Origin of the sequence: Fulvivirga sp. M361, assembly GCF_007097395.1 — a bacterium.
Classification (GTDB): Bacteria; Bacteroidota; Bacteroidia; order Cytophagales; family Cyclobacteriaceae; genus Fulvivirga.
This window is the reverse complement of sequence record NZ_VKDC01000006.1, coordinates 210073-267743: the sequence shown is the minus strand read 5'-3', so window position 1 is coordinate 267743 and position 57671 is coordinate 210073. Positions and strand designations below refer to the sequence as shown.

41 protein-coding genes and 1 pseudogene (1 of these 42 running past the window's edge) are annotated in these 57671 nt (G+C 42.4%); 7 read left to right on the top strand and 35 right to left on the bottom strand.

From position 1 onward, the window contains the following. From FNH22_RS08380 to FNH22_RS08270, 23 genes are all read right to left on the bottom strand, one after another. Positions 1-428, bottom strand: the 5' portion of a protein-coding gene (locus FNH22_RS08380; protein ID WP_185154127.1) for a T9SS type A sorting domain-containing protein. Its footprint begins 2011 nt before the window's first position; 428 of the gene's 2439 nt are visible here — the first part of the coding sequence; it begins with the start codon at positions 426-428; its stop codon lies beyond the left edge, outside the window. Between the two features lie 167 nt (positions 429-595). Continuing rightward, complete coding sequence (gene nagB, locus FNH22_RS08375; RefSeq protein ID WP_143397902.1) at positions 596-2506, bottom strand: glucosamine-6-phosphate deaminase; 1911 nt, start codon at positions 2504-2506, stop codon at positions 596-598. Positions 2507-2536: 30 nt separating this feature from the next. Further along, positions 2537-3523 (bottom strand): glycoside hydrolase family 130 protein, encoded by a 987-nt coding sequence (locus tag FNH22_RS08370; RefSeq protein WP_143397901.1) that lies wholly within the window; start codon positions 3521-3523, stop codon positions 2537-2539. A 2-nt stretch (positions 3524-3525) separates the two neighbouring features. Next, a complete protein-coding gene (locus tag FNH22_RS08365) occupies positions 3526-4836 on the bottom strand; it encodes an MFS transporter (RefSeq protein ID WP_221420240.1) in 1311 nt (436 codons plus the stop codon). A gap of 96 nt (positions 4837-4932) precedes the next feature. After that, positions 4933-7158, bottom strand: a complete 2226-nt coding sequence (locus FNH22_RS08360; RefSeq protein ID WP_143397900.1) for a GH92 family glycosyl hydrolase — start codon at positions 7156-7158, stop codon at positions 4933-4935. A 222-nt stretch (positions 7159-7380) separates the two neighbouring features. Next, positions 7381-8574, bottom strand: a complete 1194-nt coding sequence (locus FNH22_RS08355) for a CaiB/BaiF CoA-transferase family protein (RefSeq protein ID WP_143397899.1) — start codon at positions 8572-8574, stop codon at positions 7381-7383. A 3-nt stretch (positions 8575-8577) separates the two neighbouring features. Further along, positions 8578-9351, bottom strand: a complete 774-nt coding sequence (locus FNH22_RS08350) for an enoyl-CoA hydratase/isomerase family protein (protein WP_143397898.1) — start codon at positions 9349-9351, stop codon at positions 8578-8580. Continuing rightward, a complete protein-coding gene (locus FNH22_RS08345) occupies positions 9341-10495 on the bottom strand; it encodes an ABC transporter substrate-binding protein (RefSeq protein WP_143397897.1) in 1155 nt (384 codons plus the stop codon). Before FNH22_RS08345 ends, FNH22_RS08350 begins: the two co-directional genes overlap by 11 nt. A gap of 62 nt (positions 10496-10557) precedes the next feature. Beyond that, the gene (locus FNH22_RS08340) at positions 10558-14184 is read right to left on the bottom strand and encodes a glycosyl hydrolase-related protein (protein WP_143397896.1); all 3627 of its coding nucleotides are present in this window, start codon (positions 14182-14184) and stop codon (positions 10558-10560) included. Positions 14185-14834: 650 nt separating this feature from the next. Further along, complete coding sequence (locus FNH22_RS08335; RefSeq protein ID WP_143397895.1) at positions 14835-15221, bottom strand: type II toxin-antitoxin system VapC family toxin; 387 nt, start codon at positions 15219-15221, stop codon at positions 14835-14837. Beyond that, a complete protein-coding gene (locus tag FNH22_RS08330) occupies positions 15203-15409 on the bottom strand; it encodes a hypothetical protein (RefSeq protein WP_143397894.1) in 207 nt (68 codons plus the stop codon). Before FNH22_RS08330 ends, FNH22_RS08335 begins: the two co-directional genes overlap by 19 nt. Before the next feature lie 416 nt (positions 15410-15825). Then, on the bottom strand, positions 15826-16260 hold the full coding sequence (locus tag FNH22_RS08325) for a hypothetical protein (RefSeq protein WP_143397893.1): 435 nt from the start codon (positions 16258-16260) through the stop codon (positions 15826-15828). A 679-nt stretch (positions 16261-16939) separates the two neighbouring features. Then, positions 16940-17953, bottom strand: coding sequence for a LamG-like jellyroll fold domain-containing protein (locus FNH22_RS08320; RefSeq protein ID WP_143397892.1), 1014 nt, complete (start codon positions 17951-17953; stop codon positions 16940-16942). A gap of 193 nt (positions 17954-18146) precedes the next feature. Next, entirely contained in the window at positions 18147-19211 is a 1065-nt protein-coding gene (locus FNH22_RS08315; RefSeq protein WP_143397891.1) for a lactonase family protein, read from the bottom strand. A 102-nt stretch (positions 19212-19313) separates the two neighbouring features. Next, positions 19314-20792: a RagB/SusD family nutrient uptake outer membrane protein gene (locus tag FNH22_RS08310; RefSeq protein ID WP_143397890.1), complete on the bottom strand. Its 1479-nt coding sequence runs from the start codon at positions 20790-20792 to the stop codon at positions 19314-19316. Positions 20793-20802: 10 nt separating this feature from the next. Beyond that, a complete protein-coding gene (locus FNH22_RS08305; RefSeq protein WP_143397889.1) occupies positions 20803-23952 on the bottom strand; it encodes a TonB-dependent receptor in 3150 nt (1049 codons plus the stop codon). 304 nt (positions 23953-24256) lie between these two features. Further along, on the bottom strand, positions 24257-25327 hold the full coding sequence (locus FNH22_RS08300) for a mannonate dehydratase (RefSeq protein ID WP_221420239.1): 1071 nt from the start codon (positions 25325-25327) through the stop codon (positions 24257-24259). Between the two features lie 35 nt (positions 25328-25362). Beyond that, on the bottom strand, positions 25363-26187 hold the full coding sequence (locus tag FNH22_RS08295) for an SDR family NAD(P)-dependent oxidoreductase (protein WP_143397888.1): 825 nt from the start codon (positions 26185-26187) through the stop codon (positions 25363-25365). Continuing rightward, positions 26187-26879, bottom strand: a complete 693-nt coding sequence (locus FNH22_RS08290; RefSeq protein ID WP_143397887.1) for an RraA family protein — start codon at positions 26877-26879, stop codon at positions 26187-26189. Before FNH22_RS08290 ends, FNH22_RS08295 begins: the two co-directional genes overlap by 1 nt. Next, on the bottom strand, positions 26857-27315 hold the full coding sequence (locus tag FNH22_RS08285) for a hypothetical protein (protein ID WP_185154126.1): 459 nt from the start codon (positions 27313-27315) through the stop codon (positions 26857-26859). The genes FNH22_RS08290 and FNH22_RS08285 overlap by 23 nt, the downstream gene beginning before the upstream one ends. Before the next feature lie 8 nt (positions 27316-27323). After that, positions 27324-28718 (bottom strand): sugar porter family MFS transporter, encoded by a 1395-nt coding sequence (locus tag FNH22_RS08280; RefSeq protein ID WP_143397886.1) that lies wholly within the window; start codon positions 28716-28718, stop codon positions 27324-27326. 18 nt (positions 28719-28736) lie between these two features. Continuing rightward, positions 28737-31643 (bottom strand): glycosyl hydrolase-related protein, encoded by a 2907-nt coding sequence (locus FNH22_RS08275; RefSeq protein WP_143397885.1) that lies wholly within the window; start codon positions 31641-31643, stop codon positions 28737-28739. A gap of 260 nt (positions 31644-31903) precedes the next feature. Continuing rightward, entirely contained in the window at positions 31904-32908 is a 1005-nt protein-coding gene (locus FNH22_RS08270) for a LacI family DNA-binding transcriptional regulator (protein ID WP_143397884.1), read from the bottom strand. 711 nt (positions 32909-33619) lie between these two features. Between FNH22_RS08270 and FNH22_RS08265 the strand changes: the two genes are divergently transcribed. The 3 genes from FNH22_RS08265 to FNH22_RS08255 all read left to right on the top strand — a co-directional run bounded on the left by FNH22_RS08265 (position 33620) and on the right by FNH22_RS08255 (position 35345). Continuing rightward, on the top strand, positions 33620-34009 hold the full coding sequence (locus FNH22_RS08265; RefSeq protein WP_143397883.1) for a hypothetical protein: 390 nt from the start codon (positions 33620-33622) through the stop codon (positions 34007-34009). Between the two features lie 230 nt (positions 34010-34239). Then, entirely contained in the window at positions 34240-35088 is an 849-nt protein-coding gene (locus FNH22_RS08260; RefSeq protein WP_185154125.1) for a universal stress protein, read from the top strand. 29 nt (positions 35089-35117) lie between these two features. Next, the gene (locus tag FNH22_RS08255; protein ID WP_143397881.1) at positions 35118-35345 is read left to right on the top strand and encodes a DUF5661 family protein; all 228 of its coding nucleotides are present in this window, start codon (positions 35118-35120) and stop codon (positions 35343-35345) included. Between the two features lie 90 nt (positions 35346-35435). On the opposite strand, the gene FNH22_RS08250 is transcribed toward FNH22_RS08255, so the two are convergent. After that, positions 35436-36092: a response regulator transcription factor gene (locus tag FNH22_RS08250; RefSeq protein ID WP_143397880.1), complete on the bottom strand. Its 657-nt coding sequence runs from the start codon at positions 36090-36092 to the stop codon at positions 35436-35438. 1 nt (position 36093) lies between these two features. Beyond that, positions 36094-37494, bottom strand: a complete 1401-nt coding sequence (locus tag FNH22_RS08245; protein WP_143397879.1) for a PAS domain-containing sensor histidine kinase — start codon at positions 37492-37494, stop codon at positions 36094-36096. A gap of 353 nt (positions 37495-37847) precedes the next feature. Here FNH22_RS08245 and FNH22_RS08240 point away from each other — a divergent pair, with 353 nt between their 5' ends. Next, on the top strand, positions 37848-39035 hold the full coding sequence (locus FNH22_RS08240; protein ID WP_143397878.1) for a hypothetical protein: 1188 nt from the start codon (positions 37848-37850) through the stop codon (positions 39033-39035). 223 nt (positions 39036-39258) lie between these two features. Further along, positions 39259-40197, top strand: a complete 939-nt coding sequence (gene nadA, locus FNH22_RS08235) for a quinolinate synthase NadA (protein WP_255518010.1) — start codon at positions 39259-39261, stop codon at positions 40195-40197. Positions 40198-40273: 76 nt separating this feature from the next. Here the strand turns inward: nadA and FNH22_RS08230 are convergent, their stop codons facing one another. The 10 genes from FNH22_RS08230 to FNH22_RS08180 all read right to left on the bottom strand — a co-directional run bounded on the left by FNH22_RS08230 (position 40274) and on the right by FNH22_RS08180 (position 56067). Beyond that, positions 40274-40732, bottom strand: a complete 459-nt coding sequence (locus FNH22_RS08230) for a 6-carboxytetrahydropterin synthase (RefSeq protein ID WP_143397877.1) — start codon at positions 40730-40732, stop codon at positions 40274-40276. A gap of 214 nt (positions 40733-40946) precedes the next feature. Continuing rightward, positions 40947-41825, bottom strand: a complete 879-nt coding sequence (locus FNH22_RS08225; protein ID WP_143397876.1) for a DUF4249 family protein — start codon at positions 41823-41825, stop codon at positions 40947-40949. Between the two features lie 5 nt (positions 41826-41830). Then, positions 41831-44443, bottom strand: coding sequence for a TonB-dependent receptor (locus FNH22_RS08220; RefSeq protein WP_143397875.1), 2613 nt, complete (start codon positions 44441-44443; stop codon positions 41831-41833). 4 nt (positions 44444-44447) lie between these two features. Then, entirely contained in the window at positions 44448-45473 is a 1026-nt protein-coding gene (locus FNH22_RS08215; RefSeq protein ID WP_143397874.1) for a FecR family protein, read from the bottom strand. A 63-nt stretch (positions 45474-45536) separates the two neighbouring features. Then, positions 45537-46103, bottom strand: coding sequence for an RNA polymerase sigma-70 factor (locus FNH22_RS08210; RefSeq protein WP_143397873.1), 567 nt, complete (start codon positions 46101-46103; stop codon positions 45537-45539). A gap of 399 nt (positions 46104-46502) precedes the next feature. Continuing rightward, entirely contained in the window at positions 46503-47891 is a 1389-nt protein-coding gene (locus FNH22_RS08200) for a cytosine permease (RefSeq protein WP_143397871.1), read from the bottom strand. A 93-nt stretch (positions 47892-47984) separates the two neighbouring features. Next, positions 47985-50378, bottom strand: a complete 2394-nt coding sequence (locus FNH22_RS08195) for an alpha-L-rhamnosidase C-terminal domain-containing protein (RefSeq protein WP_185154124.1) — start codon at positions 50376-50378, stop codon at positions 47985-47987. 20 nt (positions 50379-50398) lie between these two features. Next, positions 50399-53524 (bottom strand): glycoside hydrolase family 2 TIM barrel-domain containing protein, encoded by a 3126-nt coding sequence (locus FNH22_RS08190; RefSeq protein WP_143397869.1) that lies wholly within the window; start codon positions 53522-53524, stop codon positions 50399-50401. 17 nt (positions 53525-53541) lie between these two features. Then, positions 53542-55104 carry a T9SS type A sorting domain-containing protein gene (locus FNH22_RS08185; RefSeq protein ID WP_143397868.1) on the bottom strand — a complete coding sequence of 521 codons (1563 nt, stop codon included), beginning with the start codon at positions 55102-55104 and terminating at the stop codon, positions 53542-53544. 156 nt (positions 55105-55260) lie between these two features. Continuing rightward, entirely contained in the window at positions 55261-56067 is an 807-nt protein-coding gene (locus FNH22_RS08180; RefSeq protein ID WP_143397867.1) for a Fic family protein, read from the bottom strand. A 618-nt stretch (positions 56068-56685) separates the two neighbouring features. Here FNH22_RS08180 and FNH22_RS08175 point away from each other — a divergent pair. Together FNH22_RS08175 and FNH22_RS32370 are read left to right on the top strand one after the other, a co-directional pair. After that, a complete protein-coding gene (locus FNH22_RS08175) occupies positions 56686-57240 on the top strand; it encodes a hypothetical protein (RefSeq protein WP_221420238.1) in 555 nt (184 codons plus the stop codon). A 237-nt stretch (positions 57241-57477) separates the two neighbouring features. After that, positions 57478-57671 (top strand): annotated as a pseudogene (locus tag FNH22_RS32370) (transposase); the annotation flags it as partial.

The following is a 57671-nucleotide window of genomic DNA, read 5'->3' as shown; positions in this document are numbered from 1 at the left end:
TCCTTTAATTTGGCAAAGTTTTTATACAATGTACTTGTCGGCCCGGTTCCCTCTGCATTAACAAGTGCTTCGATGTTTTCCCAATCCGGAACCTGGGCGGACCCCACCGACAATTCGATCCGCTCTACGGAGGTGGGGGCCTCTAACAACTTGTGTACACTCGCAGGCCAATCTGCTCTCCCTGCATATTCACCATCTTCCGCAATAAGACCATCATTCAATATCAGATCACCGGTAGGTCCAATGTGAACACTCCATAACACCACCGTGTTAAAGCCGGAAGACCGTATAATGTCTGAATTCTCGTCAATGTCATGATATAGCGCTCCTCCGCTAAAAACCATGTTACTCTGGCCTGATGCAGCAGACCAGAGTAAGACGGCCCCTAACGCGACTATCATCCATTTTAATCTGTAATTCTGTTTCATCTTTTGTTGGGTTTGATTTTTGATCTGCCTGGTCAGCTGGTACCAGCCTATGTTTGGATTTGTTTTAAGTAAGTAGGGTGAAACAGAGCGCATATTTGCCGGTCTATACCATCTTATAAAGTAAGTTTTGTTAAAGAAATCCAGCATGCATACGACTCCGGGACTCTTCATAACTGACCCCGTTTAAAAGCTTCAATTGCCTCATATTCTGCCAGGCCCAGCTTATGGTATTCTTCCGCTGTCGCTCGATTTCTCTGCTCAGACCTTTGCCAGAATTCTCTGTTATCTGTACCGGGAAATAAGGGACGGTCCTTCTGAGATTGGTGCTTAAAAATACCCCTGCGTTTCTTAAGTAACTCGTCCGGGCTGAGAGGTACTGCCATTTCAATCTGATCAATCTCCCATTCCTGCCAGGCTCCGCGATAAAGCCATATCCAGCAATCTTTCATCCAGGCTTCCTGTTTTAATTCTTCAAGGGCCCTGAAAATAATATCCAGGCACACTCTATGGGTTCCGTGCGGATCGGAGAGATCACCGGCAGCAAAAATCTGCTGTGGTTTGATCTCCTGAAGTAGATCGGTAGTGATCCTGATATCTTTTACCGTGGGTGGGCTCTTTTTGACCAGTCCTGTTTCATAAAATGGCAGCTCTAAGTGATGCACGTTCCCATCCGGTATTCCCACATACCGGCAAGTGGATTTGGCCTCTATTTTTCTTATTAGCCCCTTTATAAACCGCACCTCTTTTGTATCAATTTCACCGGGTTTTTTATGATGAAGGTCTTCAGTAACCTCTTCATAAAACTTCGTTGATTTTTCCTTATCTCCCAGGTGAAAAGCGAGAGAATACTCTTTGGCAAACTCAGCAAAATCGGCAACATCTTCATCGAATACGGCAATGTTACCGGATGTTTGATAGGCCACGTGTACATCATGTCCCTGATCTTGTAACCGGATAAAGGTGCCTCCCATTGAAATAATATCATCATCAGGGTGAGGACTGAAGATCACCACACGTTTCTTTGAAGGTTCAGCGCGCTCCGGCCGGTTAGTATCATCTGCCAGAGGTTTTCCTCCTGGCCAGCCCGTGATCGTGTGCTGGATCTTGTTGAAAATGTGAATATTAATATCGTAGGCCTTTCCGTGCTGATGTATCAGATCCGCGAGCCCATGATCAATATAATCCCTGTCTGTCAGCTTGAGAATGGGTTTGTTCACCTTTTCACAAAGCAGTATCACTGCCTTTTTCATCATCTGGTCGTCCCAAACAACTTGCTCGAATAGCCATGGCTCCAGAGACCGGGTCAATTTTGCACTGGCTACCTGGTCAATGACGAACGCTGTATTCGAATGCTGTTGCAGGAAAGTAGCAGGTACGTTCGTGCTCACCTCCTCTTCAACAGACCTTTTTATGATCAAACTTTTACCTTCCCCCCACGCCATGATAATGATCCTTTTCGCTTTCATGATGGTCCCTACACCCATGGTGATGGCTTTAATGGGTACATTCTCCTCTCCGAAAAAATCACTGGCTGCATCCATCTTGGTAATGTGGTCCAGGGTGATCATTCTTGTGGGGCTATTGATCGATGATCCGGGCTCGTTAAAGCCAATATGCCCGGTCCGTCCAATACCTAAAAGCTGAAGATCAAGGCCACCAAGCGCCTCTATTTTTGCCTCATAATCCTTACAATATTGGGCAACTTTGTCGACCGGAAGCGTACCGTCAGGAATATGTACATTTTCAGGTTTGATATCGACATGATCGAAAAGATATTCATGCATGAACCTGTAATAGCTCTGTAAAGCGTCGGGAGGTATGGGATAGTATTCGTCAAGATTGAAGGTCACCACGTGTTGGAAACTCAAGGCTTCTTCTTTGTGTAGCCTGATCAGTTCGGTATAAACGCCTTTCGGTGAGGAACCTGTAGCTAATCCCAGTACACATTGCTGCCCTTCTTTTTCTTTGGATATGATCAAGTCCGCAATTTCCCGGGCCGTTTTAACGGAGGCTTCCGTGGCATCCTGAAATATTGCCAGGGGTATTTTTTCAAATTTGTTGAAGGAAGTCCGGATCATTGTTTTAAGTGTTTATGGATAGAATCCTCGCTAAATAGAATTCGATTTAATAAATGAAATGATCTCTGACCGATAGCCAAAAGCTACAGCCACTACCGTATCTGCAGCGCCATAATAAACGGCGATCTTGTCATCATCTGCCAGGGCAGCACATGGAAATACGACGTTAGGCACATCTCCGGTAAGCTCATATAGTTCTGCCGGAGCTAATAAATAGGGCTGGGTACGGTACAATACTTTATCCGGGCGCTCCAAATCTAACAAGGCTGCTCCCATGGAATATCGATACCCATTCGCTGTATTGATCACTCCATGGTAGAACATCAGCCAGCCATCTTCCGTACGAATGGGCACGGAACCGGCCCCGATTTTAGTGCATTGCCACGCGCTCTGTTCAAAGGGGGTCACTTTCATTACACATCGGTGTTCTCCCCAATACTTCATATCCGGGCTATAGCTGATGAAAATATCTCCGAAAGGTGTATGCCCGTTATCACTTGGCCGGCTTAGCATGGCATATTTTCCATTGATCTTCTCAGGGAAAAGCACTCCATTTCTATTGAATGGAAGAAAAGCATTTTCACACATGTGAAAAGTCTCAAAGTCGAAGGTATAGGCCACACCGATGGTCGGACCATGGAAGCCGTTGCACCAGGTAATCCAGTAACGGTCTTCGATGAATGTAACACGTGGGTCGTACTTGTAATCAGAGGAAATCATTTCAGTATTTCCCGGCACCATTTCTATAGGCTCATGATTGATTTTCCAGTGGATAGCATCCTCACTGAAACCAGCGTAAATATTCATCTGAACTGCCCTGTTGTCGCAACGAAATACACCTGCAAAACCATCTCCGAACGGCACGACTGCACTGTTAAAAATACTGTTGGAGGTCGGTATATCATACCTTCCGATGATGGGGTTGGCAGAATAACGCCACATTACTTCCGATGAACCGAGTGGTCGCTCCTCCCAGGGTATTTTTACCAGATTACTCGTTGTTACCAGATCATTCATTTTCAAATTTCTTTAGTTTCTAATTGCTTCATTTTTTGTATTTCACGATTGTCAGGGTGAGCAAATGGCACAAACCACGCTGCCAATAGTGAAGGAAGAGTAGCGATCAATACCCAAATGAAAAAGTTTTTATATCCTAACCAATCGCTTAAATACCCGCTGATCATTGCGGGTAACATAAACCCCAGATTCATAATGCCGGAGGCAAAGGCATAGTGTGCCATTTTGTATTTTCCGGGGGCAACTTGCTGCATCATAAAAAGGATCAGTCCCACGAACCCAAACCCATAACCGAAGTAATCCGTCACAGCGGCAAGCCCAATGAGGTAAATATTTTCAGGCTGGAAAATGGCTAGTGCAGCATACCCTAAAAAAGGGAGGTTAAGACAGCAGCACATAATGAATAAGGTTTTCTTCAAACCTCTGGCTGCAATGACATAACCGGCCAGTAACGAACCGATAACGAAAGCAGCAGCCCCAAACACACCATAAACCAACCCTATATCAGAGGTAGTTAACCCTAAGCCACCTTCGGACAGAGGCGCTTTGAAAAAAAGTTGTACTATTTTGATGGCAAACCCTTCGGCAAATCGATACAGTAAGATAAACCCAATATAGACCCAGGCATATTTCTTGTTAAAGAACCCTTTTAAAACCTCTAAAAGAGTGTTAACTCCTTCACGGAAAGTCTGTACACCTTCAGCCGTTTTTCCTGAAGGCAACATACGACCGTGATAAAAGCCGATACTTAACATAAGTACCCCGAAAGCACCTATTACAATGGTCCAGGCTTGTGTTACTCCCAGCGCATCTTCTAATTGACCGGCTATATAGATGAATGCACCCCCTACTAAAATCTTAGCCAGATTATAAGCCGCTCCCTGCCATCCAATGTATTTGGCCTGGTCCTGGGCGTTCAATACGTCCATGTAAAGGCCGTCAGTAGCTATGTCATGCGTAGAGCCACTGAGCGCTACCACGGCTAACAGTCCGATAGCGTAGGCAAAGAAATCCGGAAGTTGTAAGGAAAAAGCTATCAGCGCAAAGACCACTCCTGTGATGACCTGCGTGATCACCACAAAGTATTTCTTGGTCCGAAACATTTCAAGAATTGGACTCCAGAGCGGTTTTAAGGTCCACGGCATCATAATGACCGATGTCCAAAAAGCGATCTTCGTATCGGTGATACCCATATTCTTGAACATCAATGTAGAAGCCTGTGCTATGGCAATAAAAGGAAGCCCCATAGCAAAATAGACCGTGGGAATCCAAAAACCCGGATGGAGGGAACTATTTCTCGTTTTAGTGTTCAAATTCTTTTGTATGTTTCTTCAAAATTTCATGCCGCATTTTGCCCGTATCATCTGCGTTGTTATCATTAGAAATTAAAAAGGATGTTTTCATGTTTGCTATTTTTTAATTTCTAAAACCCCTCCCTTTGTAAGCTCATGATGATCGATAAAAAAGCCGTTTACTGACCGTCCGTCTTTTTTAATCGAACTGATATATTCCCTTTGTCCGGATTTACGGATGATCAGCTGCTTACCTTCGTAATAGTTTTTATCCAGGTCTATGATAATCTCATCAAATACCGGTTCGGAGATCGCAAAGTCCATATCGCCCGGGCAAACGGGATAAAGCCCCATCATTGCGAAAGCAGCCCATGCAGAGAGTGTACCGCAGTCGTCATTCCCCGGCAGTCCGTCGGAAGTGTTTTTATAATAAGTATCCAGCAGTGTGTTCACCTCTTTCTGTGTCCGCCATTCTTCTCCGCGCACATAATTAAACAGCCAGGGGTAGTGAATATCAGGCTCATTGGCCATATCGAAAAGGCCTTCATCGAATACCCGCTGAAGCGTAGAAGTGAACTTTCTTTTTCCTCCGAAAAGCCTTACCAAACCTTGTATATCGTGCGGAACACCAAAAGTATATTGCCATGCGGTACCTTCATGAAATCCCGGAGAGGGTTCGAAATTAACTCCTTGCTTTGGATCAAAATCAGCATAGAACGTACGATCTGCCAGCCGTGGGCGGATCATATTGAATTCTTCATGATCAAAATATTCCTTATAGCGCAACGACTGTCGATGAAAGCGCTTGTGATCTTCTTCTTTCCCCAGGGAACGGGCGAACTGGCCCAGGTTCCAGTCGGCAATGTAGTATTCCAGTGCATGTGAGACAGAATTATCGAATTCTTTTTCATAAGGCACATATCCTTTATCCAGGTAAAAATCAATATCCGGCCGGAGTTTGTTTTCTGCACCACGGGTGGTGGCTGATTTTATCATGGCCTCATAAGTGAGCTCTACATCAAAATCCCTCAATCCTCTGAAATAGCTATCCACGATTACGGGAATAGCGGGGTCTCCTTCCATGACCAGTGTTTCAGCGCTGTTAAGCTCCCACTTGGGCAACCAGCCGCTTTCTCTATACATTTGAACCATAGAGCGCACCATATCCAGTTGCTGCCCAGGATAGACCAGGCTCATAAAAGGATGAAAGTTTCGATAGGTGTCCCAAAGCGAAAAAACAGTATATCTATCCCCATTTTCGGTCTTCCCTACTTTGAACGACTCCATCATTGGATATTCACCGTTAATATCGTTGATCACATTGGGGTGGATCTGCATATGGTATAATGCAGTATAAAACACGGTTTTCTGGTCTTCCGTACCTCCTTTGACAGATACCTTTGAGAGAGCTTTCTCCCAATCGGATTGCGCCTTTTTTAACGTGTTGTCAAAATCAAACCCAGGTATTTCGGTATTCAGGTTTTGCCTGGCATTATTTATACTTACATAAGAAACTCCCACTTTCACCAGGACTTCCTCGTCCGCTTCTGTATGAAAGCTCATAAAAGCTCCAATACTATCACCTGATACCATGGATTGGTAATCAAGATAATATTTGAACGCTCCACTGGTGGAAGACCATGATCGCTCGGCAGTCATTTCAGGCATTTTTTTCCAGGCCCCCATTTCTTCAGCGGCTTTACTGAACTGCGCCACAAAGTATACCGGACGTTCGGTACCATCATTGTAACAAAAGGTACCGGTCATTCGGTGACCTTCAATTTCTTTTCTATTTACGATCCTTATTGACCCACCTGTTTCGTTGGTAAGCCCATTGCCTAAATCAATCAGTATATTGGATTTTCCCTTCGGAAAGGTGAATTTGCTAAGTCCGGCCCGTTGTGTGGCAGTTACCTCAGTAAGTATATCATACTTGACAAGCGAAGTACTGTAATACCCCGGAGATGCCTTTTGCTCTGCCATTTTCGATCCATATTCCCTCGGGTTGGCGGTCATGTTGCCCGTGGTAGGCATGACCAAAATAACCCCCAGGTCGGGGCAACCCACACCACTCAGATTGACATGAGAGTAACCTGTGAAATACTCATTCTCCAATGAATAAGGCGTTGACCACCACCGTTTATCTTTATCCCACGTATTTGCCTCAGAGCCTGTAACATTAAAGGGTACCACAGAAGCCATTCCTTGAGGTACGAGAGCTCCGGGGTTCGTTGCTCCGAAATTAGAAGTACCAATGAAAGGATTGACATAATCCAGTTTACTTTGGGCAAAACCATTCAGACATAATACGCCCGATAAAGCCACCAGTATATGTCTGATCATTGTATTCATCTAATGATAAGTTGTGCAGGAGTCGGTGCGTATTTCTTCATAGTTCTGTGGTATCTGAATTCAATTACTTCCCATATAATATCAGGGGCTTAAGTTGAAAGTCTATTAAACGAATATAACTAAATCGGTTTAGTTTCAAAACCAAAATTACTCTTACTTACTTTTCACATGGCTAAACTATGTTTCTATAGATATTACCCGGGGAAACTCAACCTAAGTCAATTCTTTTGACAAAAAATGTTCAACCTGCTGATCATCATAATTGCAAAACTCTTTAAGAATTTCTGCAGCATGCTCATTAAGTAACGGCGCCGGCCTGGAAATCCGCTGTGGTGTATCGCTGAAGGATACGGGAAAACCAGTGGTCTTCACCGGTCCTATGGTTGGATGCTCGTACTCCAGGATCATATTGTTGTGCTTGATCTGAGGGTCTTCGACCATCTCCTCAAAAGTATTTACCTGTGAGCACCAGATATCCTCTTCCAGTAAAATAATCAGCCATTCTTCGGTTGTTTTTTGGCGGAAAACTTCTTCAAAGTCCTTTCGGATCTCATCGCGGTTTTCAATGATATTATTCGAATCATACTCTTCCGAATCGTACTTGGCAAAGTTAAGTGCGCGTGCTAACCTTCTAACAGAATTCATCCCTACGGACACATATCCATCTCGTGTATGATAGATACCATAGGGTGCTCCTAACCAAGGGTTGGGGATCCCGCTTTCGCTACGCTCCGGGTTACTTCCTTTGTGCAGAAAAGCGGTAACTTCCTGCACGTGAAACCCTACGGCTGAATTCAATAAGTTGGCTTCAATTTTTTGACCTTTTCCCGTTTTTTCTCTTGAATAAATGGCCGCAAGCACAGATTGTACAATAAACAGGCTGGTAAGTAAATCGGCCTGACCTACTGCTGTGGCTATAGGAATATCCCCTTTCTTTCCATTCAAAGCGGCACTTCCTGATATCGACTGGGCCATCAGATCTTGTCCGGGACGTTTGAGGTATGGCCCGGACGCGCCGTAACCGGAGCTGGAACAATAAACAAGTCTTGGATTGAGGGGTTTCATCTCTGCATACCCCAATTCCAGCCTTTCCATCACACCCGGGCGAAAATTCTCGATCAGAATATCCGACTTTTTAATGATCCCGATGGCTATCTTACTTTGCTCCGGATCTTTGAGGTCAAGGGCAATGCTGCGTTTGTTCCTGTTAAAGCTGACAAATGAAATACTCTCTCCTTCAGGATAAAGATTGCCATAAGAGTAGTGTCTCATCCAATCACCTTTTACAGGTTCGATCTTGATCACCTCCGCCCCCATGTCACTGAGCATTTGAGTAGCAAAAGGTCCCTGTGCCAATTGTGAAAAATCAGCAATCACTAATCCTTTTAACGGGCCATTTTTTTCCATGTGCTAACTTTTAGTTTTTGAAATAAATGCTTCTATCGCCTGTTGTGCCTCTTCTGTCAAAAAAAGTTGTTCCACAGTGCGTCCTTCATCGTTAATGCGGTCCTGAAAGGGGGTGTTTGTCAAACTTAATTGGGCGAGTCGCTTCAACTGGGTAATGGACTGAGCCGATCTCCTGGTCAGCTTTTTGGCAAAGGTTTGAACTTCCTCATCAAAATTTTCATCTTCAAAAACACGGTTTACGATCCCCCAACCATATAGCTCCATAGCCGTATATTGTCCACCGGTAAAAAGCATTTCTTTCGCACGGTTAATCCCTACTTTTTGCGTCAGACGCTGTGTCCCTCCACCTCCGGGGATCAGACTCAGGTGGACCTCAGGCAATCCCATTTTCGAGCGGTTTGAGGCCAGGATCAAATCACAGCACAAGGCTATTTCACATCCGCCGCCTAAGGCAAAACCGTCAACCGCTGCGATCCAGGGCTTGGAAGATTGCTCTATAGATTCATAGAGTTTTTTTCCATTTTCCTGGAAGGACCTGAACTCTTCAGGTGTTTGGCTGCCATATTCTTTAATGTCAGCACCTGCCATAAAGGCGCGACCTTTTCCTTTTATTACCGCAACTTTGACTTGTTCATTCAAATTGATCTCCTCAATACCCGTGACAATCTCTCCCATCATCTTTCTATTCATGGCATTGAGTTGATCCGGGCGATTGAACACCAGGAATGCCAGGTCTTCTTCCATGAGAATTTCGATATGTTCGTAACTACCCGACATGTTGTAATATGGTTTTGTACAGTTCGTTTAGCTGTTTGATCAAAGTGTCCGAGGGTTGATTTTTGATTAATCCTTCATGCAAGAGATCCGCTCCCTGTTCCTGAAAATTATTCCATCCGGGATGTTGTGGCCGGACATAGGCTTTTTCAAGTGTCGCCAATGTATCACGGAAGAAGTTATGACACAGGGCGTTACCTTGCTCACTTTCCCAGGCCTTTAGGCTTCCCGGCTGTCCGGCATGCTGTAAATAGGCTCCTTCCTGGTTCTCCGGATGGGCCACATAGTTCGCAAAATCAACAGCCTCTTTTGTAGCTTCGCAATGCGCTGAAACTGCCAGTCCCACGCCTCCAAGAATGGTTGAAATATCTTGTTGAGGATTTTGAGGGCTGTTTGCAAAATGCACCAGTTTCGAGGCGTAGCCTTCACGCGAGTAATTGGAATATCCAAATAAATAAGGAGAATAAATGATCTCATCCTCATCACTCATCCGGTCTAAGATCTGTATCGGATTCCAATGGATCGAATCGGGATGAAGGTATTCCAAATGGAATTTTAACTCGTCCAAAGCAATGATCCCTGCCTTTTCGTTCACCTTAAAATCGCGGATAAAATCACGCCCCGCAGACTGTGCACAGAGCGTCAGGAAGGAACACCATAAGTCGGTCGGGCAAAGGGGCCATGCCACTGCATGTCCTGTTGGCACAAGGGTGTAAAAATGCTTAAGTTCAGCCCAGGTTTCCGGGAAAGTAAGCTGATGTCGCTCTAACAGGTCCTTACGATAAGCAGCTACCAGGGCCGCCGCATCAATCGGCAAAGCATACAGATGATCATCGAAAAAGTACGATTGAAAACCCGGTCCAACAGACTGTTTGGAGTGCTCGTTCAACAGATAGGATGAAAGGTAGGGCTTCAGGTCACGCAATAACTTGTTTTCATGCGCCTGTCCCATGTAAGGATGGTCTATGGTGAGAAGATCATAACGTTCTATCAGGTCTTCAATAGGCATATCGCCGAACTCCTTGAGGGAGCGTACGTCCCACTTTATCTGAACTGCCGGGTTCAGCTCCGAATATTTTTCAGAAAGTTTTATCAACGGTTCATACCCCCTGGGATGGTCCCATGCTATTCCTCTCAATTCAATCATTTACGTTCCTTTTTGAATAGTATTATCGTTTTCCAGCCTGGCTCAACAATCCATCACTGCTTTCATTTCACATCCAATATCACCGTCTCGATGGCATATTTCCCCAGACTCAGTTGTTTCACTTCTTTTGGCTCTTCTTCAATGATGTTGGTTTGAAACATACGGTCGTATTCAAAATAAGAGTTGATATTCACGTTTGTACTCTCCCCTTCCCTATTGTAAAGTCGAAATACCACATCATCCGAATCTTCCGCTTTTTTGATCGCAGAAACGATCACGTCCTTTCCTTGTGCGGTAAAAAAGCTTTCTTCGTCTGACAAGTTCGCTTTGGATGATTTATCCGGGTTATAGACCACAAAAAGCGGTTCATTAAACTGCTCCGCCACGAGCCCCCCCGACCGGTCACCTGCCGGCGCGGAAGTCACTATGTGGGAATAACTATGGCTCCCTTCCTGCGAATACAGGTTGCCTTCCCAGTGGCAAGACTTTCGGCTGGCCAATAGCAAGTGCTGGAGCACCGCCCGGTCATTCTCTTTGGTTGGGTCTATCCAATCTGCCGCAGCTACCGAAGAGCTGAGCGTGACCGTCATATCTCCATCAGAAGCTGAGATCCAATCCATAATGGCACGAGGATGCACGTCTTTACAAAGTGGCGTGTAGCGCTCACCAGCCGTATGGATTTCATCACGCCCGACTTGTACGGAGCCAAATGGCACATCATAGGTGATCGTAGCATTTTTCATATTCACCGGATAGGCAGTGCGGAACTCACGGTAGAGCTCTCCGTTCCAGTTCAGTAGTTTGTTGTCAAATTGAACACGCTTCAGTTTGTGATAAATGGTGATGTCCTGCTGTGCTATGGCATGTAATATTTGCTGTTTGATCCGATAGGTGGTAAAGACACTCCCGTTTTCGATTATTTCCACTTTAGGCGCATGGATACTCACCTTGTCAAAGTCGTTCATGAAAGGTTGCTGAATATCACCAAATTCTCCTGCTCCGTTGCCCACGGACTCTAATGTGAATATCTCACCGGTTTTAAAATCATTCGTAAGGAACAGGTTTTTCTTCAAATCTTTGTCGTAGACCTGTGAAAGTCCACCTTCCGTAAAAGTTAGCTGGTAGTAAGGGTTTTCGTAGGAAGCTTCTTTGGCAAGATCATTCAGTCCATTAGAACCAGGCGTCGAGTGGTGCAGGTAAAAAGTCTTATACCCCACAGAAGGTACTTTTTCAGCAATGAACGTCAGCTTCGCCTTGTTAATGAACCCATCGCCGTACGTTGTAAGGTCTGAAACTTGTGAAGTCAACTCCCTTCCGCCTGCATCTTTTATCGAGATGCTTTTAGTCACGCCTTGCGGAAGGTCGATGTCTATGGTGACAGGGTCCGTTCGTTCCCATGACAAGCTATTGAAAATCACGACCGGGATGCCTTTATCTTCTTTAGTGTTCACCCGGCTGGATAGAAAGGTGAGCGCTTTGTCAAGCAGCTGTTGCCCCTGCACCCTGGAACTAACAAACTTCGATTCAAACAAGCCATCCGTGATGTCTCCGTCATGCCCGCCCCAACCGTGGTCAGGATATACTTTGTCCTGCCATGCCTGGTCCAATGCAGCTGTCGGGTAAGGCATTTTCGATTTATCTAAAAGATAAGATGCGGTAGAGAACTTTTCCGCGGCAGTAAGTAGTTTGGAACCTTCTCTACTGGCAGTGAGTGCGGTATGGTGCGTTGGTCCATGGATATACACCCATACATTAGGCCGTTCTCCCACAATGGTATCCACCAAATCAACGTTTTGGGCGGCTAATGGCATGAACTCGTCCACTGTCATCAGCTCCATATCCGGTAAGTAGATCTTTTTCTTCTTTTTCTTAGCGTCTTTAATACTTTCCTTTTCGTTCCACGCTTCTATGAACTCCGAGTAATCAATGGCCGGCAGCATGTCCTGGCTGGACAATAATGGCGTATAATGGTCTTTTTCTTCAGAATACTGCCCCCACCATACCACCTGCTCGGCGCCATACCTGAGCTGGTTCCCACGGTCCTGGGATAGGTGGATCAGGTCTGTCCCGTAATGCCCGGGAGAATAGGTAAAAACAGAACTACCGTCCGGGCTTCCCCAATGAAAGAAGCTCTTGGCATGCCGGCTGATGATCATGTAATCCACACCCGCTTTTTTCAATATCTGTGGCATCTGCAACGTTTTACCAGGTACATCCACGTTCCAGTAAACCTTTGAGTCATATCCGTCAAAAGTGCTTTTAAGCCATCTCTTTCCAACGTAAAGCTGGCGCACCAGGTCTTCACCACTGTACATATCTTCATAAGGGCAGTTATAGGTAGCACCTATGGACAAAAGTTGTCTTTTCAGCAATTCACTTATCTTGTCTTTCGCATCCGGGTGCCGGTCCATATACTCGCGTAGCATAAGGGCATCCTCCACATCAAAACCATAATCCGCACGCTCAAATGCATCCTTCAAAACGGGTGTAAGCAGCAAGGTATCCCGCATGATAATACATACTTCGGGTCGGTCTACCCAGGCAATGTCCTGGTGGCTGGAGTTCATGATGGAAACCTTGCTTTTGGCATATTTCGCATCAAAAAAGTTGGTATAGGTTTCAAAATGCTTCGGCCGGTAAAACTTGCTGAATGTCATTGACCAGTCGCTGGAAGCATGTGAATGCACATGATAGACAAACTCTCCGATCACTTCCGACTGGTTAATATCTTTGGAAGGGTCTTCAACCTTCAGGTAAAATACGTCCCCTTCAAAGTGGATGGCAAAGGACTTTTGTGGCGCTGCGATCTTTACAGAGGCTTTCGCCAATTCCCCCTGAACTTTAAAAATGGCTTCTTCGCTCTTTTTCTTATCACTAACCAATTGTACTGACTTTCCGGCCATGCGCAGTGGAGCATCAATGAGCAGCATATCATTGAACTGACGGATCCGGAAGGAAACCTCCTGAGTGGCCGACTTAGCCAGTTGAGCAACTGCATCCGGCACTTTGAAGATCATAAACCAGGAATTACTTCCTTTATGATGCCCGTAAACAGAGATCTTAGCCTGGGTTCCGTTCTTAACTATGCTTTTTGGAACGGTTAGCCTCAATGCACCAACACCGTCACCATTCCCATCTCTTTTGACTAAAATGTACTCTATTTTTCCGTTTCCAGGATTTTCAAGGACTTCCATCGTACCATCTTCCCTGGCACGGAAAGTAAGTAATGCCCTGTCATTCACTTTGACATCGTAGGGCTGGCGCTTGTTGAGATCAACATCCGAATAAAAGAAGAAGGTAACATGATTCCCTTTATAGTCTTCCGGAACTTTTCCGGTCATGAATTCAAATCCATTTTTACCCGTGGTAGCCCTGGAGATCATTGCATCCCTATGGTCGTCCCGAAGAGAGGGATAATCGTATTCTCCCCCGCTTAGCTTAGCGGCATAGCCTTCTACATCTCCCTTACATTGTTGGTAAAGCCTGTAATTGGTGTTGATGGTGTGGATGTGATTGTTACTGGCCCCTTCGTGAGCAAAGGAATTACCGGAACATGCCAGAAGCATAAAAAGTACAAAAAACTTTTTCATAGGTCTGTTAATAAGACCTTCCAAAATCGCTTTAAATGAAGAATATTGCAGGTTGAGGCTATTACCAACCTGGCCGCTACCAGAGAATTTATGCTCCATGACCTTAACAGGGTGTTTGATTTATTATCAAATATAGCTAACTAAATCGTTTTAGTTATTATATTTCAGCAAATTAAAATTTAATTAGTTTTTGTACCACTAGCATGTTTTTCGGTTTAACCGAAGAGATGGGGGCTGCTCATGCTGTATTGGAAGCATAATGTATTGACTTGATGATCAGATCATTGTGGATATACTAACCGGCAAAGTACTGCTTCTGGTGAGGTTGACATAACTTTCTCAAGGAATAATTTACAATTAGTTAAAAAATGCTGGCTCTTTCGTTGCTTAACACTTCTTAATCCATAGCGTAGATGGGTTAGGTAGGGCTTTGTGTTCGAGTACATCTTTATCAGTACTTTCCGTAATTTTTCGTATTCATGGTCCATCCCGGCCGGAGGCCTGGTTAATAGCCGTCACTCGGAAACCCAAGGACTGAGAGATAATCCATCCTGGCCGGAGGCCTATTTTGTAATTGTCACTTGGAAACCCGAGCAACTGAGAGAGACCGAGTTAAGTGAAGCGCAATCCTCCCCGAGTACCAGAAACATTCTGCTAAACAATACCTTGCCATAAGGTAGTTATGTGCTTTTCTTAACAAGCAACGGTCTGAGGTTTGTGAACCCGAAAATGGCTTCCAGCCTTGAACACTATTTATAAAGACGGAGCCCTTTTATGTATTTAAAATCTTTTTGATTTAACGTGTATAGAGGTATGTTTTCCTCTAATGCGGTAGCGGCTATCAGGCCATCCGGTAAGCTTAGTTTGTGGCTTAAAGCATATTGCTCCATTAATGCTATAAAACGTTCTCCAATAGCCGGAGTTATATGCTTAACATGAAGGTGGTCAATGTCCCTACGAATAAGCTTTAACTCATTCTTATTCAAGGCTCCATACAATAACTCACCCATTGTAATGATGCTCAATGCTATATTAGACTGGCCTATTGTTTGAAGGATATTAAGTATGACTGGATTTTCTTTGTAAAACTCGATGATAATATTTGTGTCGCACAGTATTAGTTGTCCCTCTTCCATGCTTGCTCACGAAGTTGATCTCCGGTTACATTTCTATCTTTCCACAAACCTGCTGATTCGAAAAAATTATAGTCTTTTGATATACTTCGTGAAGAACGTTGCACTTCAATAAAATCAAACTGTTTTATCAATTCTAAGAAAAAACTAATTTTACTGTCATCTTTTACCATTAATGTGATCTTTTGCATACCCCCTCCTATTTAGTGATACAAAAATATTTATTGAGCAAATAACACCTCAGAAATAAAGAGATCATGTTCTTTGAATATGTACACATATTTGTAAAGATAACGTTTTTATTTGCTCCTCAGTCGCTAGTATGTTCAAAAAAGTGTAACAATCGCTTGCCCCTTGAGCAAGTATTAGGTGTTACTCAGATCGGTTTACATTAAGATGCTTAGGATAGAATTAGAAAAGGTTATCAATATGTTGTTCAAGAATAATTCAAGTATATTAATTAAATAAGGGCTGCTGACACAGCATCGGAAATATAAAAAGGGAACAGTTTTTAAGATATCTGGCTTACTATACGCTTGCAAAAGCGGATATCTCTACCGGCCCTTCCATGGTCTTTTCGTATTCATAATTTACCCCGGCCGGAGGCCTATTTTATAGTTGTCACTCGGAAATCCAAGCGACTGAATGAGGTAACATGATTCCCTTTATAGTCTTCCGGAACTTTTCCGGTCATGAATTCAAATCCATTTTTACCCGTGGTAGCCCTGGAGATCATTGCATCCCTATGGTCGTCCCGAAGAGAGGGATAATCATATTCTCCCCCACTCAACTTATTGGCATAGCCTTCTACATCTCCTTTGCATTGTTGATAGAGCTTGTAGTTGGTGTTGATCGTGTGAATATGATTGTTACTGGCCCCTTCGTGAGCGAAGGAATTACCGTAAAATGCTAGAAGTATAAAAAGTGCAAAAAACTTTTTCATCGATACATTGATGAGACCTTCGGAAGTCGCTTTAAATAAAGAATATTGCGGGTTGAGGCTGTTACTAACCTGGCCGCTACCAGAGAATTTATGCTCCATGACCTTAACAGGGTGTTTGATTTGTTATCAAATATAGCTAACTAAATCGTTTTAGTTATTATATTTCAGCAAATTAAAATTTAATTAGTTTTTGTAACATAAGTATATTTTTCCATTTAACGGAAGAGGTAGAACCTGCTCATGCCGTATTAGAAGCATAATATATTGGTAAAAAGATGGTCAGGGTATTGTGGATATATTCACCCGTACAGTACCCCTCCTGGCCAGGCAACCGAAACTTTCTCAAGGAATAATGGACGGTTCCTCTGAAAAATGCCAGTGCTAGTTCTTTCGTTGCTTAATACTTATTGATATGTGGTGTAAACGTGTAAAGAAAGGGTTTTGTGTTCAGGTAAATCTTTATAAGTATTTTTATTAATTTTTCGTATTCGTAACCCACCCCGGCCGGAGGCCTATTTAATAGTTGTCACTCGGAAACCCAAGCGACTGAGTAAGGCCTATTCAACAGTCGTCACCCAAAGTCCGAGTAACCAAATGCGCTTTGGTGACCGTAGACAATGTATTACATCTCCCTTTGGCCATGGGCTTTTATGAGTATAAAAAGTTCCTTACGAACTAAAAGCAATGCCAGACCTTCAAAAAAACCACCCTACCTAGTAGATAGAGTGGTTTACAAATATGCCATTGATTATAAGTCAATTCATGGAACCGGTAGCAATCATTGTTCTTGCCATGTAACACCAGCTACATCAACCTTATAGGTTTTTGTCTCATCCGTAAGTACTTTCCCCAGGTTGGCATTAAGTGGAAAATAAAGCTTTAAGTTGGGGTGATCAAAAGGAGGTTCTAAGAAATCACTCAAATTATCATTGATTTCCTCCTCTGTTCTTTCGACATCCCAAAAACGTACATCGATTATATTACCATTGGTATACCTTCCATCTTTGAATACGCTATTACCAATTCTAAAAAAAGAACCTGCAGGATCCGGATTCATAGGTAAGGGTGAATCGAATTCAAGTAGCTTGACACCATCAATATATAGTTTCATGTTTTGATTGTTGTATGTAGCCGCAATATGGACCCACTCATTCAATGGAATAATATAATCCGGGACATCAGGCTCAACAAAGAAAGGTGCTTCTGGTCCTACTCCAATAATAAAATCTACGACTCCCGTGTTGGCAAAAGGCGTTGTGAAATATCGAATAGCCCAACCTGACGTATTTAACCCGGAAACTTGGTTTAAGGTACCAACCATATCAGCTACAATTTGATCCGCATCATAACTTTGCAATCTAACTCTAAATTCTGCTGTAAATTCATCGGGTGACAGTGCTGCATCAGGCACGGTTGACAGCATTTCTGAAGCCAGGTTCGAAAATAATGGAATAGCCTCCTGGACAAGGCTAACTTCAAACTCTTTGAGTGCAAATTCTAGTACGAGTAGTGCACTTTCAATACGAATATCAGCAGTCGCACGATCAAAAATATCCTGAGCCTTGGCGATCTCTTCTTCAAGTTGAGCAATTGCCCCAGGGAAATAATCTCCGGGAAGAGACCCTTCCTGCGAATTAGCTGCCAACTGACGGGCCTCTTCGACCTCAGTTTCCCACTGCGCTACGAGATTGGAATCTAAGTTTACAGACCCTGAATCATCATCACCACAAGAGGTGAAAGTCAGAAACGAACCTATAAATAGTCCAAATAATAGTAAAGCTTTCGTTTTCATAATCTTTATAATTTAAGTATTTCTATATTCCTCAATGGATGAGTTAGGCCTCTTCTGATTCAATAAAGATTTGTAATGTCGTCTTATAAAATAAGAGGCTTAATAAATACAGTTTTTGTAACTTTTCTAGTTGAAAATAAATTTTTGTCATTTTTTTAATACCTGTCCAAATGGTACTATTTAGTGCTCAAGGTTATTTTCCAAATAATACACAACTCGGGGTTTTTATCTCCTCATTTACACTGATTTGAGATAATCTTCCTGATGTTTGATGAATACGGAATACAATAAGGTTATCAGAGTCTTGATTAGCACAAATTAACCAGTTCCCATCAGGATCTATATTCATATCTCTCGGCGTCTTTCCTCCCGAAGAAACAAAGCCTATCAAAACTATTTTTTCACTGATTTTATCGAAGGATAAGATTGTGATCCCATTATACTCCCGGTTGGAAACATATATAAATCTTCCATTCGGATGCATCCTTATTGCCGCACCGCTTGGCACCCCTTTGAAATCTTTAGGAAGTGTAGCCACTGATTCTAAACATTCAAATTTTCCGTTGCTTTTCTTATAACTATGGATTTTCGCATCTAATTCAGAGAAAACAAAAATGTATTCCCCCGATGGGCTTATTACCATATGTCTTGGGCCTGCACCAGTGTCAACCTGAATATTCTCCTCCGGTTGCTCTTTGATCCAATCGTCTGTGAACCTATAAGATTTCACCATGTCTGTTCCCAGATCAACCGCGTAAAACTGACCTATATCATTCGGACAGACAAAATGAACATGTGGAGCTTCCTGACGTATTTTATTTGGCCCGTTACCCTTATGAGTTACATTATGAATATAGGGCTCAATGCAACCCTCAGACGTGATAGGGTAAACAAGTATGTTACCAGACATATATGCTCCTACGATCAAATGATTCCCTGACTTTGAAGGTGACAAATGACACGCAAATGACCCTGGCAGTTCCTGCTTATTGATTAATTCCAAATGCCGATCTTCGGAGGCTTCACCTATTCGATAGGAACAAACCTTTGGCCATTCTTCAATTGGATTTTCCTCTAAAGCAAATAAAATTTTACAATCCGATGAAATGTTCAGATAACTAGGATTAGTAGCCGGGATGCAATCAGAGTATCGAATTGAACCATCAGATGGATTAAAGTCTAACACATATATACCGTCTCCCTTTCCCACTAACTCCTCAGTTATCTGCTTGGTATAACAACCGATGTATAACTTCATAGGTACGATCGTTGATTCATCACATTAAAAGAGATCTGCATATTCAGTTGTAGGAGTTATGGCACCCAAGCAGGGCACCACAACTCTACTACTCTTTATACATTATCCGTCACCCAAAGCAGGATTCAAAAGAACATCTCCTGCAGGTATAGGAAAGTAAATGTTATCTGAGCCTAAGGTATTTCCATTAGGCAAAGTAGCACCAACGAAGTCGTCAAATCCTGTACCATTGAATACTTTCATGGTACGTTTCATATCAAACCAAACATAACCACCCTCAGCAGGAAACTCCCATGCGCGTTGTCTCCATACTTCCTCTCTAAAGTCGTTCTGAGAAAGTCCGGCGACATCGGATAATCCTGCTCTTCCACGAATTGAGTTCAAAGCGGTATAGGCTTGGGTATTAGCTGTTCCGGATTCATTTTGTGCTTCTGCATAAATTAACAAGACATCAGCATATCGCAATAATGGAAAACTCTTAGTCCCAAGACCTTGTGCCTGATTTCGAAATGTTTCGTCAAAATATTTATATACGGAAAGGTTAAATGAAACGCCATCGAAAGAATCGAAGAAAAACCCCTGGTTCTGGCCCCTGACATCTGAAGGATCATAGCTGTTGTAGAAATCTTCTTCCGGCTCCATACCACCAAAGTGTAATGTCTGGGCGCTTATTTCAACTCCTCCTATAGGCGTAAAATACTGTGAAAAAGACGAAGGTATTGCCGTGGCAAACTGAGCCATGAAAATATGCTCTTCTGTTAAATCAAAATCAGGTTCTCTTAATTTGTCAACCCATCTGAAGCCTCCACCATCTTGAAATAAAGAAAAGGCTCCTGAGTTAATTACCTCAAGCGCTTTTTCAGCCGCCAGGGTATATTTGTCTGTTTGATTCAACGGACTGCCTGCCATGGTAAGATATACCTTAGCCAATAAAGATTTCACGGCTCCCAGTGTTACCCTACCTTCAGCGCTGGTAGAAGGAAGTCCGGCTGCTTCGGCCTGTTGAAGATCGGGAACAATCACCTGCTCATAAATCTCCTGCACACTTGATTTTGGCAATTTACCATCAGACAATGATGATGAAGGTGTAGTTTTCAACGGAATATCTCCAAAGATCTGAACCAACTGAAAGTAGTAATATGCACGAAGGAAATAGGCTTGCCCCAGTAAAGAACTGGCTAATTCATCCGTCAGATCAGGGTCTGAAATATTTGGTATCGAGGCAATAGCAATATTAGCAGCTTCTATGCCGTCGAAATAGGCCTGCCAAAGGACAAATGCATTATTATTATTGTCATCAAAAGTCAATGCGTATGCCTGTTCCATACCTGTATCTTGTGTACCTGCAGCAGGTTTCATAGTACCAGTAGGCACCTCTAATATGCTAAACCCTATCGAAGCAAAAGCATATTTACCATATGGGTTTCTAAGGAATACGTAAGCTCCGTTCACGGATTCTTGCGCATCCAAAAGGGTAGTCCCAACAACTCCTTTAAAAGAATCTGGTGTCACCTCCAACTGATCGGTGCATGATGTAAAACTTAAAACACCAGCCAATGCTAGAATTAAATACTTTTTCATAATGTTTGATTTAAAAATTAGCTCTAATTCCAATGTTCGTAATCAACGCTTTCGGATAACCGTTCAATTCGTAACCTATGAAGAATTCATCATTGTATGAACTGGCTTCAGGATCGTATCCATGGTAATCAGTAATCAAGAACCAGTTTTGAAAATTCAGATATATCTGAGCTCCACCCAGCCCAATTCTCTCTACAATGTTGGTATTAAAATCATATGACAAACTGAGGTTTTGCCCTCTAATAAAGCTTGCATCAAACACATGACCTGTGTCAATTCCTCTAAAGAATTTCAAATCCCTTCTTACCCTTGGATACATGGTATTCTGATTTTCCGGGGTCCAGGCCTGCTGGAAAAACTCCCTATACGTATTACCATATCCCTGACGATCAACATTCAGGAGAACTGAATAATCGACAATCTCGCTACCTTGAACCACTCTGATGTCAAATGACAAAGCGAAATTCTTATAGGTGAATGTATTTCCTATATTCAGTGTGAAGTCGGGAAGTCCGTTACCGATGATCTGTAAATCTTCCGAATCAATCACATCATCATCATTGACATCTTCAATCCTAATGTCACCTGGTACAGCACCATAAATAGCAGCCTCATCCTCTTCACCTATATTCCAGGTACCTAATCTGTTATAGCCATAGAAAGATCCGGCAGCCTCTCCCACTCTAAAGATTTGCTCATTGAACCCTCCAAACTGGACTGATCGTATAAAATCTGAATCATCAATACCCAAAGAGGTTACCTCATTTACATTTCTGGCAAAATTCAATGAGGTATTCCAACTGAAGTCGTTCGTAGCTATATTTTGTGAATTGATTCCCAATTCTATACCCCGATTTTGAAGAGACCCGGCGTTACCGAAAATATTACTGTAACCTGTAAATCTAGCTATGGGTATACCAAGAAGCAGATCATCACTTTCTTTTGTATAATAATCGAATGTAAGGTTCACTCTATCGAATAAACCAATGTCCAGACCAACATTAGTTTCAGTGGTCACTTCCCATTTTAAATCATCATTTCCAATCCTTCCCTGAGAAGTACTATTTACGGACCTACCACCGAAAATTGCATTTTGTTGACCGGGCTGTCCAAATCTTTGAAAATTGGGGATATTGGAATTACCGGTTTTACCCCAGCTCGCCCTCAATTTTAAATTACTCATGGTACTATTATCCTTCAGGAAGCCCTCTTCACTGATTCTCCATCCTACGGCAGCTGATGGAAAAAAGGCAAACTCATTGTTTGCACCAAACCTTGAGGATCCATCATACCTACCGGTAGCTGTAACCAGGTATTTGCCTTTGTAAGTATAATTAGCCCTACCAAAAAATGATACCGCCTTACTTTCAGATTGTCCACTGGTAATACGTTCGAATTCATCATCTGATTGTGCCAAGTTATAAAATCTGAAAAAATCGTCAAAATCCTGACCACTTGCGCTAAATGCAAATGATTCAGTGCTATACCAGGAAGCACCGGCTAGTATATTAAGGTCATGATCAGCACCGAATTGCGTGTTATAATTCAATGTATTTTCCCATTGCGTGGATAAAAACTCACTGTTCGAAACAGTCGCAGAAGTTCGATTCACAAAAGTATCCAGTTCTTTAGGCACGTGAGTATTACCATCGTTCTCGATCTGTTCCTGTGACAAAGCAGTTCTGAATTTAAGGTTTTTCAAAAAATCTATCTCTACGAAGACATTCCTCAATAACTGCGTAGTCTTTGACTCCCTGGTTAGCATATTCAATCGTTCGGAAGGAGTTCTGCCATACCACACATCCCATTGGCCGTTTGGCTTTACAAGATCATCAGCATTCACTACTGAACCATCGTCATAACGTGTTGGGTATATAGGTAAGTAAAAAAGTGAGGCATATGTCAAGCCATCTGCACCTACACGATAGTCATCTACTCTGTTGGTCTTTGTCTCCGCATAGGACAAACTACCTCCTACCTTTAACCAATCTTTGACATAGTAGTCCCCATTAAAACGCATCGTATTCTTTTCCAGAGAAGTATTGAGCACAATACCTTCGTCATCCTGGCTACCTACAGAAAAAGAAAGCGCGTAATTTTCACCACCTGCACGTAGATTAGCAAAATATTGGTGTGATACACTGGTTCGGGTAGATTCATCTAACCAATCCGTATCAAATCTTGGGTCTCCATAAACTGATTCAGCATCACTAGGATTAAACAATAATGGAAACCTTGCTGCGTAGTTATCGGTAAAGAAACCATCATCAGCCCCAATATCTCTTAACTGTTGGTCTACACGAGGTTTTAAATCACCCCAATACTCCTGCGAGTTCAGCACCTCAGGTTTATTCGTTAATCTGCCTACTTGCAAATTGTAATTTACATCAAGGGTAACTCCTTCGCTTGTTCCTCTTTTAGTAGTAACGATCACTACACCGTTCGATGCTATAAAACCATAAATAGCTGTAGCAGAGGCATCTTTTAGTACTGTAATGCTCTCAATATCGTTTGTATTGATCTGCGAGATATCGGCATCGATAATACCGTCAATAACATATAACGGCTGATTAGTAGCGCTGATGGAAGTAATACCTCTAACTAATACGTTGATACCTCCACCCGGTCTACCGGAAGTATTAACGACATTAACGCCAGCCACCTCACCTTGTAAGTTATCGAGAGGATTGACCGAAACCCTTCGTTCAATTCGTTCAGTGTCTATTGCGCCTAAAGAACCGGTAACATCTTCCTTTTTTGTCTCTCCATAGCCGATCACAATGATCTCACCTAACTGTGAAGCATCCAGTTCCATATTTACATCAATAACGGTCCTATTATTGATATTTATCTCCTGCCTTGCGTATCCGACATAACTAAAGACCAAAGTCCCATCTTCAGGAACTTGAATGTTATAATTACCATCAAAATCGGTTACCGTTCCATTCGTAGTTCCTTTAATAAGTACATTCACTCCTGGTAAGGATTCACCGTTTTCATCCAACACCTTGCCGGAAACCTGAATGTCTGAGGCCTGCTGGATTTCTTTCGCAGATAGATTATTTGCCGTTATTGTATTGATAATCAATATCTGGCAAATAATTCCATAAGAAGCCAGCTTCATTAATTTCTTAATTCTCTGTAAAGCTTCAATTTTCATATATTTGAAAGTTTAATTAATAAGTATTTAAAGTGGTCTGGTGTCATAAATTTTTTGCGAGGTTTTGACACCTTAGACACTGGAAAACGGTGCTACCTGGTAGCATCGTTTTTTTAGAACATTTGCTTATATCATATTTCATTTGGTTATAGTAAGGATCATTTTTATTACACTTCATCGTTTGAATAGTCGCATTTTTTATCAGGGCTAATTGTTCTTCCACCTCGTCCAAAAACAACACGCGACAACCTCAGTCTCTTTATTTGTAATTCTTTGTATTTCACAGATAATAATATCGTTTCTTCTACTCAACTTGCTTTATCAAAGCTTTCATATACCCCATAGCATAAGCCATTCCGGCATACCAGGGTGCATCACAACTCATTTGTGGTGTATGATCAGGTATGAGCACTCCGTCAAACTCATTTTTCTTTAAAATTTTCAATATCTCTAGCATGTCAATGTCCCCTTCATCTACAAATACTTCTTTGTACCTGGGCACTTTTCCTACCACGTTTCTAAAATGTATGTAGGCTATTTTCCCCTGCCGGCTGTACTGGTCTGTAGCTTCGTATACATCGCCTTCCGTCATTTCGGCAATAGATCCCAAGCAAAATTCCAGGTTGTTGGCCTTGCTCTCTTTTATATCAATAAGCCTCTGATACAAGTCCGGTTGAAAAACCAACCGGGGTGTCTTTCTGATATAGGGCAATGGAGGGTCATCCGGATGGGCAGCCAGTTTCACACCCGCCTCCTCAGCTACAGGCAACAACTCTTGCAAAAAATATTCTACCCTTTCCCATAGTTCGTTATGGTCGATCTCAGGCATCACTCCTTCAGGTGCATTTTCGTCGTACACCATATTCCACACCATCCCGTTGGGAATTGGAGTTTCATCTCCTTTTTCCATAGCTACCGATATGGCACCCCCCCGGGCAAACTCACCCATGATCCGGGAACTCACACCAGCCAATGAAAAGTTGTATCCAAAAACAGGAATACCCGTTTCTCCTACATTCCGGATGAGTTGTTTTAAGTCTTCGATTTGTTCTGTTTTCTTCGGCCCATCCAGTAAAATGTCGTACCAATGTGCCGGATCAAAATTTTCTATCGCCTCTAATTCCAGGCCATGACTATTGATCTCAGACTTTATGCTTTTAAGCTGGTCCGTTGACCATATCGGAGAACCGGTACCGGCCTTACCCCAGCCCTCTTTCTCACCTACCGGTTGATTCGTATTGTCCTTTGAGTTCTTCTCATGCCCAAAATAATCAACCATGTGAATGACCAAATGTGTAGCCCCGCATTGTTTGGCAAATTTGTAATGCGCTTCATTGAGCATGTGTCTGTATAGTCCGAAACCAAGCTTAATCATCTTATACCCTGTTTTCTGTATTTTTATTCGCTACTTTAAGATTCTGCATTGTTATTTTTTCTTGGAGGTCTTGGATCATACTGAATCGTATTGTTCATGTATCCCCCATCGATATACAAGTCCGCCCCGTGTATGTAGGAAGAAAGACCACTTGCTAAAAATGCAACGGCATTTGCGATGTCCTCTACCTCGCCAACGTTTCCGGACGGGATCCACTTTTCAAATTTTTCCACTCCGAATTTTTTAATTTCTTCACGGTTCATTTCAGTGTAAATAGCTCCGGGAGCTACTGAAACCACCCTGATATTTTTATCTACCAGTTCAAGTGACAGACATTTGGACATCATTTTCAGTCCTGCTTTTGAGGTGCAGTAATGTATTAGCCCCTTTCTGGGTACGACATCATGAATAGAGGAAATGTTGATGATCACTCCGCCTCCGGCCTTTTCCATTCTTCTTCCGGCGTGTTGCGCGCATAACCAAGGTCCTTTAAGGTTTACATCCATGATCCTGTCCCATTCCTTTTCGGTCATATCCAGCACATGGGTGACCGTTTCAATGCCTGCGTTATTGATGAGAATATCGATCCCTCCGGTCTTGCCATCCATAAAAGTGAACATGTCCGTTATATCCGAACCCTTACCTACATTGGCATAACATGTCCATGCATTCACTCCGAATTGCGACTTAATATCTGAGGCTAACAATTCCGCTTTTTCTTTATTCCGATAGTAATTAATAATTACATCAGCGCCACAAGCAGCCAGTTTTCGACATATCCCTGCACCTATTCCCTGGCTACCACCAGTAACTAATGCTTTTTTCCCCTTAAGGTTTATTTCATTCACTATCCCTGACATTACATTATTCCGAATTTGTCAAACGCATCCACCGTACTCATTCCTTCCTGAAGCGCTTTTTGTACTAATTTTTCTCCACGGGCTTTCTCAATGGCCCCAGCGAAAGCATCGTTTTCCACTTCTTGTGGAATGACCAGGACACCGTCCCTATCTCCATAGATAATATCTCCCGGATTGACACGAATGTTATCAAACTCAATGGACACATTATAATCGATCACTTTCCCTCTTGGCCCCTGGTCCTGGGCATATCCGCCAAATGAGAAGGTCGGGAAATTGAGGTTGAGAATCTCATTGGTATCCCTTGAGTAACCATTTAATACTGCTCCTGCCGCTCCGAGTTTGATAGCCCGTGTGCTCATAAGCCCTCCCCATAAGGCATATCGGGGGGAAGCACCGGAGCAGATATAAACTTCATTTTCTTTCAGGCTATCCAACGCTTCAAACATGATCCCAAATGGCTTTCTCATCATTGGGTTATTCGTGTTTTCAACTACCTCTTCAAAGACATCCGCCTCAAGGGCTGGCATGGCACGCCCTATGGTGATAAAATCATCCCGAAGAGGTTTAACCTGAGGCGACAGGAATTGATGCTGAAATCCTAATTTGTCCAGAACATCTCCTACCAGAGCAACAAAAAGTTCCTTTTTAGCTATACTGAATAGCTCGCTATCGTCTTTCCAAATTTCCATTTACTCGCTCACTAAGTTTAGGTGCATTAAATACATTAAACACTGTTTCCTTCAATTCCAGGCACTCCTGATCGCTCAGATCAAAAAATTCAAAATCCGCTAAATGCGTATTCGACTTTTCGACAATTACCACTTCGCTGCCCGGAGTCATTGCGATGTTGTGCCAAACATTTTCAGGTATGTTATACACCACTTCCGGCAACATTAATTCTGCATAAAATTTGGGTTTGCCATCATTTAACTCAGCAGTAATCAGTGCCACCTGACCTTTTTGTAACCAAAAAACTTCATCGGTCTGCCGGTGTACATCTATTCTTTTGATGTTCATTACATCCTGCTCCTCCATATAATTGAGCTGGGCCACTTGCCAGCCCTCCCTTATCAGAATAGGATGGTATCCCGGAAGTTTGTTACTGTATTTTTCTAATCGATTCATAAAAGGCACTAATTTTTTTTGATCCACATTTTTTCTATCTCTTCCAGGGTCTTATTCTTTGTCTCCGGCACAACTTTCCATACGAAGTATAATCCAGGGAGCATAATAGCCGCATAGACCCAAAAGGTAGGCCCGATACCAAGCCAGCCGCGTAACATGGGGAAAGTTTGAGTCACCAGAGTGGATCCGACAAACAGGCAGAATGTGCCTATGGCCATGGCTCTCCCTCTGACTTTTGTAGGATAGATCTCCGACAGCAGTACCCAGACGCCCGGACCGATGGTAGCTGCAAACACCATGATATAAAATAAAAACGATGCAACTATGGCCGTTCCCGCCTGGTCTATCTCCTGACTTCCTGTAAACTGAAAACCAATCAGAAAAAGTGCGATACTTAAACCCAGGAAACCTGCCATTAAAATTGGTTTCCTGCCAAAATGATCTATCTTCCAGATGGCAACAAGGGTAAATATCATGTTAACGAATCCAATCAAGGCGGCTGTTCCAAAAGCCGAACCGGATTGAAAACCCGCTAATTCGAAAATGGTTGGTGCATAGTACATGACAGTGGTAATACCTGTAAATTGGCTTACGAGTGGCAGTACCAATCCTATGACCAGGGCGACCCTTAGTCCTTTGCTGAATAGCTGTTTGAAACTTCCTGACTCGTGGCTGATTGTGTCCGTGATCTCCTCCATTTCCACCTTGGCCATGGTCTCACCATGTATTTTTGTCAAGACCGCTGAGGCCTCTTCAGACTGGCCCTCTTTTGTCAACCACCTCGGGCTCTTGGGAACAAAGAAGAGCAGTACGAAAAATAATATGGCCGGTAATGTTTCCGAACCAAACATGCCACGCCAGACTTCTTCAACAAATATGTAGTTTAAAAAACCACTGGTTACTTCACTATTAGTGGCATTATTGAGGAGGAAGGTGTTTGAGAGGTATGAGAACAATATACCCAGTGTAATAGCAAACTGATAGAGGGACACCAATCTGCCGCGTAAATTTGCCGGGGCCAGTTCAGAAATGTACAAAGGCGCTACCATAGCAGCGATCCCTACTCCTATACCTCCAATAAGCCTGGCGGCCACCAAAAAACCAGGTGCCTCAGGAATGGTAGAAGCCAAAGCAGATACTAAGAACAATAAAGCAGAAAACATCAAAATCAGCCTTCTTCCATATTTATCACTCAAAAACCCTGAAATTGCTGCTCCGACAACACTTCCCAGTAGTGCAGAACTCATGATCCACCCTTCCATGACCTCATTTAGTGCAAACTTCTCCCGCAGAAAACCAATGGTACCAGACGCCACAGCTGTATCAAACCCAAACAAAAAACCTCCCAGTCCGGCTGTGATGGAAACTAGAAACAGGTACTTGGTATTTTGGTTTGAGTTCATATTCCAGATTTAGTGTAGTCAAAAGTCAATTTTGAATGTTTCAATAGCGTTTTTGCCGATTGAAATATTCAACGTTTCCCCACCCCTCGTATCGACCTCCTTATAACTTTCCTCCACCAGATTAGTTTTTCCCCATTTTTTATACTTCCATGGAAAATCAATCGTGTATTGACTATCCTTGCCACTCATATCTATAAATCTCAAAATCACATCGTTATCATAATCGCTTTTCTTGAAGGTACTCAGTGCTGTAAATGGAGAATTCACTTTTAAAAAGCTATGTCTGGTGTCCAGTTTTCCTGAACCATTGGCATTTTCAAGTTTTGTTGCCCACGGTTCATGCTGAAATTCTTTGGCGAACACATATCCATTTTCCCACCCACTTTCGTGTGAGGTCAGTGAAAAATGGAACGTGTGCCGTCCCTCCTGTGTGTAATAGGGTCCCATTCCATGACAACTTTTGTGGGTAGAGATCATAATTCCCTGAAATACCGGATGATTCCTGGCATCACGTACCGGATCTATCCAATCCATCACGGATACGGTACCGGAAACCGTGATACCAAATTCAACTCCATTCAACGACATAAAATCCAACACTTCTCTTGGATGGATGTACTTTGGCCTTTGACGATAAGTACCTTCCCATGACCACCCTCCCGGCTCCATATCTAAATCATCCTCACCAACGGTCACGACACCTGCAGGGGATTCATAGTTCACCTCAGCTTCCATAGCATTCATAGGAAGCGCAAACCTCCATTGACGTTCTTTTCGCCCGTCCCATTCCGGGATATCGTATTCAAAATCAATTCTCTTGATCGTATTGAAAATGGTAATGCGCTGAACAATTGATATTTCATTGAGTTCATAGTCGCATTCAAATGATGTAAAGACAGGGCCGTTACTTTTAATTTTCCAATGACTGTTTTTTAAGCTGAGCTTATCGAAACGACGCATATCGGGCTTTTTCATCTGATTGAATTCCCCGGCTCCGTTACCATTGTAATGCATAGAGATCACGTCACCTCCGGCATACCTTGAAGTATTAAGGATTTCTTTGCCCAGTTTCTTATCATACAAAGAAGTTATTCCGCCGTTACCCAGGACTACCCTGTAGTAGTCGTTTTCGTAAAAATTGGCTCCTTGTTTGGTCGTCCTGACAGGCTTTTTTCTTGTTTCTGATAAATAAACGACATTGTAGCCTACGGAAGAAAGCTCCTCAGCGGCAACTACTAACCGGGTTCCCTGGTCATCCGTCACTTTCTGGCTCGGAATGGTTTTTCCCAGATCGTCCTGAACCAAGTACGTTTTGTTAGTAGAAGGTAGCGAAATAGACACCGGTGCATTCCGCTTCCAGGTAAGATCATTGAAAACAGCATAAGCATTCTTTTTCGTTGTTTTGATGTGCTTGGTGATGTTTTTGAGGGCTTTCTGTAGCAGGTGGGTCCCCTCTGAATGGGCCTGGCTCAACTTGGCAAGAAATGTACTATCCGTTACTCCACCATTGAGGCCTCCCCAACCATGATCCGGATAAATGGCCTTAAACCAGGCTTTCTCAAAATCGTCACCGGGATAATTATCAAAATCATCATTTATCATGGCCGAGATGGTGGAAAACATTTCAGCGGCCGGCAAGCTAACAGCCGCTTTTTTCTTGGCTTTGATGGCCTGATAGTGACCAGGCCCGTGAATGTACATCCAGATATTGGCCCTTTCCCCGTAGATCTCATCGAACGTAGCTTCGGGTACGTTCACAAAACCCAGAAACTCATCTGCCGTAGAATGACGTAAACCGGGTAATTTAATATCGGACATACTCACTATGTTATTCCATTCCTTCACTACTTCCCTGTAGTAGATCGGACCTGCAGCATCCTGGCTGATCATCACAGCATAATGTGGTGGAATATTTCTTTTCTTGTAGTAATCATGCCAGTCCTTCAGATTTGCATGCAGCGCCTTCATACCATAGGGCGCTTCTTTATCAAAATATTTATAAAAGATCACCGGCCAACCGTAATTACCCGGACTATACGTAAAAATGCTGGAACCATCCGGACTTTTCCAATCGTAAAAGCCTTCCCTAAAACGGCTGATCACCAGATTTTTAACGCCACCCTTGTTCAAAATTTGTGGAAATTGAAAACTACGACCGGGAACATCCACATTGAAAGCTGTATGAGCATCCATGCCAGGTATATTGTCTTTGATCCACTTTCTTCCAAGATAAAGCTGGCGTATCAGTTGCTCACTACTTTCTATCCCCTCATAGGGTTGATTAAAGGTGGCTCCCCATTCAAATTGTCCTTTATTATAGGCGTCTAACACCACCGATTTCTTTTCAGGATACTCATCCAGCAGTTCCATCAGGTTCAAGGTCTGCTCCATTTCGAACCGGTATTCATCATAGAGACGCATTGTATCTAATGCAGGAAGAATAATATCATGGATTCTTTCATCCCGACAATACTCCGGCGTATTCATCCACGCAATATCCTGATGTGAAGAAACAATAATGTGTATGGTACCTTCCTGAAAATAGCTCCAATCGGCCGGCACAAGTGGGGTGAAAACTTTTACCAGGTCCGGCTTCCCCCTCCGTTTTATGGTCAATTCAACATTGTCTCCAATTAAGGGTAGTTGGAGTTGCACTGTATCTTTACCAATAGCTTTATAAGGTATCTTTGTACCCTCTAAATAGATACTTAGCCCTTTAAAGCCACCGCTGAGGTACATTTTGGAACTTACTATAATACGCTCTCCCTGTTTTTGATAATTTAAAGGAGTAGAATAATGGATTTTACCATCCTGGGCCCACAGCCTCGGCCAGCTCATGGCAAGCACGAATAATACCAAAAAGGTGCCCCTCATAGTAGCGTGTAGTTTAAAGGTTTTATTATTCAGTCTAGTCCGAAACTTCATACAGATCCCATTTTTCTAATCTTCAAGGCCTCAGTTTTTTCTAAGAACTTTAGCCTGGAGTCCTGATTTTTCAAAGCACATACAGGGGGTACCGACAAACGTTTGCACTTTCTTTGTATTATTTAACTAAACCGATTTAGTATTTAATTAAAAAAAAGCTTAAATCCATAAGCTCAATAGTTTACTAAAGCGATTTAGTTACACAACTATAAAGATAATAAACCTTTAATCCAACAAATTCCGTTAAAATGTTTGAGTTGTTAAGTGCTCCTAACTTCCATACTGGGCTCTACCACCTCGTGTAACTTCGAAGTGCTGTTCAGCTTATTCTCAATTTGCTTCATAAGCATATCGATAGAATTTTGAGCAATTTTTTCTACGGGTTGCACTAAAGCGGTCACCTCCGGCCGAAAAATAGAAAACACCTCGTGATCACCAAAACTTACAATTGAAACAGCATTAGGGTAGTCAACATCCATTTCTCTGATCTTGGCAATCCCGAATAAGGCAAGATAGTGGGTTTCAAATACGATACCATCCACCCCCTGATCTAAAATTAGCTCCTCCACTGCCTGGCGACAGTCTGATTTAGCATTTTTATGGTCAACAATTTTGAGGTTATGCTGATCTTTTACGTGATCTTCAATGGCGTTTTCAAAACCAATTTGTCTGTCCTTTATAGCTGTTAAGTCCAGGTTTAACCCGATATAGCCTATATTCTTTCTTCCGGCCTCTATCAAATGCCTCACCAATTTTTGGGCACCCAGGTAATTATCCACCACCACATAAGGCAAGTCTGCCTCAGGGTAGTGACGATCAAACAGCACTATTGGCAACCCTGCATCTGAAATGGCTTTTATATCTTCAAGATTGTGCTGAGTGGACGCAATTAAAATACCATCCACCTGCTGTGCCTCAAATGTTAATAAAAGCTCCTTTTCCTTGACAGGATCCTCATGGGTGGTTCCCAGTAAAACCTGATATCCCAATTTTGACAATATTTGTTCCATCGATTCGGCGATAAGGCCGTAGTACGTATCGATCATACGCGGGACAATCAATGCCAAAGTCATACTGCTACCCGTGGACAAATTTCTGGCAATCATATTAGGTCTGAACTTGAGCCGTTTAGCTACACTAAGGATCAGTGTTTGCGTATCAGGATTGATTTTGTGCAGATCTCCCTTTCCATTAAGTACCATTGATACGGTGGTTTTAGAAAGTTTTACTTCCTTGGCTATCATATCAAGTGATACTCTTTTCATCTTTAAATTGCTTTAAAACTCTTTATCAAAAGAAAGTAGGTTGGCCTGTTGGTGTCTTTAAATTAAAGTAAATTCTTAAAATAAATGTCTAAACAATGATTCTTTTGAGTGTTATTGGTGCCATCAGCCCTGCATCAAGCCTCTTCTCAACTCTGTAATAGACACAAATAAATATTTATTGTAATAATTTATATTAAAGTCAGCCATTTTATAAGCTAATGTAAAATATGTTCAGTTAAGATGAAAGGCCTAATTTCCAATTATTAGAAGTATTTCACCCAAAACGAACGCTGTTAACTCATAGATATCCGTTTTTTGGCGGTGATAGTAAATAAGGATACCAAAAAATTGGTAACACTATGGTCTCAATAAACTACAGAACCTTGAATCAAGATACCGAATGCTTCTGAAACCGCCAGAAAACACAGTTCCTCCCTCCTTTTCAAAAGCATCCTGGGCCAAGACAACTACCGAATCGTTCATTGTCAGGTTTTTAAAATTCTTCTTTCTTTGAAATGATCTGAACAACCTTTGTCGGGTCATGTTACTTAAAAGATTAATAGAACATCAAACATTAACCATAATTAAGCGACCATGAAATTTGGTTCGTTAAAATCCTCCTACCCAATCTCTTACCAGTTTTCCAGCCGTTTTATCGGATTTGTTAATGAACTGATAAACAGATTGGTGCGGTTAAAAAAAGATGATACTATGAAAAAGCTGATATCAAATTTACGCGAATGGATAGGCATACCACGCATGACCTCCCCTGAACAGCTTTATGGCAAATGGAAAGTATCTGTGGTAGGTGGGGTCCTGATCAATAACGTGGACTTCACACATGACATGAAAAAATTCTACTTAACCCTTGGGGCTGAGGGTCAATTTCAATGTGAGGCGGATGACTCTATTCTGAGTAAGATCTGGCCATTGAGCGGGCCTTACCGTATCAGCGTAAGTAACCAACAATTGGTATTAGGTGAAGAAATATCACTCCGGGTAGGAAAAGTTAAGAAGAACAGCATTAGCCTATCGTATACCTACAGGCCCACACCTCATTCTCACCCTATGGTATTTACCTTTAACCTGGTACTCAGCTGACAGACGAACGTATTTTGTGAAACATCCGGATCAGAATACTGTCCCCGTCAGGCCTACGTGAAAACACTTATTTTTCCAAATACCGTTTTCACGTCAGGCAGTTTCTTTTACTGTCTTTTAAATTTACTATCAGTGAAAATCGATTCATCAGAAACACATTCTGACGATTGATTTCGCCTATTTTTTATAGCGTACCGAGGATATTTTTTAGTATTTAAATGCATGTCATCATGAAAAAGATACTTGTTCCGATGGATTTTTCTGAAGAAGCAATGTATGCTATGGAAGCTGCCGTGGCCATTGCAAGAAAAAGTGAAGCTGAGATTCTTATGCCTCATATCATAGAAATGCCAGGCCATTTTTATCGTAACACCGGCAAGTTAGAAGGGGCGGACAGTGAAAAAATGTATGTTAAGCAATTAATGACACATTTTAATGAAAGAATGACTTCCATTAAAGAACAGGCGAATTTTCAGGATGTAAAGATCGAACCCCGGGTGGAAATTGGCAATGCTTATCCCAGCTTAAAGAAATTAGCCATAGATAGCAAGGCAGACCTTGTCATTATGGGCTCAAAAGGTGTGGGTGAGTTCAAAGACATATACCTGGGATCAACGTCACAAAGAATGATCAGGAATTCACACTGCCCTGTTCTGACCGTCAAAAACAGTATAAATATTGATGCCCTGAAAAACATAGTGTTTGCCACCAATTTTACCAGAACTCCTTTTTATGTTACAAATGAAATTCAAGCTCTAACAAGGGTTCTTGAAGTTAATTTGCAGATACTCACCATTAATACTAAAAATGAATGGCGTACAAACCGAGAGATTGAAACAGAGGTAAAGGCATTCACGGACCAGCATCAAATAGAAAATTACGAGATGAAAATATACGATGACTACACCGCTGTCGAAGGGATCATTCATTATTCCGAAGACCAAAACACAGATATGATAGCGGTAATGACCCACGGAAACACCGGATTACCTCATCTGCTGAGTGGAAGCATCGCTGAAAAAATAGCTGGCTATTCAACACTTCCTATATGGACCTGCCGTGTCGATATGTGGGACTAATCTTATTCAACAAACTAAAGCATATAAAAATGAAAGCGGAAAATCATATTGATGAAAGCGAAGCTAAAATCATTGCCGAAAAACTGAACGTAGATTTTGTTACCTTTGATATTTCGGAATTCAAAGAGGCCCTTAATGTAGAATTAGATGCAGAGATCAAAGAAGGCGAGATCCGTCCTGAAGATGACCTCACAGACAAAGAACTGGCCGGAATAGGCCGGGTTACATTGGCCCACATGCATTCTTTTAAAGATTAACATAATACTATTAACTATAAACTTGTTTGATTAGATAATTTCCAGGTGGTGAAGCCTTTTTAAAATAAGGTTATTTGTCACCTGGGTTATCTAAACCTCTACAACTCCATTTTTAATAGCCACTCTTACCAACCCGGCAGTATTTTTTACATTTAGCTTCTGTATCAGGTTCCTGCGATGTGTATCAACGGTGCGATGCCCTATAAATAACTTTTTGGCAATTTCAGGATTAGTAAGCCCTTCAGCTATATGCCGGAGTATTTCTACTTCTCTTTTGGTCAATTGAGAGAAGCCAAAAGTGCTTTTTTTAGTTTTCACTGACATCAGGTGATTCATCATTGTATCAGACACCTTTTTACCAAAATAAGTCTGACCTTTAGCCACCGTTTCAATGGCTTTCACCAAATTTTTGCTATTTTCTGATTTCAAGACATAGCCAAGAGCACCGGCTTTCATCATTTTTAAGATATGGGAGTTATCATCATGCATTGTCAATGCCAATACCTTCAAATCAGGAAATAATTTTCTGATCTTCCGGGTGGCTTCTATCCCATCCATTACTGACATACTGATGTCCATTAATACTATATCAACGGATTGTTTAGCGAGTTCAGCCAAAGCCTGTTTACCGTTAGCCGCCTCCCCCACCACGGTAACTGTACGAAAGTTTTCAAGGGATGACTTGATCCCTTCTCTTATCAGGCTGTGGTCGTCTACAATGAATACATTGACAGGTTTCAAATTCATCTTACTGTTTAAAAGGTATTTCAATAGTTATCGAGGTCCCTTTTCCCGGACTTGAATCAAAATGATAAATACCATTTAAGGCTTTCACCTGTGTAATGATGTTACGTATACCGAGGCCTTCAAACTTGTATTCATTTAACCCGGAAGTCTGAAAGCCCACACCATCGTCCTCCATTAATAGAAGTAAACTATTCCGGTGTCTCACTAATTGCAGGTTAACCTCCCTGGCCCGGGCATGTTTCAACATATTATTGACCAACTCCTGGACAATACGATAAAGCCCCATCTCCATAGCATAAGGAAGCCTGGGTTCAAAATCATCGATGTGCGTCTGGATCTTCAGGTTGTTAGACGAATCTATCGTTTCGCACAAAGCTGTAATGGCCCTGGACAATCCTTGATTTTCCAGCACTCTAGGATGTAAATTTCTCGAAATAGCCTTTAGTTCTTCTATGGCATTTTCAATGATCCTTCTAACGCTGAGCACCGTCTTTTTTTGCCTGGCATCTGCCTTTGTTTGGAATTCCAGCGTATCCAGGTTATAGTTAGCTGCTGATAAATATTGCCCGAGACCATCGTGAAGCTCTTTGGCGATCCGCTTTCTTTCTTTCTCCTGGCCTGTTACTATCGCACTCATGAGCCTTTGCTGAATATTTTTCCGTTCTGTAATATCCATAGCTATGATCAGAAAAACCTTTTTGGAAAAATAACTGGTGAGTTGAATATGTACCTGGACAGGATATGTACTACCATTCTTTCTCAGACGTGTCGTTTCAAACTGAATCTTATCAGTAATTCCAACCTTCAGCGGATAAGTAATCTCTTCAATTTCTCTTCTGCTCAAGGTAGGATTAATATCGAAAATAGTCATTTGCCTCATCTCCTCCAGGGTATATCCGAGATGAAGTAATGCACCTTTATTTACAGAAAGAAATTCCCAGGAACAGGCGTCCAAAATGTAGATCTCATTGAGGGATTCATCAAAAATCCTGGAAAACTGAGCATGTCCCTGTTCAGCCTTAATACGTTCAGTTAGATCAATAAGAAAGCCAATCACGAGGTTTTCGGCTTCTGTTCGGGCACAACTAATGCTTACACTTACCGGAAAAGTCTCTTTACTACTATGCAGTCCATTGAGAATGGGTTTTCCTGCTATATTTGTTTCCCCATCGACAGGATAGAAAACCTTATATCCAGAGGGAAATAGCTTTTCTATAGATTGACTAATCAACTCTTCCTTTTCATATCCAAACATTGCCAGGCAGCTGGGATTGACATTAAGAATGACCCCTTGCCTGTCAAGTATGATCATTCCTTCTACAGAAAATTCAAACAGCTTACGAAAAATGTGATCTTCGGCCAGGTTTGATATAGGTTCACCTTTTATAAAGAGGTTTTCCATGGGATCTTATGTTCTATCCGGTTTTACAGCGAAAGTAATTTTATGAACGCTATTTGATAATGACTAATTGAAGACATGCACATGAATTTAGTCATGAATCATACTTTTTAAGGACATACAGGAATGGAGAATATAAGACCCAATGCCATCAAAACCAGCCGTCTCTACTTTATGATTTAAAAAATGTATTTCGTAGTTTGTTAACTTTCAAATGATTGTGAACAAATTATTATGAAGTCGTCGTTTTTAATGTTATGAAAGCAGCACCTGATGGAATAGTTATATATCAATTTTTACGTCGTCGAAATGGGACTGTAGTACTGACTCCATAAATAATTTAATCAATTTCTGATATGAAATTTATCAAACCGGAAGCTCTATTATTGGTTATTGCCTTAGGGTGTAATTCAAAAAAAAGAGAGACGCTCACCCACACAGCCGTTAACGATACGTCAGGTATATCCATTTCCGACACCATTCCGGCTGCCAAAAAGCTAACCGAGGTAAAACCAAAGGAAGACAAATTCACAGTTAGCATAAAAAGCTTTCATGACACGTTTCCCGGGTATTCTCCAAAGCACCCTCGACTAATTGATACGCTGGATACACACCAAGAGCACTGGTTGTTAAGGGCTATTGAAAGAAAACGTCAACACCTGTTCCGCGACTCTTCAGCGCGTTCCACCAGGTTACAAATGAAACTTCCTACTCCGGAGGACCACTTACAGATCGAAATGATACGCCAGGCATCTTTCAAAGGAAGAAATAGTGGTTTTCAAGATGTGTTGATGGAAGAATGGACGTTTAAAGACCCAATAAACGCAGAACGTTGGGGTGTCTTATTACGCGACTCTTTGCGGGGTAATGAATTCACCAAACCACCCCGGTACGACTGGGTAGAAGGCAATAAAATTTACCTGGTAAGCTGTAAAAGCGCAGGTCATTGGTTCGAATTTAGCGATACGCTGGTGATGCAGTTATCGGGCGGTAAAACGCGTGAACAAATGAACAGGATATATGCCCCGTTGGACCTTAAACATTACAAGAAATGGCAAGGGCCGGCACATAGTTCAGTGAATAACAGCACTCACTTATTCAGTTACCCCGACCGTATCCGGTACACTTATTATTATTTTGCCAAACAACACCGGAAAGGTAATGACCGGGTTAATTCGAAACAGGAATACCCCTTAAAAGAAGATTTTCATATCACCACAGCCTTGACAGAACCGTTCACCGGAAATGAGCAATTTAATACTCTTCAGGAATCACTGGTGGAAATACAATGTGCTATCAAAGAGTCTGCATTAAACCAACTGGATATCGTGAACACAGCAGTGGGTGAATTAGAACGGTTATTCGGTCCTCCAATATACCAGCAAAACAGGCACCGTATCTATGGACATGCCAACAGGATCATTGTAGTAAAAATAAATAATGAAAGAGTAGAGGCCTTTAAGTACATGCGACTTAATGACCTTTTCGACACGACAGATTATAATCATAAATTACTGAATAACAGAATTTTAAATTTCGATTAACCGTGACATATGGATCATTTTCTTACGCTTATGCATAGTGAACTCTGACCTGATTATTAAGGTTTTGATGAGCAGATCGATTCTTCAGAAAAGTAAGAGTATAGTCGTTCACCGAATAGCGGTTTTAAACTTATTTACTATAGACTTATAGATCTAATTATCTTAATTTTGTAACTACAGCGATATTTCATTTGCTCATTTACCTTGGTTAACAGATACTATTTTGGAAGTTTTGCAAGATATTACGACAGAGATCCTGGATCTGAAGAAAGAAAAGAATGCTACCCTGCTGGCACACTACTACCAGGAGTCTGCCATACAAGATATTGCAGATCACGTAGGAGATAGTCTTTATTTAGCACAGCAAGCTAACAAAACCGAGAGTGACATTATCATAATGGCCGGAGTACATTTCATGGCAGAAACGGTGAAGATCCTGAATCCTGATAAGAAAGTACTCATACCGGATGCAAATGCCGGCTGTTCTCTTGCCGATTCATGTCCTCCCAAAGATTTTGAGAAATTCATAGGCAAATACCCCGGTCACTGCGTCATCAGTTACATCAACTGTTCTGCTGAGATCAAAGCTATGAGTGATGTCATTTGCACTTCTTCCAACGCGTTGAAGGTGATCAATTCAGTACCTGAGGATCAACCGATTATTTTTGCTCCGGACAAAAACCTTGGCAGGTATCTCATCGAGCAAACGGGGCGTGACCTCTTACTATGGGAGGGTGCTTGCCTGGTACATGAAGCCTTTTCCATTGACAAATTATTGGAACTTCATAAAAAGTACCCTGAATCCAAAATTATTGCTCACCCTGAATCAGAAGAGCACATTCTTAAAACGGCCAGTTACATCGGTTCTACGGCAGGTATGATACGCTATGTAAAGGAGCATGACAACGAGCAATTTATTGTGGCCACGGAAGCTGGCATTTTACATGCAATGCAAAAAGAAGTGCCTGGCACAAAACTCATTCCGGCACCGGTCTCAGAGGACAACACCTGTGCTTGCAGTGAATGTGGCTATATGAAAATGAATACGTTGGAAAAGCTTTACCTGTGTTTGAAAAATGAAAGCCCTTCTATAGATGTTGATGAAAGCATAAGGCTAAAAGCACTATTACCCGTACGTCGTATGCTGGAAATTTCCAAGTAATAACCGAACGTCGGACAACGATCCCAAAGAAACGAGGACACCATTTGACCTTTAATGACATAACTCGTCCATTTGTTCAGGTACCGTTATCACTGGCATGCCATTCAGCATACCCCGTCTGGGTTTCACGAAGTTTCAGACTGTGGAGTTGTGCCCCTCCCGGTAATGCAAAGCGAATTTGCCTTGCAAAATCAATGATCAGGTTTTCACAGGTTGGGTTGTAAGGCTTAAAGACTACCAACTGGCCTGAACAGTTTTTTATCCCTTTCTTAAATTCGGATTCTTCAAAAAGCACCAGACTGTGATCCAATGGCTCTATGACCACGCGTTCCACAATACCCTTAAGGTCACCAAAGTCCATCACCATACCATTTTTAGGATTGTTAAGATTGTTAATGGGTGTCCCTATGATCGTGACCGACAAGTGGTAGGAATGGCCATGAATATTACGACATTTTCCATCATAACCTTCAAGTGCATGAGCCATTTCAAAACTAAATTCTTTCGTTACACGGACTTTGTGATGACTATACATTCGTACTGGAGTTTAAACCTGTTGTCCTAAAACTACGGAGAATGGATCTTAGAAATTCTTTGAATATTTTTCGTCAAAAATAGCAGTACCAGCTACTAATATCATATGACATACATCAGCTAAGCTGTATTATTTCAGATTAGAGATTGCATGACGCATTTTAACTGATCACAAAATACGGATCAGGTCTTTTGACCGGTTTTTAGTATCATTCTTATTGGTCCAGATCAGCTTGAGCAACTGTAAACGTCCTACTTATCACTTCTGATGCAGAGAAAAAGCCTAAACCATCATGACTAACGTTTGTTGGGGCGTTTCCTGGTACCACATCAAAAATGCCGCCTCGAAACCTGGTTTCTGCATAAACAGCCCTGACAAAAAGATAATGCGCTATGGACATAGACGATTTAAACTGAACAATAGTAGATCCTTCTTCTATAATAAGTCTTGGATTATCACCTTGAAAGCTTAGCAAAAACCCTTGTGGATCAATCCTCGGAAACTCATAAAAAGTGGCCTGACGCAATCCGCTTATCACAGAGTCATATGCAAACAACACTTGTTTTGAAGGCGCTGCTGTGCCATACCTGACATGAGGGAAACGATGCTCATAGACATCCGTCACACCTGGAATATTATCAAACTCCTCCACACGATTTGGCAATGCAAATAGTTCATCTGTGGGCTCAAAAGGAGTTACCGGTTCCATACTATCAGAAGCGGTATAGGTAGTCTGACCGATCTCCACGGTAAGTGTATAAGTTTTTCCTACCTCGCCTTTTACGTCCGGTGCTGTAAAATATACCCCGGGAAGTGTATCTGACTCATTTAAGATATAACTGTTCACTCCATCGCTAATCTCCACACTCGCCCCGCTGACTTTATCCTTTTTAACTTCAGCATCAGGGATGGCCACATCTGTTCTGGATAATATCACAGCATGAGGTTTCATTTCATTGGTAATACTACCCTCTATTACCAATCTGTTTGAAACGGGGCCATTGAGCTTATTAAGGTCAATTTCTTCGACACATGCTACGAATAGTAAGGGTAAAAAGGTTAAAATGACAGGTACTGATATTCTTTTGCTCATACCACCTAAAAACTAAATAATAAAGACGCTGTTGGAATAATTGAAAATAACGAGACCTTATTCCCTACTACCCTGGGATCTGCTTCATCATCTGTATTCGACAGGTCATCACCTACAAACACGGCCAACGCATTTTGCCGGGCATATGCATTGTATACGGAAAGCACGTACGCTACTTTTATTTTGTCTTTGATCTTTTTTTGCGAGTTTAATTTTGCTGAAAGGTCCAGGCGATGGTAATCCGGCAGCCTGGAAGCATTCCTTGAATTATAGACGGGTACGGGAATAGCTTGTCCCTCAAAAGTATAACTTTCTACAGGTAAAGTGAGAGGTCCACCGGTATTATAGGTCCAGTTAGCTCCAAAAGAAAACTTTTTCGAGAGTTGATAGGAGGAAGTAATCGCAATTTTATGGGGTTGATCATAAATAGCGGGGAAGGATCCTCCGTTGTTGATACCGGGTATTTTATGAATGGCCCTTGACCAGGTGTAACTCATCCAGCCGGTAAGCTTCCCGGTCTTCTTTTTCAGAAAAAATTCAATGCCATATGACCAGGCTTTTCCTGTCCTCAAATCCCCTTCCAGCACCGGGTTAAAAGCGATCCGGGCAAAATCTTTATAATCAATTTGGTTATCAATGTTTTTGTAGTACCCTTCAATGGACGCTTCAATCTGGTTATTCCTGAAGTTTCTAAAAAAACCGATGGTGATCTGGTCTACCAGCAATGGCTCGATGTTGGGACCACTGGGATACCATACGTCAAAAGCCGTAAAAGACAACGATGAATTAGCCAATAAATGTAAGTACTGGGCCATACGATTGTAACTCACTTTAATAGATTGCTTCTCATCTATTAAAAACCGTGCAGAAAGTCGTGGTTCCAGGTTATGGCGACTTTTATACCACTCACCCGCTGTATACTGAGTAGTATCTACGACCATAAAATCATCATCAAACTTAAAAACACTCGTTTCACCGATGTTTTGGAATAATGACCCTCTCACTCCCGCTTCCAGGGAAATTGAACTCCCTATCTCTTTTTCCATACTTAAATAAACCCCGGACTCCAGCGCATTGCTATTAGGCACATTAAACTGCGGATCAAAGTCATTGCTACCAGGATTGAACGAGTGATGAATACTTTGGAGCCCAAAATTGAGTGTAGTGGTAGGATTGGCGAACAAAGTAAAGTCTCCCTTAAAGTTAATATCTCTTATGGTAGACTCCCACCCCACCGGAACCTGGGCCGCAGGGATATCCAGCTTGTAATCATAGCCACTGTATGTTAGTGTAAAATTGGAAAAAAGTCTGTTGCTGAAGAGGTGGTTCCATCTCAAAGTACCTGTTTGGTTTCCCCACCGTACATCAAAATCCAGGATGGGCAGTGTATTTACATCTCTTCCAAAGTATCCTGATATAAACAGCCGGTTCTTTTCATTGATGGTATAGTTTGCCTTGGCATTCAAATCGTAAAAGAACAGGTCTATTCCTTTCGCTAAGGGTTCCACCCTGCCGAGGGCCCAAAAAAGAGGATCTGCATAGGTCCTTCGCCCGGACATCATGAACGATCCTTTTCCTTTCCGGATGGGGGCCCCAACGGTCAGTTTAGCGCCTCCTACCAGGCTGATCCCTCCTGAACCGGTGAATTCCCTGGTATTTCCCTCTTTCATTCTAATATCTAAAATGGATGATGCCCTGCCTCCATGCCGTGCGGGGATACCTCCCTTGTAAAACGTCATGTTGTTAATGGCATCCGTATTGAAAACCGACAAAAACCCCAGAAAATGGGAAGGATTATATACCGGCGCTTCATCCAGCAAAATCAGGTTCTGGTCCCTGCCACCGCCTCGTACGAAGAACCCGGTAGAACCCTCTCCTACTGTGGTCACGCCGGGAAGTAACTGAATGGATTTAATAACATCAGGATTAGCTCCAAAAACAGGCATGTTTTCAATACTTTCAATGGAAAGCCGGTGAATACTCATTTCCTCAGAAAAGACATTTTTCTTTAAGGCTGCGTCAGAAGTAATCTCAATGACGTCTAACTCCGTAGTATCTGCGGACAACTCCACATCCATTTTAAGGTCCTTCTGCAGCTTGATCTCCTTTTTGAGGGTCTCATATCCCACATAGCTAAAATATAGCGTATAACGTCCCGGTGGAACGGTAAGGGCATAAAAACCATAAGCATTGCCAGACACTCCGGTAGCCAATTCTTTGATCCAGACATTTGCTCCATAAAGCGCCTCTCCCGTATTTATATCCTTTAAACTTCCATGAATGGTTAGATCCGTTGTGTCTTTTTTTTTATCCCTTTTTGAATATAGGATGATCTTATTTACGCTGGCAACGTATTGTACTTCACCGGAAAACAACTGGTCAAGCAAGGACCGAACCGTCTGATTATCAATTTGCAGGTGGACGTTTTTTGTGAGATCAAGTTGATTACTATAGGAAAATGTAAAGCCTCCATGTTCGCTGATCCTGTCCAGGACCTCTTCAATCGTTCCATTGCTACTGTCTAATTGTATTCTTTTGCTCAACAGATCATTTTGTGCCCGGATCGAGTGGGGAATAACCAGTAAAAGGATGAATAATTGTATCTGTTGTTTTGACATAGGCTTACCTTGACTTACATCCCTCACCACTCAGGACGATCATATTCTCTTTTTTCTTTATTTGAACCGGCAACACCATTTGCAACTCCCGCAATATTTCTTCCAAAGGCTGTTCCCGGAAAGTAGAGGTCAGCGTACAACTTTCAAGAGCTGGTGAGGCCAATTGAATCACTTTTCCATAGTGTCTGTTTAAATCTGCCACAACCTTCGGAAGCCCTGTATTATGAAATACCAGCTCTCCGGTTTTCCACGATAAAAAGTTGATATCTTCATTGGACACTTTTGTTAACCCATGTTGCAGATCAAACTTACCCTGCTCTCCCGCGGTCAGAGCTACGCTGGCAGTATCCTTTATCTGTCCATACAGCAAAACTTTACCCGTCACCACTGTAACTACTACCTGACCCGGACCGGTGCTATTGACGTTGAAAGAGGTACCCACCACTTCGGTGACCGCCTGACCCAACTTGATCATAAAAGGCCTGGTTTCGTCTTTTGTCACTTTAAAAAATGCCTCTCCCTCCAGTTCAACTGTTCTGGTATCACCATCAAAATCACTGGTATAAGACAGGCGGGCATTCTTATTGAGATATACCTCACTCCCATCAGGCAGCGAGAATGATGAATGAGTGTCTGTGGCAGCAATAGAAACCACATCCTTTATCCAATAACTTTTCAATGTCGGCCAGGTGAAATACGCGCTCAGCAAAATGGTGATTGCGGCCGCTAAACGCATCCATTGATAGATAATCCCTTTTTTCTGTATAGGCTGTGTTACACACCTTGTCGAAGTGGCTTTATTAATTCTCCCGCTCACTTTTTCCCAATCTTCCTTTACGTTAATGGACATAAAATCTTTCACGTTACCGCTGGATTCCCATAGCAGCCTCATCTGATCGACATATTGCCTGTTTCGCTCGTCCGCCTCTATCCATATCTTCACCTGGTCTATTTCCATACCATTGGCATCTCCGGATAGAAATCTCACTAATAACTCATGGTCTATATGTTTATTAAAAGGATCGCTCATGGCTACTTCTTTAGGTATGACAATTAACAGTGTGTATACACGTATAGGAAAATGAAAAAAGTTCTAGACGGAAAGGGCGAGGAGCAAGAACGTCATTAAAAAATCAGCCAGGTGCTCCCGCAAGACTTTTAACGCTTTGCTGATCTGGGTCTCAACAGTACGGATAGAAATACCCAACGTTTCAGCAATTTCTTTATTTTTCAAACCTTCAAAACGGTTCATTGTAAATATCCTCCGGCATTGCTCTGGCAACCCCTGAATTATGTTCCATATTTTTTCTTCTAACTCGGTCTGCTCCATGGTATCATGGTTATCACTCTGCTGTGTTTGATATTTGAGGTACTCATTGTGATTATTATGCGTATTCTTTCTTTTCAAATGATTCAGGCAAGCGTTGTGAACAGAGCGGTAGAGATAAGATTTGACAGAGGCATTTACCTCCATGGTAGCACGATTATCATACATTTTGACAAAGACATCCTGAACTATGTCTTTCGCCTCGTCCAGATCATTTACTATTTTTTTCGCATAAATGCATAGCGCCGGATAGTAAGTCTTAAACAATACTTCAAAGGCTTTGGTATCGCCTGATTTAAAAAAACCTGATGTGGATGAATCGGTCTTATCCAAAAGATATCGGCTTGTCTTGAATTTGAAGTAGGTTAATAATGTTCAATGACCCCATTAACATTGGAACGGCAAATACACCACCTAATTAAACGCCATAACGCGTTAAAATTATAATTTTCTTTGATTTTTAAATCATTACCTCATGAAAAGCGTGGCCAACCTGCTGAAAACAAAACCCAGGTAATCTTAAAATTTGCAAAGAAGTGTATCCGGACAGACCTAATCAGACCCCTTTGGTTCCTTTCTCAAGAAAAGGCGATGAAAGAAACCATAATACCGTACCGGTGAGCATCAGATATTTGCACATGTCATTAGAAATCGTGCCTGAAAACACCAAAAATGCCGGTACAAGAGTAAGTGCCAACCCAATCACTGATAGGGTTTTCAAGATTGTCTTTATCATTTTGTTTGCATCAGTTTACTAAACAATAGGAATAAGGCGCCACAAGATATCCAGGCAGGGAATGTCAGAAAAGACAGAAACAACCCATAATACTCCGCAATCCCATAAAACACCAGCATGCTTAACACCCAAGCTAGCAAGACGGCAACATTAAAGTTTGTCCCTTTATATTCCGCATAGTCTGAGATCAGGCCTACTTTTTTAGCCAGGTAGTGGTCAAATACAATAATCGCTCCGACCGGTGCCAGGATAAAACCGTAAGTCGCTACAAAACCGAGTAGCTTCATGGCAAAAGCCGGGAATATTCCGGCTACAGTAGCTAACACACCGGCGACTATGGTGACCGCAAAAGTGGTACTCTTGGGAGCAATGGCCTGGAATGCCAGCCCTGCCCTGTAAATAGTAGGGTTAGCCGTGGTCCATCCGGCGATCACTACTACGATGAGTCCGGCAATACCGACCGCATTGTAGGCCATAGGACCTGGTGATACAGGAGGAGCTTCCCCATTGGCCAGTAAGGAAGTAGCTTCCGGAGATTTAAGGTAGACTGCATATAATAACGCTGCGCTTATCCATGCCATAAAGTGCCCTACATACATCCCTGCGGATGAGGTCCAACCTGCCGAACTGTTCTTTGCATATCGAAATACACTCATGTCTGCCATTCCGATATGCATAGCGGCATTGCAAAACCATGCAAAAAAAACGACATGCCAAAAGGTAAACTTTGTTTGCCCGGGAAACGGATCTCTGCCTTCTCCCCATATGCTCCAAAAACCTTCCCATGAATTTATATTAAGCTGCTGAAGCGCAATAATACCGCAGGCCAGAAAAATGAGTACCATCCAGGGGGAGGCTATGTTGGCAAAGCGGGCCACACTGTGGTAACCTTTAGCGGCCACCAATGAAATAACAGCGCCTATGATAACGACTATACCAATCCATAACGGACCGTTAGGCAGTGCGTCATCCAAATGAGGCATTTCAAGGTTAAAGGGTATGCCTACAGCCGTAGCAGAGACGGTAATCATACTTCCCGCAAGAAAACAGAATAATATACCGTTAGCCAGGTTGTAAATGGTAACGAGATTCTTGCCACATATTTTCTCTAATTTGTAATATAGTGTCAGCCTGACTTCTGTAGCCACTACCGCACATATGTAACGCCAGCTTAACACCGCCAGTAAGTTACCTGCTAACAGGCCAATGATCAGATCAAATGCACTGACACCGGCCGTCAGAAAAAGTGGTCCTATCATAAATTCAGTACCTGCCGCATGCTCGCCTGCATACATGCCCAAAAAACTTCTCCAGCCTTTCAGTTTGGCAACGGGTACCGGTTCACGTTCAAATTCGTTAATAATTGCTGTTTCTTGTTCCGCCATTTGATGCTTTACAATGGATCTAATGATCTTTCAAATTATGCATTGATCATTAGCTTTCTGTCCTGATGTATCCTGCCGGGGGAATGGAGTAAATCAAAAGGCTTCAATATAATATTTTCCGGGGGTCATTTTTAACACACGTACGTCTTGTTCCTCAGAGTGTTCTAATACACTTTCAATCGTTAAAGGATCACCCGATGCTAAAAAAGTCTCTCCATTGATAGTGATGGTTTGATACTTTAATGGGATGCATATCAAAGCTTTCGTTTCCTCTGGAACCTGTGTTGTAAGGTTATAAGTATCTCCTTTTCTATTTACTTCCAACACAATAATACCTTTAATGGAAGGAACTTTAGCCTTTATCGTATTGAATTCGGTCAATTGAGGGTTTATTCTAAATACTTCATAACCAGGTTTTACCGGAGAAATACCGGCCACATACTGTGAGAGCAATGTAAGTCCTCCACCACTCCATGCGTGATTGGTAGTACCACCACCGTACCCTTCGGCGCCAATGCCCCACCCTTCCCACAAAGTAGATGTTTCTGTATGGTTAACCATCTTAGAAAACCGTTCCTTCATCCGCTCTAAGGCATATGCTTCATATCCCATTTGAAACAATGCCTCAAGCACATATTTTTCCATATATGGGCTGGCATGCTTCTGAGTTTTAAGCACCTGGGAAATGGACTCATAGCGCTCCTCATCCGCCAGGCCTGCCACCACGGCAAGCCCTTGAGAACGATCATCCGTGAGTCCGTGATATCCGGCAGACCGGTAATGGTCCCCTTGCCAAAACACTTCATTAAAGCTCTCTTTAAATTCTTTCATCTGCTGCCGGGTCTTCTCCGCCGCTGCACTTTGTCCTACCGCTTCCAGCATTCTTTCAAAACCTTTAAGCGCAAGGTAGTACTGGGTGTTGATAAGTAAGGGCACATCTCTGTTATCACCCCAATCACCCCAGGTCCAGCCTCCTGACCGTATAGCAACTGAACCATCCGGTTTTAACTTCCAAAGGCTAAGGTATTTCCTTACCGGTTCGCACACCTGCCGGATGACTTCCAAATCACCCGTATGGAGGTAGTAGTTATAAAAACCATAATAACCCACACTGGCCAGCATCTGCCCGGGCAACTCCTTATCCCAGTTACCGGCAGGCACCGGTGAGAATATTGTACTGTCAGGGCGCTGCCAGTTCATCAGTTCCAGCATTCCTTTCCTTGTCAACGCATCGGCATTGCGGTCTAATGCGTAAAAGGCCTCACCACTTTCCAGCACGACATCGCCCCACCATTGTGCACGCTCCCTGTCCGGGCAGTCCATGTAATTATCGCGCATAGTGACATACAACGTTCGTAACGCTTTCTGCCATAGCTGATTGTAGAATGGATCATCACATTCAAAACTGCCGGCAAACGTTGTATTATATCCTGTTTCACGATATTTAAGCGCTAATACCTCTATTCCTTCAGGGACCACATAATACATTTTCTCTCCGTTTATCCAACCCAAAGCTTCAAACTCCTGTACACCTTCTTTGGTGATGTATTCGGCTCGCATATTGTACTCCGAGCCTCCTTTGTAATGGTCTGTTAACATGGTTATTCTCTTACCGGATTTGGCCTTTACCTTAAGGTATGGAGTAACCTGTGCATTGTAAGGAAGTTTACAAACGATCGTGTCACCCGTACTTATAAATGGAAAATCCAGCTTGTTTTTGTAGACGGTCAGGCCAAAATCTTTCCAGAAAGGCACAGGTCTTTTAACTAATTGGTTCCAGGGCGCTGTAATGCCATTACCTAACATTTTTGCATAAGGCCATTTGCTGTCATCAAAATTATTGGTCATCCATTCCGTGATATCTTTCCTTGCATCAAAAACGATATTGGACTCCGGTAATCGCCAGTTAGGTTGTGGGTCTGCACTTTCGGAATTGAATGCCGGATGGGCCATGGCTTTCCATGAAGTATCTGTTTTGAACAGAAGTTCTTTCTCCTTATAAAATTCGGCAATCAACCCGGGCTGTCCGCTGGAATTATGGGTCATGCCATTTTTTCCAAAGTACCACTGGAGAAGGGCTATGGTATTCTTCCCCTTTTTAAGCGATAGGTTTACTTCATCGAAGTAAGTATCCTCCGGAGTTGGGCCTCGTTTCAACCCGCCTTCCAACACAGTAAACGTGCCGTTGACCCACAACCAATACTTGGTATCTACTGCCAGCCTCAGTTTAATCGATGGAACAGCCTCTGTCAATTCAAAAGACCTTCTAAAGGCCAGCCAGACATTTTTATCAGCGGTGGGCTGATCTGCAGTGATCCAATCCGCCTGCCAGGGTATATCCGATAGATCGACAGCTATTTGCGTTGAGTTTTGATGCTCCGTCTGATCATCACAAGAACACAGCAGGTAAGAGGCTAACAAGCTCAGTATAATTACGCCTTTGCGAGGTGTGAGTCTACAGGCTGTTTCTGAAAACAGTTTGTGCATTGATATGATCTTCCCTCTTATCATTTTACCGATATTACAAAGCTATAAGAATATGGAACAGCAGGAATCCTGAAAGGCTCATGAGGACGAGCATCTATGTTCCAGGTATTATCACCTCCCACTCCCATTTGTACATGATCAATATTGACGGTGATGTTATCTTCAAAGAAAAGTTCTTCTATCCGGTCTGCTTTTTCAATGGCTTCCTGGGAAAACGGCCAGACACTGACACTCAGTGGTTCGTTCATTGCTTTTATTTTCAATCCCTTTTCACCAGGCATGGATAATTCAAACCACCACACGTCACTTTTATTACTGCTTTCCTGGGGACGAACATAATGAACAAAATCTTCTTTTACAGATTCCCGGTGCCTGCCAAAAAAAGCCCCGGTTTTCTTATCAAGATAGGACTCATACGGGCCCCGGCCAAACCATTTAAGTTGATCGTACCGGGCAGGAACCTGCATCTGTAAACCCACCCTGGGGATGTCCGGCAAGTCTGCCACCGGGTGCAATTGATACGCTATTTTTAAACTTCCATCTAACGACATGGTGTAAGTCATTACTACTTTAATTCCTGATGGTGTCTTTAAAGTAGCGATCACCGCTGAATTTGTATTTTGAAAATGCACTAACGATAGGTCTTCAGAGGCTTCTTTCCAAAGAACTTGCCTTTCGAAAATACCGGAGGCCTGATCGTTATCAGTAGGCGCTCTCCAAAAATTAGGTCGTAGTGGTTTTGTGATGAACGAGTTACCCGATCTCTCTAAATTTATCAATAAACCCGTTGTTTTACTGATTTTAGCCGTTGTACCGTTGGAAACAAGTATAGCATACTGATCAGAGCTCTCAATATCTGTTAAAACTTCCTTCTCGTCAACCGGCGGCAAATAGGCGAACAGAAATTGCTCAGAGGCTATTTCATACCCTTTCTCAGCCCATGGCTCAGCCTCTTTCAATGCAAAGGCTACTTTCAAATAATACCTTTTACCCGGCACTGGGGTCAACTCCGGCAAGTCCAGGTCCAGCTTACCTCGCTTTCCGGGCGCTACATCCATTTTATCGGCCTTACCATGAAATACAGTATTACCGTCTTCCGTGATTTCCCAGGTAATGTCATAGTCTCCCAGGTTTGTTCTAAAATGTCGATTATGAACGAACAGTTTACCTGCACCAAGGTCATCCGAAGAGATGTGTACACGCTGCCATACATATTTAGCCTGCCAGCCGCCGGATTTGATTTTTCCATCCGCGCTTATCAGCCCCTTTTGAACAGGATTTAAATCTTCCTGCTTTTGGTCAAAGTCAGCTCCGTGCGCCCAAAGTGTTTTACCGTCGGTATTATTATTCTTACGAATCAACTGATCACGCCAGTCCCAGACAAAGGCTCCTGCAAAACGTGGGTATTTCCTGATGGCCGACCAGTAACCTTCCAGATCACCCGTTGAATTACCCTGGGAATGTGCGTATTCACACCATATCACAGGCCGGTGGTCGTCTGGTTTGGTTACCAGGTCGATCATGTCAGCAGTAAGGCGGTACATCCTGCTGATGATATCCGTATACACCCGGTCTTTTGGCTCAGGCTTAGGCCAGTTATAGCCGTAGATATTCTGCGCCCCTTCCGAATGGATAGGTCGGGTGGGGTCAAATTCTTTGATCCAGGCGGACAAAGCCGCATGATTAGGCCCAAACCCCGCTTCATTTCCCAGCGACCAGCTGATGATACTGGGATAATTTTTATCACGTTCTACCATCCGGATGCCTCGCTCTAAAAACGACGTATGCCACGAAGGGATATTGCTGAACAGTGATCCGTGCCCATGACTTTCTATATTAGCTTCATCCATCACATAAATACCGTATTCATCACATAGCTCATACCAGTAGGGAGGGTTGGGATAGTGTGAAGACCGTGAAGCATTGACATTCAGCCGCTTCATCAGCTGCGCATCCTGTCTCATGGCTTCTTTCGTTACTGCTTTACCAGTATTCGCGTCCCAATCATGACGATTGACGCCATAAAGCAGTACCGGGACGCCATTGACCTTAAGCTGACCATCGGAAATATCAATTTCTCGAAAACCTACTTTTGTACTTCTGGCTTCCACCAGTTTTCCGTTTGCATCTGTTAAGGACAATACCAGAACATATAGATTCGGATATTCTGCTGACCATTTTTTCGGGTTGATCACCCGGGTTTTCATCAGGTGCTCAAAAGGTCGGTTGCCGATCTCGGGATATCTTTCGTTCAGTATTTGAGTCACTGAAATGCTTATAGATTCGGCCAGCACTGGTTCATCCTGGTCATCAAACAGCTCTGCCGTAACTTTCCACCCTTCTACGTCTATATCATCGTGGATCATTACCTCAGGCCGTACCTGTAATTCGGCATTTTCGTAGGCTTCATCCAACTCGGTACGTACCGCAAAATCATAGAGTTGGACTTTGGGAGCCGCTTCTATAAACACATCTCGTGTAATGCCACTCATTCTCCAATGGTCCTGGTCTTCCAGGTAACTGCCGTCGCTCCACTGTGATACCTGGAGTGTGATCAGATCGTTTTTTCCTGACAGGAAGTTGGTGATATCAAATTCTGCCGGAAGCCTGTTATCTTCACTGTACCCAACGTATTGATCATTTACCCAAACCGTTAAACACGAGGAAGCTGCTCCGATGTGTAGTGTGATTTGATGATCTTTCCAGCTTTTAGGCACGGTAATTTCCTTTCGGTAGACCCCCGTGGGGTTATAGTCCTCAGGAATGTTCGGTTGCTTTACTCCCTTCTGCTTCCATATCTGGTGTGTAAGCCGGTGCCAGGGTTTTCCATACCCTTCTAACTCCCAATTGGCGGGTACAGGAATGGTTTTCCATGATGCATCCACAAAAGATCTTTTTTCAATTCCTTGAGGAACAAGTTTAGGCGCTTCATACCAGGCAAATTTCCAGGCGCCATTCAACAGCTTCTTTCTGGGCGACTTATCACGGTCCGCGGCCAGTGCCAGCGCTTTTGTAGGATAAGATATTGACGTAGCCCTTGCCGGAAGCTTGTTTACATTGACCACTTCAGGGTTCTGCCAGTGGGGTTTGTGCTGCGCGATCAGTCCATGGGAAATGATGAACAGGATGGCAAAAAGTATTCTCATAGGTTAAGGCCCTCCTATTATTGTATGATCAATCTCCCGGTATGGCTTTCCTGTGAAGAGGATATTCTATAGCTATAGATGCCGCTTTTTAACAAGCTGTATTCCGGACCAGACAAATCCCATTCGTAGGTATTCCATCCGGCTTTCTGACTATTCTCCAATGAAGAGACCATGCGACCATTCAGGTCATATATTTTCAGGGTGACTTGTCCTGCCCTGGGCACAGTATACCGGAAAGTTACATTACGTCTGGCAGGATTAGGGTAGACTTCAACGCCTAATCCATTCATATCATCCTCAATGCTTAAAGGCAAAAGACTGAGCGCATCTCTTTTTTTCAGTTTATTCGTGCTTTGTGCCAGGTTAATGAGTTCATCCTCGCTAAACACACCTTCTTCATCCAGTGGCGAATAGATCTCAAGGCTGGATTTTAACATTTTACCCTCATTCAATGCCTCAATCTCAGTGGCATTCATCCCTGATCTGTAGAACAAGAGATTTCTGAATAAAACGTCATCAGGACCGTTCTTATCACTAATGTAAAACGTAGTGGGTGCAAGTTTTTCGTCTACTTCTCCTTCCCGTACGTCATCTGCATATAAAAACGTCTTACCCCATGCATAGTAATGGGTCAAAGTAATACGATGCCATTGCCCATCATTGATTACTTCATTTCCCTTGATCACCTCCCCTGCGGGTGACGTATAGTTTAATGTTCCTGTGGTTCTATCAATGGTAATGGAACCAGGTTCCTCCTGATCTGTCTCGAAAACTGCTATAGCACCGGTCGAGGTGGTTTTTATAGCAAAAGACAGTGTGAACGGATGTAAAATTTCTTCCGGGGTAATGACCAATTGATCACTGGAAGCAGCCCTTCCCAGGTTCATTGAAGTGCCTTCCACCCAAACGGGCTGTGCCTTGCCTGCATGAAGTGCATCAAACAGGGAGGGAACGATGGTGAAAGAAAACTCCCGGTGTCCTGCCTGGTTAGGATGGCCTGCATCCGCCGAATGCCCGTTAGCCCACTGACCAAAACCATTATCCACAGCCCCCAGGACATTCACACTGGCCACATCCCATCCATGAATAAGCATATTGATCTCTTTGATAAAGTCATAGTCTGTTGGGCTGAAATTACCCCGTGTATAATTTCCTACTATCACAGGCTCGATGCCTTCCTCACGTACCATGGCAATCAACGACAGCATATTATCCCGGAATTGGTCAAACTTAGCCTGACCTCCTGATTGTATTCCTTCATTTGCCAATGACAATCCGTACATCACATACCGGCCACATTCTGGGAGCAAATCCTCAGACCACCGATTCAATATGTTTAAGGTGTTGTTTCCTCCTATGGAGATATTAGCCATCTTCCATTCGTTGACATTGCCCTCATCAAATCGCTTTTCCAGCAGGTCGGAATACCTCCGGGCATATCCAAAGCCGGAGCCTCCTACTCCTAACGCTACTGATGACCCCATAACGGTGATCTTAAAGTCATCTACCGTTTCACACGTTTGAGCGTGTGTAGTAAAAACAAAGATCAGAACAACAAAACAGGATATAACTACTCTCATACACACAAATACATTTCTTGATCGTATAAAGATGATCGGTAAATGGTTAGCAACTATCCAGTAGTATGCTGTATGAGTTACTTATGGTTTTGCTATGATTCATTTAAACCCTGAAAAAGGTTCATTTTGGAGAGATAATTGAGGGTTTTATGGGGGTTATAAGTTGATGGTAAATGATATCCCTTTAGATCCGTCCTGTTTCATGGTTTTTGCCTTATTAACTTCATTTTGAATATGGAAGATATATTCATTTTTCAGGAACGTTTCAAAGTGAATTACCTCCTCCTCCTGACGAGATAATTTAATAGCTGCTATATAGTCAGCTTTATTCTCATGTCGTATGATGAGTAATGGCAAATTGTGTTTTAATAAAATCAGGTTTTGAAGTAACCTTGCTGATCTGCCATTTCCATCAACAAATGGATGAATCGTTAAGAATTGAAGGTGTGCATAGGAAGACAATGTCATAACATCATCTATTGACAAAGTTTTGTTTATACTGTCATTGACATTTTTATAAAGGTCGTTCATCATAGGTACGATCTTATCATGACTTACATAATAGCTTCCTCCCGCAGCACGAGAAGCTGAAAGTCTGAAATCACCTAAACGAGAATCGACGGTTCCAAGTGCAGCGCTGTATTCACCACCGGTAGAACGCATGATCAACACCCTGATCTTCTTAATAATGGACTCCGAAATAGCATTGATTTCTTTGGACTGTTCAATGACATATTGCAAAGCCTGGAAATGGTCTTTGATCATCAGCGAATGCTCCAAAGGCTTACCTTTTGGTGTGGTGTCTTCTTCGATAAGCATTTCAGTCTCATCAATAGTAAGAGTAGAACCTTCCATGACACTACTGGAATGAATTAGTAATAATTCATTGTAGCGATCGTAGTTTTGAATGTCACTTAGTTTAAGAGATCGGTATTCCTTATATAGCTTACTGAGCGTTGACATAATTTAGTGTTTTTTGAAACCCTGATCCACGATCCTAATTTATTCAATAATTCCAAAGATTGCCTTCCTAATTGATATACCTTTTGAATCTGAGCAATTTATAGCATTATCCGGCAAAAGTACATTCTATACATGATTCTTCACTAAGATGAAACAAAGGTTCATTACATACCTAATTTTAAAACTAGTGCGCATATAGCGATAGCGTTATACGTGTTGGGTTAGAAGTAGGGTTTAAGGTCACTTCTCGTCACACGATGGGGAGACTGCCGGCTTCTATGCTAAGTTCTTCTCCAAGGGTAATGACCGTCAGGGAAAACTTTAGCGACAGTATGCAATCGCACTCTCCTACAGTGACGACACTTTCTTTTTTTATGAACGCCATTGCGATGACGACGCAGGAGGAAGAAGCAATCCCATCATCGCCGGACGTGGAATGTGTATATATGTCACCTCACCACCCATATGCAGTCTATACTTTATCAAGAAAGTTGCTATTAGATAATTTCACAAACACTCCTATGTTAGATTCGGATGCGAAATAAAAGAAATAAACAGATGAATTTGTAGGTTTACCGAATTGCTAGCATTAATAAAAGAAGAATGTGTAGATAGTCAATGACAAGATATAAACCTCACTATGCTTGTTTCAACTGTCGAAAAACTTTTAAACGCAGACTTTTATTTGACATTCAAGGAGGAATTTGTCAAACGGATGAAAGTACACCCGCAAAGTGCCCTGAATGTGGTAATCTCATGGCAGATATGGGACTTGACTTTAAATCTCCAAGGAAAAGTGACATCAAGGCTTGGAATCATCTTTCAACTCTTTACAAAGTTGGAATCACTTACCATTCATGCGGCTGTACAGGACCAGGGTATATTCCTAGCGACTCGGATGAGCTTGTACATTATCTTTTTCGGATTAGGGTAACATATTTGCAACACTTACATTTCTGGGCCAGAAGAAAAGAAGATCCAGTAACTCAAGATGAAATAAACAGAGATGAAAACGCAAATAGTTCGTTCCTTTACAGAGTACCCAAGGACGTTCGGATAGGAACAAAAAAGAAGCCCAAATATGATGCTGGTAAAGCTCGTATCTACTGGAGCAATCAAATTCAAGAGCTTGACAAGAAACTTGAATTAATTAAAAATGCCAATACCCTTTAAGATACCACCGGATGCGCATACTGCAAAAGGACAGCTTCATTCACCTGGCGCGCATATAGCGACAGCGTCATGCGTGCCGATTTAGGAATAGGATTTGTAATCCGGGCTATCTATATATGCACAAGCAACTTATTCAGTCTATACTTTATCAAGAAGATATAAAACTCTAAAAAGCATTTGTAATACCCTCCAATTTATTTAGATTAAAAGCTAATCCTTTACCCCCAACTTCATCTAATGTCTGAAAAATACAAAATTGGAGAATCGCAGCGCCCGCATTTCATCACCGTAATAGATTGGGTAGATCTTTTCACACGGCCTGTTTATAAAGAGGTCATCATCGATTCGCTAAATTTTTGCATTAAAAACAAGTCATTCGTGGTTTATGCTTATTGCATTATGCCCAGCCATATTCATTTGATTGCCGGTAG

What these genes read in the sequence shown, in the direction of transcription:
- nagB (WP_143397902.1), bottom strand. Translation starts at nt 2,506, where the DNA reads ATGATCCGGACTTCCTTCAACAAATTTGAAAAAATACCCCTGGCAATA.
- FNH22_RS08370 (WP_143397901.1), bottom strand. Translation starts at nt 3,523, where the DNA reads ATGAATGATCTGGTAACAACGAGTAATCTGGTAAAAATACCCTGGGAG.
- FNH22_RS08360 (WP_143397900.1), bottom strand. Translation starts at nt 7,158, where the DNA reads ATGATCAGACATATACTGGTGGCTTTATCGGGCGTATTATGTCTGAAT.
- FNH22_RS08355 (WP_143397899.1), bottom strand. Translation starts at nt 8,574, where the DNA reads ATGGAAAAAAATGGCCCGTTAAAAGGATTAGTGATTGCTGATTTTTCA.
- FNH22_RS08350 (WP_143397898.1), bottom strand. Translation starts at nt 9,351, where the DNA reads ATGTCGGGTAGTTACGAACATATCGAAATTCTCATGGAAGAAGACCTG.
- FNH22_RS08345 (WP_143397897.1), bottom strand. Translation starts at nt 10,495, where the DNA reads ATGATTGAATTGAGAGGAATAGCATGGGACCATCCCAGGGGGTATGAA.
- FNH22_RS08340 (WP_143397896.1), bottom strand. Translation starts at nt 14,184, where the DNA reads ATGGAGCATAAATTCTCTGGTAGCGGCCAGGTTGGTAATAGCCTCAAC.
- FNH22_RS08335 (WP_143397895.1), bottom strand. Translation starts at nt 15,221, where the DNA reads ATGGAAGAGGGACAACTAATACTGTGCGACACAAATATTATCATCGAG.
- FNH22_RS08330 (WP_143397894.1), bottom strand. Translation starts at nt 15,409, where the DNA reads ATGCAAAAGATCACATTAATGGTAAAAGATGACAGTAAAATTAGTTTT.
- FNH22_RS08325 (WP_143397893.1), bottom strand. Translation starts at nt 16,260, where the DNA reads ATGGAGCATAAATTCTCTGGTAGCGGCCAGGTTAGTAACAGCCTCAAC.
- FNH22_RS08320 (WP_143397892.1), bottom strand. Translation starts at nt 17,953, where the DNA reads ATGAAAACGAAAGCTTTACTATTATTTGGACTATTTATAGGTTCGTTT.
- FNH22_RS08315 (WP_143397891.1), bottom strand. Translation starts at nt 19,211, where the DNA reads ATGAAGTTATACATCGGTTGTTATACCAAGCAGATAACTGAGGAGTTA.
- FNH22_RS08310 (WP_143397890.1), bottom strand. Translation starts at nt 20,792, where the DNA reads ATGAAAAAGTATTTAATTCTAGCATTGGCTGGTGTTTTAAGTTTTACA.
- FNH22_RS08305 (WP_143397889.1), bottom strand. Translation starts at nt 23,952, where the DNA reads ATGAAAATTGAAGCTTTACAGAGAATTAAGAAATTAATGAAGCTGGCT.
- FNH22_RS08300 (WP_221420239.1), bottom strand. Translation starts at nt 25,327, where the DNA reads ATGATTAAGCTTGGTTTCGGACTATACAGACACATGCTCAATGAAGCG.
- FNH22_RS08295 (WP_143397888.1), bottom strand. Translation starts at nt 26,187, where the DNA reads ATGTCAGGGATAGTGAATGAAATAAACCTTAAGGGGAAAAAAGCATTA.
- FNH22_RS08290 (WP_143397887.1), bottom strand. Translation starts at nt 26,879, where the DNA reads ATGGAAATTTGGAAAGACGATAGCGAGCTATTCAGTATAGCTAAAAAG.
- FNH22_RS08285 (WP_185154126.1), bottom strand. Translation starts at nt 27,315, where the DNA reads ATGAATCGATTAGAAAAATACAGTAACAAACTTCCGGGATACCATCCT.
- FNH22_RS08280 (WP_143397886.1), bottom strand. Translation starts at nt 28,718, where the DNA reads ATGAACTCAAACCAAAATACCAAGTACCTGTTTCTAGTTTCCATCACA.
- FNH22_RS08275 (WP_143397885.1), bottom strand. Translation starts at nt 31,643, where the DNA reads ATGAAGTTTCGGACTAGACTGAATAATAAAACCTTTAAACTACACGCT.
- FNH22_RS08270 (WP_143397884.1), bottom strand. Translation starts at nt 32,908, where the DNA reads ATGAAAAGAGTATCACTTGATATGATAGCCAAGGAAGTAAAACTTTCT.
- FNH22_RS08265 (WP_143397883.1), top strand. Translation starts at nt 33,620, where the DNA reads ATGAAAAAGCTGATATCAAATTTACGCGAATGGATAGGCATACCACGC.
- FNH22_RS08260 (WP_185154125.1), top strand. Translation starts at nt 34,240, where the DNA reads ATGAAAAAGATACTTGTTCCGATGGATTTTTCTGAAGAAGCAATGTAT.
- FNH22_RS08255 (WP_143397881.1), top strand. Translation starts at nt 35,118, where the DNA reads ATGAAAGCGGAAAATCATATTGATGAAAGCGAAGCTAAAATCATTGCC.
- FNH22_RS08250 (WP_143397880.1), bottom strand. Translation starts at nt 36,092, where the DNA reads ATGAATTTGAAACCTGTCAATGTATTCATTGTAGACGACCACAGCCTG.
- FNH22_RS08245 (WP_143397879.1), bottom strand. Translation starts at nt 37,494, where the DNA reads ATGGAAAACCTCTTTATAAAAGGTGAACCTATATCAAACCTGGCCGAA.
- FNH22_RS08240 (WP_143397878.1), top strand. Translation starts at nt 37,848, where the DNA reads ATGAAATTTATCAAACCGGAAGCTCTATTATTGGTTATTGCCTTAGGG.
- FNH22_RS08230 (WP_143397877.1), bottom strand. Translation starts at nt 40,732, where the DNA reads ATGTATAGTCATCACAAAGTCCGTGTAACGAAAGAATTTAGTTTTGAA.
- FNH22_RS08225 (WP_143397876.1), bottom strand. Translation starts at nt 41,825, where the DNA reads ATGAGCAAAAGAATATCAGTACCTGTCATTTTAACCTTTTTACCCTTA.
- FNH22_RS08220 (WP_143397875.1), bottom strand. Translation starts at nt 44,443, where the DNA reads ATGTCAAAACAACAGATACAATTATTCATCCTTTTACTGGTTATTCCC.
- FNH22_RS08215 (WP_143397874.1), bottom strand. Translation starts at nt 45,473, where the DNA reads ATGAGCGATCCTTTTAATAAACATATAGACCATGAGTTATTAGTGAGA.
- FNH22_RS08200 (WP_143397871.1), bottom strand. Translation starts at nt 47,891, where the DNA reads ATGGCGGAACAAGAAACAGCAATTATTAACGAATTTGAACGTGAACCG.
- FNH22_RS08195 (WP_185154124.1), bottom strand. Translation starts at nt 50,378, where the DNA reads ATGCACAAACTGTTTTCAGAAACAGCCTGTAGACTCACACCTCGCAAA.
- FNH22_RS08190 (WP_143397869.1), bottom strand. Translation starts at nt 53,524, where the DNA reads ATGAGAATACTTTTTGCCATCCTGTTCATCATTTCCCATGGACTGATC.
- FNH22_RS08185 (WP_143397868.1), bottom strand. Translation starts at nt 55,104, where the DNA reads ATGAGAGTAGTTATATCCTGTTTTGTTGTTCTGATCTTTGTTTTTACT.
- FNH22_RS08180 (WP_143397867.1), bottom strand. Translation starts at nt 56,067, where the DNA reads ATGTCAACGCTCAGTAAGCTATATAAGGAATACCGATCTCTTAAACTA.
- FNH22_RS08175 (WP_221420238.1), top strand. Translation starts at nt 56,686, where the DNA reads ATGACAAGATATAAACCTCACTATGCTTGTTTCAACTGTCGAAAAACT.